Origin of the sequence: Micromonospora sp. BL4 (genome assembly GCF_003667505.1) — a bacterium.
GTDB lineage: Bacteria > Actinomycetota > Actinomycetes > Mycobacteriales > Micromonosporaceae > Micromonospora.
Genome location: NZ_RCVJ01000049.1, coordinates 1 through 48,414, shown reverse-complemented (window position 1 = coordinate 48,414; position 48,414 = coordinate 1). Strand labels below are relative to the sequence as shown.

39 protein-coding genes and 1 pseudogene are annotated in these 48,414 nt (G+C 72.9%); 18 read left to right on the top strand and 22 right to left on the bottom strand.

The features are described 5' to 3' along the window. From EAD89_RS02300 to EAD89_RS02270, 7 genes are all read right to left on the bottom strand, one after another. Window positions 1-510: NUDIX domain-containing protein (locus EAD89_RS02300; RefSeq protein WP_121674519.1), on the bottom strand; the 510-nt coding region annotated here is incomplete at its 3' end. Between the two features lie 61 nt (window positions 511-571). Further along, window positions 572-1,213, bottom strand: coding sequence for an SRPBCC family protein (locus tag EAD89_RS02295; RefSeq protein WP_121674518.1), 642 nt, complete (start codon window positions 1,211-1,213; stop codon window positions 572-574). Further along, window positions 1,213-1,578: a helix-turn-helix transcriptional regulator gene (locus EAD89_RS02290; RefSeq protein ID WP_121674517.1), complete on the bottom strand. Its 366-nt coding sequence runs from the start codon at window positions 1,576-1,578 to the stop codon at window positions 1,213-1,215. The genes EAD89_RS02295 and EAD89_RS02290 overlap by 1 nt, the downstream gene beginning before the upstream one ends. Window positions 1,579-1,606: 28 nt before the next feature. Further along, the gene (locus EAD89_RS02285) at window positions 1,607-3,706 is read right to left on the bottom strand and encodes a xanthine dehydrogenase family protein molybdopterin-binding subunit (RefSeq protein WP_121674516.1); all 2,100 of its coding nucleotides are present in this window, start codon (window positions 3,704-3,706) and stop codon (window positions 1,607-1,609) included. Next, complete coding sequence (locus tag EAD89_RS02280) at window positions 3,703-4,698, bottom strand: xanthine dehydrogenase family protein subunit M (RefSeq protein WP_121674515.1); 996 nt, start codon at window positions 4,696-4,698, stop codon at window positions 3,703-3,705. The genes EAD89_RS02285 and EAD89_RS02280 overlap by 4 nt, the downstream gene beginning before the upstream one ends. Beyond that, a complete protein-coding gene (locus EAD89_RS02275; RefSeq protein WP_121674514.1) occupies window positions 4,695-5,222 on the bottom strand; it encodes a 2Fe-2S iron-sulfur cluster-binding protein in 528 nt (175 codons plus the stop codon). The genes EAD89_RS02280 and EAD89_RS02275 overlap by 4 nt, the downstream gene beginning before the upstream one ends. Window positions 5,223-5,319: 97 nt before the next feature. After that, a complete protein-coding gene (locus EAD89_RS02270) occupies window positions 5,320-5,991 on the bottom strand; it encodes a TMEM175 family protein (RefSeq protein ID WP_121652289.1) in 672 nt (223 codons plus the stop codon). Window positions 5,992-6,062: 71 nt separating this feature from the next. Here EAD89_RS02270 and EAD89_RS02265 point away from each other — a divergent pair, with 71 nt between their 5' ends. The 5 genes from EAD89_RS02265 (at window position 6,063) to fxsT (ending at window position 15,870) form a co-directional block, all read left to right on the top strand. After that, window positions 6,063-6,329: a hypothetical protein gene (locus EAD89_RS02265; protein ID WP_147458735.1), complete on the top strand. Its 267-nt coding sequence runs from the start codon at window positions 6,063-6,065 to the stop codon at window positions 6,327-6,329. Window positions 6,330-6,422: 93 nt separating this feature from the next. Then, window positions 6,423-7,622: an ROK family transcriptional regulator gene (locus EAD89_RS02260; RefSeq protein ID WP_121674512.1), complete on the top strand. Its 1,200-nt coding sequence runs from the start codon at window positions 6,423-6,425 to the stop codon at window positions 7,620-7,622. Window positions 7,623-7,826: 204 nt separating this feature from the next. Further along, complete coding sequence (locus EAD89_RS02255) at window positions 7,827-10,460, top strand: discoidin domain-containing protein (RefSeq protein ID WP_121674511.1); 2,634 nt, start codon at window positions 7,827-7,829, stop codon at window positions 10,458-10,460. 244 nt (window positions 10,461-10,704) lie between these two features. Further along, complete coding sequence (locus tag EAD89_RS02250) at window positions 10,705-11,946, top strand: TIR-like protein FxsC (protein WP_121656810.1); 1,242 nt, start codon at window positions 10,705-10,707, stop codon at window positions 11,944-11,946. Window positions 11,947-11,958: 12 nt separating this feature from the next. Further along, the gene (fxsT, locus tag EAD89_RS02245; RefSeq protein WP_121674510.1) at window positions 11,959-15,870 is read left to right on the top strand and encodes an FxSxx-COOH system tetratricopeptide repeat protein; all 3,912 of its coding nucleotides are present in this window, start codon (window positions 11,959-11,961) and stop codon (window positions 15,868-15,870) included. On the opposite strand, the gene EAD89_RS02240 is transcribed toward fxsT, so the two are convergent. Genes EAD89_RS02240 through fxsA form a run of 3 tightly spaced genes read right to left on the bottom strand, consistent with a single transcriptional unit; the run spans window position 15,867 to window position 19,027 of the window. Beyond that, entirely contained in the window at window positions 15,867-17,525 is a 1,659-nt protein-coding gene (locus EAD89_RS02240; protein ID WP_121674509.1) for an HEXXH motif-containing putative peptide modification protein, read from the bottom strand. The two genes, fxsT and EAD89_RS02240, sit on opposite strands and share 4 nt — an antisense overlap. Window positions 17,526-17,528: 3 nt before the next feature. Further along, on the bottom strand, window positions 17,529-18,842 hold the full coding sequence (locus tag EAD89_RS02235) for an FxsB family cyclophane-forming radical SAM/SPASM peptide maturase (protein WP_121674508.1): 1,314 nt from the start codon (window positions 18,840-18,842) through the stop codon (window positions 17,529-17,531). A 2-nt stretch (window positions 18,843-18,844) separates the two neighbouring features. Continuing rightward, on the bottom strand, window positions 18,845-19,027 hold the full coding sequence (gene fxsA, locus EAD89_RS02230) for an FxSxx-COOH cyclophane-containing RiPP peptide (RefSeq protein ID WP_158609773.1): 183 nt from the start codon (window positions 19,025-19,027) through the stop codon (window positions 18,845-18,847). Window positions 19,028-19,311: 284 nt separating this feature from the next. Between fxsA and EAD89_RS02225 the strand changes: the two genes are divergently transcribed. Both EAD89_RS02225 and EAD89_RS02220 read left to right on the top strand, forming a co-directional pair. Further along, window positions 19,312-19,668, top strand: a complete 357-nt coding sequence (locus EAD89_RS02225) for a YciI family protein (RefSeq protein ID WP_121653254.1) — start codon at window positions 19,312-19,314, stop codon at window positions 19,666-19,668. Window positions 19,669-19,670: 2 nt separating this feature from the next. Next, complete coding sequence (locus EAD89_RS02220) at window positions 19,671-20,879, top strand: RNA polymerase sigma factor (protein ID WP_121674507.1); 1,209 nt, start codon at window positions 19,671-19,673, stop codon at window positions 20,877-20,879. A 10-nt stretch (window positions 20,880-20,889) separates the two neighbouring features. Here EAD89_RS02220 and EAD89_RS02215 read toward each other — a convergent pair whose 3' ends face one another. Together EAD89_RS02215 and EAD89_RS02210 are read right to left on the bottom strand one after the other, a co-directional pair. Then, on the bottom strand, window positions 20,890-22,674 hold the full coding sequence (locus EAD89_RS02215) for an N-acetylglutaminylglutamine amidotransferase (protein WP_121674506.1): 1,785 nt from the start codon (window positions 22,672-22,674) through the stop codon (window positions 20,890-20,892). 184 nt (window positions 22,675-22,858) lie between these two features. After that, window positions 22,859-23,287, bottom strand: coding sequence for a MarR family winged helix-turn-helix transcriptional regulator (locus EAD89_RS02210; protein WP_121674505.1), 429 nt, complete (start codon window positions 23,285-23,287; stop codon window positions 22,859-22,861). Between the two features lie 82 nt (window positions 23,288-23,369). On the opposite strand from EAD89_RS02210, the gene EAD89_RS02205 reads away from it, so the two are divergent. After that, window positions 23,370-25,163, top strand: coding sequence for an ABC transporter ATP-binding protein (locus EAD89_RS02205; RefSeq protein ID WP_121674504.1), 1,794 nt, complete (start codon window positions 23,370-23,372; stop codon window positions 25,161-25,163). A gap of 38 nt (window positions 25,164-25,201) precedes the next feature. Here the strand turns inward: EAD89_RS02205 and EAD89_RS02200 are convergent, their stop codons facing one another. Continuing rightward, the gene (locus EAD89_RS02200) at window positions 25,202-25,984 is read right to left on the bottom strand and encodes a TetR family transcriptional regulator (protein WP_121674503.1); all 783 of its coding nucleotides are present in this window, start codon (window positions 25,982-25,984) and stop codon (window positions 25,202-25,204) included. A gap of 110 nt (window positions 25,985-26,094) precedes the next feature. Here EAD89_RS02200 and EAD89_RS02195 point away from each other — a divergent pair, with 110 nt between their 5' ends. The 5 genes from EAD89_RS02195 (at window position 26,095) to EAD89_RS02175 (ending at window position 30,690) form a co-directional block, all read left to right on the top strand. Further along, entirely contained in the window at window positions 26,095-27,030 is a 936-nt protein-coding gene (locus tag EAD89_RS02195) for an ABC transporter ATP-binding protein (RefSeq protein WP_121674502.1), read from the top strand. Next, window positions 27,027-28,652, top strand: coding sequence for an ABC transporter permease (locus EAD89_RS02190; protein ID WP_121674501.1), 1,626 nt, complete (start codon window positions 27,027-27,029; stop codon window positions 28,650-28,652). The genes EAD89_RS02195 and EAD89_RS02190 overlap by 4 nt, the downstream gene beginning before the upstream one ends. Window positions 28,653-29,526: 874 nt before the next feature. Further along, window positions 29,527-29,808 (top strand): DUF559 domain-containing protein, encoded by a 282-nt coding sequence (locus EAD89_RS30900; RefSeq protein WP_233578105.1) that lies wholly within the window; start codon window positions 29,527-29,529, stop codon window positions 29,806-29,808. A 121-nt stretch (window positions 29,809-29,929) separates the two neighbouring features. Further along, window positions 29,930-30,406 carry a hypothetical protein gene (locus tag EAD89_RS02180; RefSeq protein WP_121674500.1) on the top strand — a complete coding sequence of 159 codons (477 nt, stop codon included), beginning with the start codon at window positions 29,930-29,932 and terminating at the stop codon, window positions 30,404-30,406. After that, window positions 30,403-30,690, top strand: a complete 288-nt coding sequence (locus EAD89_RS02175) for a transcriptional regulator (protein WP_121674499.1) — start codon at window positions 30,403-30,405, stop codon at window positions 30,688-30,690. Before EAD89_RS02180 ends, EAD89_RS02175 begins: the two co-directional genes overlap by 4 nt. A gap of 25 nt (window positions 30,691-30,715) precedes the next feature. Here the strand turns inward: EAD89_RS02175 and EAD89_RS02170 are convergent, their stop codons facing one another. The 9 genes from EAD89_RS02170 to EAD89_RS02130 form a co-directional block, all read right to left on the bottom strand. Further along, window positions 30,716-31,519, bottom strand: coding sequence for a hypothetical protein (locus tag EAD89_RS02170; RefSeq protein ID WP_147458734.1), 804 nt, complete (start codon window positions 31,517-31,519; stop codon window positions 30,716-30,718). 811 nt (window positions 31,520-32,330) lie between these two features. Continuing rightward, entirely contained in the window at window positions 32,331-33,827 is a 1,497-nt protein-coding gene (locus EAD89_RS02165; protein WP_121674497.1) for an FAD-binding oxidoreductase, read from the bottom strand. A 153-nt stretch (window positions 33,828-33,980) separates the two neighbouring features. Next, window positions 33,981-34,703: an HD domain-containing protein gene (locus tag EAD89_RS02160; RefSeq protein ID WP_121653243.1), complete on the bottom strand. Its 723-nt coding sequence runs from the start codon at window positions 34,701-34,703 to the stop codon at window positions 33,981-33,983. 137 nt (window positions 34,704-34,840) lie between these two features. After that, window positions 34,841-36,202 (bottom strand): polysaccharide lyase family 1 protein, encoded by a 1,362-nt coding sequence (locus EAD89_RS02155; RefSeq protein WP_121674496.1) that lies wholly within the window; start codon window positions 36,200-36,202, stop codon window positions 34,841-34,843. A 213-nt stretch (window positions 36,203-36,415) separates the two neighbouring features. Further along, a complete protein-coding gene (locus EAD89_RS02150) occupies window positions 36,416-37,594 on the bottom strand; it encodes a Gfo/Idh/MocA family protein (RefSeq protein ID WP_121674495.1) in 1,179 nt (392 codons plus the stop codon). A gap of 25 nt (window positions 37,595-37,619) precedes the next feature. Continuing rightward, the gene (locus EAD89_RS02145) at window positions 37,620-39,113 is read right to left on the bottom strand and encodes a mannitol dehydrogenase family protein (protein ID WP_121653240.1); all 1,494 of its coding nucleotides are present in this window, start codon (window positions 39,111-39,113) and stop codon (window positions 37,620-37,622) included. Further along, complete coding sequence (locus EAD89_RS02140) at window positions 39,104-40,408, bottom strand: enolase C-terminal domain-like protein (RefSeq protein ID WP_199733386.1); 1,305 nt, start codon at window positions 40,406-40,408, stop codon at window positions 39,104-39,106. Before EAD89_RS02140 ends, EAD89_RS02145 begins: the two co-directional genes overlap by 10 nt. After that, the gene (gene uxaC, locus EAD89_RS02135; protein WP_121674494.1) at window positions 40,405-41,838 is read right to left on the bottom strand and encodes a glucuronate isomerase; all 1,434 of its coding nucleotides are present in this window, start codon (window positions 41,836-41,838) and stop codon (window positions 40,405-40,407) included. The genes EAD89_RS02140 and uxaC overlap by 4 nt, the downstream gene beginning before the upstream one ends. 24 nt (window positions 41,839-41,862) lie before the next feature. Beyond that, window positions 41,863-43,191 carry a Gfo/Idh/MocA family protein gene (locus tag EAD89_RS02130; protein ID WP_121674493.1) on the bottom strand — a complete coding sequence of 443 codons (1,329 nt, stop codon included), beginning with the start codon at window positions 43,189-43,191 and terminating at the stop codon, window positions 41,863-41,865. 238 nt (window positions 43,192-43,429) lie between these two features. On the opposite strand from EAD89_RS02130, the gene EAD89_RS02125 reads away from it, so the two are divergent. From EAD89_RS02125 to EAD89_RS02105, 5 genes and pseudogenes are all read left to right on the top strand, one after another. Continuing rightward, entirely contained in the window at window positions 43,430-44,560 is a 1,131-nt protein-coding gene (locus EAD89_RS02125) for a LacI family DNA-binding transcriptional regulator (protein ID WP_121674520.1), read from the top strand. Window positions 44,561-44,579: 19 nt separating this feature from the next. Then, window positions 44,580-45,929: an ABC transporter substrate-binding protein gene (locus EAD89_RS02120; RefSeq protein ID WP_121653237.1), complete on the top strand. Its 1,350-nt coding sequence runs from the start codon at window positions 44,580-44,582 to the stop codon at window positions 45,927-45,929. A gap of 196 nt (window positions 45,930-46,125) precedes the next feature. After that, window positions 46,126-47,109, top strand: a complete 984-nt coding sequence (locus EAD89_RS02115; protein ID WP_121674492.1) for a carbohydrate ABC transporter permease — start codon at window positions 46,126-46,128, stop codon at window positions 47,107-47,109. Next, window positions 47,109-48,008 (top strand): carbohydrate ABC transporter permease, encoded by a 900-nt coding sequence (locus tag EAD89_RS02110; protein WP_121674491.1) that lies wholly within the window; start codon window positions 47,109-47,111, stop codon window positions 48,006-48,008. The genes EAD89_RS02115 and EAD89_RS02110 overlap by 1 nt, the downstream gene beginning before the upstream one ends. A gap of 4 nt (window positions 48,009-48,012) precedes the next feature. After that, window positions 48,013-48,414 (top strand): annotated as a pseudogene (locus EAD89_RS02105) (hypothetical protein); the annotation flags it as partial.

Below are 48,414 nucleotides of genomic sequence, written 5' to 3'. Positions count from 1 at the left end.
GGGTAGGGCGTGGGTGAGGAAGTCGGCGAGTACCCGGGTGTGGGTCGAGAAGGCGAGCTCGACCGGGTCGGTGAGCACCAGCCACTCGGTGGCCTCGTCGGTCGGCGCCGACGGCGGCAGGTCCTCCGCCCGCCGCTCGGGGAGCACCCCGAAGACCATCATCGTGCCGCCGGCCGGGGCGCCGTGCACCGCGAACAGCCGGGCGTCCTCGGCCGCCGCGACCAGCCCGGTCTCCTCCCGCAGCTCGCGGACCAGCGCGTCGGACCACTCCTCGCCGTACTCGATGAAGCCGCCGGGCAGCGCGAGCAGCCCGCGGGCCGGCTCGATGTCCCGGCGCACGACCACCACGCCGAGGCCTCCGGCGGTGCGGACCGGCAGCACCGCCACCGCGACGGGCAGTGGGTTGCGCCAGACGGTCTCGCCGCAGGCCGCGCAGACCCGCGGCCAGCCGGCCGCCGCCGGGTAGGCGACGCCGCAGTGGGAGCAGTGCGAGTACGCCGTACCGGTCATGTCGCAGCACGTTACCCGCACCGCCGCCGCGGTCCTGAGTCCGGCGGCGGCGGTGGGGCGCTCAGGCGGCCGGGGCGCCGGTGTAGAAGGCGGTGGTGCGCTCGGCCGCGGCCTTCGCCTCGTCGGCGTCGATGCCGGCGGCGATGCTGGCCTCACCCCACAGGTGGCTGCTCAGCGCCATGGCCCGTCGTCCCTCGTCGGAGACGGTCCACTCGGCGGCCTGCTCCGGGGTGATCCCGCTGCCGTCGCCGGCGAGGTGCGAGGCGAGGCCGAGCAGGCCCAGGTCCCAGCCGACGCCGACGGCGCCCGGCCCGAACTGGGCCCACCGGTCCTGGTCGACGTGCGCGATGTGGTCCAGGTCGAGGCGGGTCCGCTCGTCGTCGACGGGCGTGAGCCGCACCTCGATCCAGCTCACCTCGCCGCCGAACTCCCAGGTGGCGGTGAAGCGGTGCGGCGGGTCGCAGCTCTCGACGGTGCCGCCGGCGTTGTCCTGGAGCTGGTACCGCCCGTGCAGCCGCAGGTCGCCGGAGATCGGCAGGAACCAGCGCGGGATGCGCTCGGCGTTGGTGCAGGCGTCCCACAGATCCTCGGCCGTCGCCTGGTAGGTCTGGCTGATCGTGGTCACCCGGGCCTCGCCGGCTTCCAGGGTGCGGCTGCCGACCTGCCGCTGGACGGCGTTGATCTGCTCGGTCGCGTCGAACATCAGGTGTTCCTCTCGTCGGGTGGGTCTGCGGGCCCGCGCAGCCGACGTTCGCGTCGGCCCCGGGCGAGTTCGGTGGCGAGTGCCGCCAGGGGCGGGGTCCAGAACCGGCGGAAGTGCTCCAGCCACCCGTCCACCTCGCGCAGGGGGCGCGGGTCGACCGCGTAGAGCCGCCGGGCGCCCTCCGGCCGCACGGTGGCGAAGCCGTTGTCCCGCAGCACCTTGAGGTGCTGGGACACGGCGGGCTGGGAGATGCCGAACTCCTGGCGGATCACCGCGCTGACCGCGCCGGCGGTCTGCTCGCCGCCGGCGAGCAGCTCCAGGATGCGGCGCCGGACCGGATCGCCCAGCACGTCGAAGGCGTGCACGACGACCTTTATATCAGCACAGGCTTATTTAAGCCAATGGTGATAGCCCGATCAGCTTGTCGAGCCGGATCGGCAGGTCGCGGATCCGTACGCCGGTGGCGTGGTGCACCGCGTTGGTGATCGCCGCCGCGGTGCCGACGATGCCGATCTCGCCGATGCCCTTCACCCCGGCCGGATTCAGCTCGCTGTCCTGCTCATCCAGCCAGTACGCCTCGATCCGCTCCACGTCCGCGCACCCAGTGATGTGGTAGGTGGCCAGGTCGTGGTTGACCCAGTCGCCGTACCGCTCGTCGAGCACGCCCTCCTCGTGCAACGCCATCGAAATCCCCATCGTCATGCCGCCGATGAGCTGGCTGCGCGCGGTCGTCGGGTTCACCACCCGCCCGGCGGCGAACACCCCGAGCATCCGGTTCACCCGCACCTCGCCGGTGTCCACGTCCACCCGGACCTCGGCGAAGTGCGCCCCGTACGCGTACCGGGGCAGCGCGGGCTGTTCCCGTACCTCGTCGGCGGTGCTCACCTCGGCGGTCACCTCGCCGTCGGGCGGCACCCCACCGGGGGTCTCCCGCAGCCGGTCCCGCAGCGCCTCACACGCGCGGATCACCGCCCAGCTCCACGAGGACGTGCCCATCGACCCGCCGGCCACCCCGGCCGGTGGCAGGTCGCTGTCGCCGATCTGGATCTCCACCCGCTCCGGGGGCACCCCGAGCGCGTCGGCCGCGACCTGCCAGAGCGCCGTCCGGGCGCCGGTGCCGATGTCGGTGGCGTCGATCCGGATCAGGAAGCGGCCGTCGGGGCGCGCCGTGGCCGCCGCGGCCGAGGCGCGCGCCCGGGCCGGGTAGCTCGAGCCGGCCACCCCGGTGCCGATCAGCCAGCGCCCGTCGCGCCGGGCCCGGGGTTCGGGGTCCCGGTCGGCCCAGCCGAACCGGCGGGCCCCGTCGCGTAGGCAACCGACCAGGTTGCGGCTGGTGAACGGCCGCCCCAGCTCCGGGTCGACCGCCGGGTCGTTGCGGATCCGGAGCTCCACGGGGTCGATACCGACCGCGCTGGCCAGCTCGTCCATCGCCGACTCCAGGGCGTACGCGCCGGGGCACTCGCCCGGGGCGCGCATCCAGAACGGCGTGGGGACGTCGAGGCGTACCAGCCGGTGCGTGGTGCGCCGGTGCGGCGCGGCGTACATGCTGCGCGTGTAGACGGCGACCTGCTCGGCGAACTCCCTGATGGTCGAGGTCTGCGTGATCGAGTCGTGGCAGATCGCGGTGAGCCGCCCGTCGGCGTCGGCCGCGAGCCGGACCCGCTGGATGGTGGGCGTGCGGTAGCCGACCGGCCCGAACAGCTGCTGCCGGGTCAGCGCCAGCCGGACCGGTCGGTCCACCTGCCGGGCCGCCAGCGCGGCCAGCACCACGGCGGCTTTGGGGTACCCCTTGCTGCCGAAGCCGCCGCCGACGTGCTGCGTGATCACCCGGACCGACTCCCGGGGCAGCTCGAACAGCTCGGCCAGGGCGGCCTTCACCGCCACGGCACCCTGGTTGGAGTCGTGCACCAGCAGGCGCCCGTCCCGCCACTGCGCCGTGGTGGCGTGCGGCTCCATCGGGTTGTTGTGGTACGCCGGCGTCCGGTACGTGGCGTCCATCCGTACCGGCGCGGCCGCGTACCCGGCGTCGAAGTCGCCCTCGGCGGTGTCCGTCGGGTAGCTGGGGTTCACCTGGTCCGGCCGGTACAGGCCGGGGTGGTCGGCGGTGAGCACCGTGCTGTGCGGCCCGGCGTCGTAGTCGATCTGGACCAGCCGGGCGCCCTCCCGGGCCGCCTCCAGGCTGGTGGCCACCACCACGGCGACGAACTGCCCCCGGTAGTGCACCGCGGGCTCCTGCAACAGCCACAGGTCCGGCTCCGGCCCCGGCGCGAGCCGGGGCGCGTTGCCGTGGTGCAGCACGGCCAGCACGCCGGGCAGCGCGAGCGCCGGCGCCGCGTCGATCCGGGTGATTCGTCCCCGGACCACGGCCGACGGCACGGCCCAGCCGTAGGTGACCCCGTCCACCGGGTACTCGACCGCGTACCGGGCCGTGCCGGTGACCTTCTCCCGACCCTCCAACCGGGGGTACGCCCGCCCCACCGCGCCGGTGGTCATGGTGCGGGTGTCCGCTCGGCCAGCTCGGTCAGGGCCCGCACCGTGATCGCCCGGGTCAGCGGCACCTTGAAGCCGTTGTGCCGCAACGGACGGGCCTCGGCCAGCTCGGCGTCGGCCGCCCGTGCGGCCAGCTGCGGGCTGAACGCCCGCCCGCGCAGCTCCTCCTCGGCCCGGTACGCCCGCCACGGCCGGTGCGCGACCGCCCCGTACGCCAGCCGGACGTCGCGGACCACGTCGCCGTCGAGGTCCAGCACCGCGGCCACCGAGCCGACGGCGAAGGCGAACGACGCCCGGTCGCGCACCTTGAGGTACGCCGAGCGGCGCGCGGCCGGCAGGTGCGGGAGCCGCACGGCGGTGATCAGCGCTCCCCGGGCCAGGGTGGTCTCCCGTTCCGGGTGCTCGCCTGGGGAGCGGTGCAGCGCCGCCAGTGGGACGTCCCGGGGACCGGCGGGCTCGTGCACCTCCACCACGGCGTCCAGCGCGGCGAGCGCTACCGCCAGGTCCGACGGGTGGGTCGCCACGCAGAGGTCGGACCAGTCCAGCACCGCCAGGTCGCGGTTCTGGCCGTGTCGGGCGGCGCAGCCGCTGCCCGGCTCGCGCTTGTTGCAGGCCTTGCCGGTGTCCTGGAAGTAGACGCAGCGGGTGCGTTGCAACAGGTTGCCGCCGGTGGTGGCCAGGTTGCGCAGCTGCCCGGAGGCGGCGGCGAGCAGCGCGCGGGCCAGCACCGGGTAGTCGCGCCGGACCGCCGGGTGGGCGGCCAGGTCGCTGTTGCGGACCGTCGCGCCGATCCGCAGCCCGCCGCCGGGCAGCTCCTCGACGGCGTCCAGCGGCAGCCGGTTCACGTCCACCAGCAGGTCGGGCCGCTGCACCCCGAGCTTCATCAGGTCGACCAGGTTGGTTCCACCGGCCAGGTACGCCGCCTGCGGCTCGTCCGCCAGCACGGCGACCGCCTCGGCCACGTCGGCCGGCCGGTGGTAGCGGAACGGTCTCACCGCGTCGCCGCCGTTTCTTGAATGGCCGCGACGATGTGCGGGTACGCGGCGCAGCGGCACAGGTTGCCGGCCATCCGCTCGCGGATCTCCGCGTCGGTCAGCTCGGCCGGGGCGGTGAGGTCGTCGGTGACCGCGCTCGGCCAGCCCCGGGTGACCTCGTCGAGCATGCCGCGGGCGGAGCAGAGCTGTCCGGGGGTGCAGTAGCCGCACTGGAACGCGTCGTGCGCGACGAAGGCGGCCTGGAGCGGGGACAGCTCGTCCGGTCCGCCCAGCCCTTCGACGCTGACCACGGACCGGCCGTCGAGGGTGACCGCGAAGACCAGGCAGCTCTTCACGCGGCGGCCGTCCAGCAGCACCGTGCACGAGCCGCACTGGCCGTGGTCGCAGCCCTTCTTCGCCCCGATCAGGCCGAGGCGTTCGCGCAGCGCGTCCAGCAGGGTGGTTCGGTTGTCCAGGGTCAGCTCGCGCCGCCCGCCGTTGACGTCGAACGCCACCCGGGACGAGTGCCGCTCGTCGGTGGTCATCTCGCTCTCCGGTCCGCCCCGCACCGGCCCAGACTAGCTTTACCGGTACATATCCGGGCGAACAACCTACGGACCCTCGCACGGAAGGATCCGAGGGTCAGCGACCCGGGGCCCGTCGGCGACGCAGCCCTTCGCTGGTGAACGCGTGATACATGATCATGACGATGACGCCGATCAGGCCCAGCATGGGATTGACGAACCAGCCGAGCAGGCCGCTGAGCCCGTAGAGGACCAGGCCGGTGACCGGACGCAGCCGCTGCGTCCGCACGTAATCGGGACTGACCCCGCGCCGGAGCAGCTCGGGGTGGCGGCGCAGGTAGCCGAAGAAGACCAGCCAGGGGGCCGACATCAGCGCGGCGGCCAGCGCGTACAGGGCGACGGCGGCGCGGCGGTCGGCGGTGTCGCCGTGGGTGAGCGCGGACGCCAGCACGGCCGTCGGGAACGGGATGATCACCGCGCCGAAGAGGATGCCGAGGTTGATCCAGCTCAGCGCGAGGGTGGTTCCGCGGATCAGCCGGACCAGCGCGTGGTGGTTGAGCCAGAGCACCCCGACGTAGACGAAGGACACCACGAAGGCCAGGTAGGACGCTCCCTCGTCGAGCAGTCCGGCCAGCAACTCGCCCTCGTGGTACTCCGGCACGCGCAGCTCGATGACCAGCAGCGTGATGACGATGGCGAAGACGCCGTCGCTGAACGCGGTCAACCGGTCCGTCTCGGACATCCGTGGCCCGGTGTCGGGCTGCTCGACCTCGTCAGCTGCTGCGGCCATGGCCGCAGGCTAATCCCCGGGCCGGGCTCGGGTGGCGCTTTGTCCGAACGGGACGAGGCCCGCCGTCCGGCGTGGCGCCCAACCCGAGAATACTGTGTATTAGAGCGCTCACCGCCACCACCGCCGGAGCGCTCGCTCTGCTCGGCGCCGTGCTGGGCGTGACCGGTGCGTACCTGGCGCTGGCCGCTGCCCTGCACCGTGACCTCGACCCGCTCGGCGCCGTGCCCGTCGCGCACCTCGTCGCGATCGTCAGCGGGCTGCTGGTGGTCGCCACCGGCGCCGGTTGGCTGCTCGCCGGCCGGCTGCCACCGTCGCTGTCCCGACGCGTCCTGGACTGAGCACTGGGCGAGACCGAGGAGTAGTTCGCCGGTGGGTCGTCAAGCACGGGGCGGTTACAGTCGCTCGGACAATCGACGGGATCGAGGTGACGAGTGGAGCTGGCGCGAGCCACCAACCGGAGCGTCCGGCTCCGCAACAGGTCTCTCCTGCTGACGAAGCTCTTCCTCGATGCCCCGCTCACCCGGCAGGACCTGGTGCGCAGCACCGGGCTGAGCCAGCCGGCGGTGAGCAACGTGGTGGCCGACCTGATCGACGAGGGGCTGGTCGTCGAGGCCGGCGCCGCCGAGTCCGACGGCGGCCGGCCCAGCATGCTGCTGCGGGTCGCACCCCGGTTCGCCTTCGTGATCGGGGTCGACGTGGGCGAGACTCGGGTCCGGGTCGAGTTGTTCGACTTCGGGATGACCCTGCTGGCCAGCGTCGAGCACCCGCTGGACCCGGCGCGCACCGAGCCCGACCTGGTGGCCGGGCACGTGCTGGCCGGCATCGACGCGGTGACCGGCCAGGCCCGGGTGGTCCCCGCCGACGTGCTCGGCGTCGGCATCGGCGTCTCCGGGGTCGTCGAGCAGGGCGTCGAGGCCGTGGTGCACGCCCAGGCCCTGGGCTGGGACCGGGTGCCGCTGGAGCGTCTGATCGGCGCCGGCACCGACCTGCCGCTGCACATCGACAACGGCGCGAAGACCCTCGGCCAGGCGGAGATCTGGTTCGGAGCCGGCCGGGGCGCGCGGCACGCCGTCTTCGCGCTGGTCGGCTCCGGCGTCGGCGCGGCGGTGGTGACGAACGGGGCCACCTACCGGGGCGCGTCGAGCAGCGCGGGGGAGTGGGGGCACACCACCCTGATCTACGGCGGCCGGCCCTGCCGGTGCGGCGCGCGCGGCTGTCTGGAGGCGTACGTGGGCGCCGAGGCGATCATCGACCGGTACCGGGAGGCGCGCCGGGGTCGGCCGGTGCCGGGCGACGACGAGGAGTCCCAACTCGCCGCGCTCGTCGCCGCCGCCGCGACGTCGGCCATCGCCCGGCGGGTGCTGGACGACACGGCCGGCTACCTCGGCGCCGGGGTGGCCAACCTGATCAACCTGTTCAACCCGGAGCGGGTGGTGCTCGGCGGCTGGGCGGCGATGGCGCTGGGCGACCTGTTGCCGGCCGTGCGGGAGGCCGCCGGCCGGCAGGCGCTGCGCCAGCCGTACGGGCAGGCGTCGATCGAGCTGTGCCGGCTCGGGGTGGACGCGGTGGCGTTGGGCGCCGCCACGCTGCCGATCGCCCGGTTCCTCACCGAGGGTGGCGTACGCCGCTGAGCGGCAAATCGCCCACAACCAACCTTCGGGATAAATAACAGTGTTATAGATCGATGTCTTGACGCCGTCGCAATCTCGCCGCAACACTCCTACGAGAGCGCTCTCCGCCCCGCGGCGCCGCATCGGCGGCACCACCCACGGCACCACGGGCGAGCCCGATCCCACCCGCGCGTCGTCCGTAACCCCCTATCGACAGGCGATGTCATGACATCTCGCGCTACATCCGTACGCCCGCGACCCCGGCGGAGCACCCGGCACCTGCTCCTCGGCCTGACCGTCGCCCTGGTCGCGGCGCTCACCCCGGCCGGCGCCCCGACACCCGCGCAGGCCGCCCCCACCCTGCTCTCCCAGGGGCGCCCGGCCACCGCCTCGTCCACCGAGAACGCCGGCACCCCCGCGTCCGCCGCGGTCGACGGCAACACCGGCACCCGGTGGGCCAGCGCCTTCAGCGATCCGCAGTGGCTCCAGGTCGACCTCGGCGCGCGGGCCACCATCAGCCAGGTGAACCTGCTCTGGGAGGGCGCCTACGGCCGCGCCTTCCAGCTCCAGACCTCCGACGACGGAGCCGCCTGGACCACCATCTACTCGACCACCACCGGCGCCGGCGGCACGCAGAACCTCACCGTCACCGGCGCCGGCCGGTACGTGCGGATGTACGGCACCGCCCGGGGCACCGGCTACGGCTACTCGCTCTGGGAGTTCCAGGTCTACGGCGAGACCGGCGGCAGCACCCCGACCTGCGGCGGCACCAACGCCGCCCAGGGTCGCCCGGCCACCGCCTCGTCCACTGAGAACGCCACCCTGTCCGCCTCGGCCGCCGTCGACGGCAACACCGGCACCCGCTGGGCCAGCACCGCCAGCGACCCCCAATGGCTGCGCGTCGACCTCGGCAGCACCCGGACGATCTGCCGGGTGGTGCTCACCTGGGAGGCCGCGTACGCCCGGGCCTTCCAGCTCCAGACCTCGGCCGACGGCAACGCCTGGACCACCATCTACTCGACCACCACGGGCGCCGGCGGCACGCAGAGCCTCACCGTCACCGGCAGCGGCCGCTACCTGCGGATGTACGGCACCGCGCGGGGCACCGCCTACGGCTACTCGCTGTGGGAGCTGGCGGTGAACACCACCGGTGGCACCAGCGAGCCGCCGGTCGACACCACCGACCCGCGCAACCCGAACCTGGGGCCCAACACCTTCGTCTTCGACCCGGGCACCCCGACGGCCACCATCCAGAGTCGACTGAACACCCTCTTCACCCAGCAGGAGACCAACCAGTTCGGCCCGCAGCGCTACGCGGTGCTCTTCAAGCCCGGCAGCTACACGGCCGACGTCAACCTCGGCTTCTTCACGCAGGTCGCCGGCCTCGGCATGAGCCCGGACGACGTGAACCTCAACGGGCATGTCCGCACCGAGGCGTTCTGGATGGGCGGCAACGCCACCCAGAACTTCTGGCGCGCCGCGGAGAACCTGTCGGTGACTTTGCCGGCCGGGCAGACCGTCGAGCGGTGGGCGGTGTCCCAGGCGGCGCCGTACCGGCGGATGCACCTGCGGGGCGCGCAGAACCAGATCCAGCTCTGGAACGGCGGTGACGGCTGGTCCAGCGGCGGCCTGCTGGCCGACACCCGCATCGACGGCCTGGTCGTCTCCGGCTCGCAGCAGCAGTGGTACTCGCGCAACAGCGAGTTCGGCAACGGCTGGACCGGCTCGGTGTGGAACATGGTCTTCCAGGGCGTCACCGGCGCACCCCCGCCGCACTTCCCCAACCCGTCGCACACCGTCATCGCCCAGACCCCGCAGGTACGGGAGAAGCCGTTCCTCTACGTCGACGGCACCGGCGAGTACCGGGTGTTCGTGCCGGCGCTGCGCACCAACTCCACCGGCACCAGCTGGTACAACAAGACCCCCGCCGGCTCGTCCATCTCGCTGTCGCAGTTCTTCGTCGTCCAGCAGGGCACCAGCGCGGCCACCATCAACGCGGCCCTCGCCCAGGGCCGGCACCTGCTCTTCACCCCGGGCGTGCACCACGTCACCGAGCCGATCCAGGTCAACCGGGCCGACACGGTGATCCTCGGTCTCGGCCTGGCCACCATCCAGGCCGACAACGGCACCGTGGCGATGCGGGTGGCCGACGTGGACGGTGTCAAGGTTGCCGGCATCATGTTCGAGGCCGGCACGACGAACTCCCCGGTGCTGATGGAGGTCGGGCCGGCCGGCTCGGCGGCGAGCCACGCCGCCAACCCGACCTCGCTGCACGACGTGTTCTTCCGCATCGGCGGGCCCCACGTCGGCCGGGCCACCAACACCCTGACCGTCAACAGCGACAACGTGATCGGCGACCACATGTGGCTGTGGCGGGCCGACCACGCCGCCAGCGGCGTGCCCACCGGATGGACGTTGAACACCGCCGACACCGGGCTGACCGTGAACGGCGACAACGTCACCATGTACGGCCTCTTCGTCGAGCACTACCAGAAGTACCAGACCGTCTGGAACGGCAACGGCGGGCGGACGTACTTCTACCAGAACGAGATGCCCTACGACCCGCCCAACCAGGCGGCCTGGATGAACGGCTCCACCCGCGGGTACGCCGCGTACAAGGTGGCCGACTCGGTCACCAGCCACCAGGCGTTCGGGATGGGCAGCTACTGCTACTTCAACGTGAACCCGGCCGTCGTGGCGGACCGGGCCATCGAGGCGCCCACCAACCCGAACGTGCGGTTCACCAACATGGTCACCGTCTCGCTCGGCGGTGTCGGCACCATCAACCGGGTGATCAACAACGCCGGTGGCACCGCGAACGCGGCCAACCAGCAGGTGTACCTGACCACCTATCCCTGACCGGGGCGCCCTGACCGGCCCGGTCGCGCCGACGAACCGGGCCGGTCGGGTCGCACCACGGCTGGCCGGCCGGGTCCCGCCGAAGACCCGGCCGGCCCGGTCGCCTCCACGCCGCCGCTCGCTCACAAACCGTCGGGCATGTGACTGCCGGCGCGCCGGATGCGATGATCGCGCTACGGCTGGGCTGGCATCGACGGTCCTATACTGGGCGCACCGGTCGTGGGACCCGTGAGCGGAGGCGGGCGTGCCACTCTTCTTCCTGAGCTACGCCCAAGAGGACAACCGCAACGGTCAGGTGCAGGCCTTCTTCACCGATCTCAGTGAGGCGGTGGCCGGGCTGGCCGGTGTGCACTGGCACGAGGCCGGGTTCATCGACGGGCAGATGCTGCTGGGCACCACCTGGACCGAGGCGCTGGCCAACGCTCTCTCCACCAGTGCCTGCCTGATCGCGCTGACCTCGCCCCGGTACGTCGTCAGTGACTACTGTGGCCGGGAGTTCCGGGTCTTCGCCGACCGGATCGACGAGCACGAGCGGCAGTTCCAGGTCCGCCCGCCGGCGTTGGTGCCGGTGCAGTGGATCCCCTGCGACCGGCTGCCCGAGGTGGTCGGCACCTACCAGTACCGCAACTTCCCGACCGGCACGGTCTACGCCCAGGACGGGCTGCTCACCCTCAAGCAGCGCCGTCGGCACGAGGACGAGTACCGGGACTTCGTCGACGCGCTGGCCAAGCACATCGTGCAGACCGCCCGTGACCACACCCTGCACCAGCCGGCGCAGCGTCCGACCCTGGCCAAGGTGACGAGCGCCTTCGGCCAGCCGGCCCGACCGCAGGCGCAGACCGGGCCGACCGTGGCCGGCGCGGTGCAGCGGGCCACCAGCGCGCGGCACGTGCACATCGTGCTGGTCGCCGGCAGCTCCGCCGAGCTGGCCGGCAGCCGTCCCGGCGCCGAGGAGCGCTACGGCGCGGTGTCCCGGGACTGGCGGCCGTACCGGCCCGAGCTGGAGGTGCCGATCGGCAGTTGGGCCGGGGCCATCGCCACCACCAAGAGCTACGGCTGGACGGTGGAGGACGCCCAGGAGCTGGCCGCCGTCCGGGAATGGGCCCGGGCGCACAACCAGATCGTCGTCCTGATCGTCGACGTCTGGTCGGCCGACCTGCCGCGCTACCAGCTCAGCCTGATCCGCTACGACCGCGACGTGGACTCGCCCCGGGCACCGGTGCTCGTGCCCTGGACGGCCGCCGACGACGCCGCGTCCGGCGGCAACCGCAAGATGTGGGACACCCTGGCCCGGGTGCTTCCGCACCACGTGGTGCACAACACCCGCGACCTGTGGCGCACCGAGATCGCGACGTCCGCCCGCTTCCAGGAGGAGCTGGAGGACGTGCTGGTGGTCGAACAGGGCCGGATCTACCGCACGGGCACGGTCTACCAGGAGCCACCCACGGACGGCTCCGGCCAACGCCCGATCCTCGAAGGTCCCTAGGGGAGGCACGCCATGGCGGTGAACGAGACGGCACGCGGCCAGGTCGTGACCTTCTACTCGTACAAGGGCGGCACCGGCCGGACGATGGCGCTGGCCAACGTGGCCTGGATCCTGGCCAGCCAGGGCCTGCAGGTGCTGGTGGTCGACTGGGATCTGGAATCTCCCGGCCTGCACCGCTACTTCCATCCGTTCCTGCGGGACAAGGAGCTGCGGGCCACCCCGGGCGTGATCGAGATGATCTGGGATTACTCGATCGCCACCATGCAGCGCAACCGGGAGGAGGACTCCCAGGAGCTGCTCACCGGTCACGCCAAGATCCAACGGCGGGCGGTCTCGCTGAACTGGGACTTCAGCCACGGCGGAGTCATCGACTTCGTGGCCGCCGGGCAGCAGGACTCGGCGTACTCCCGGTTGGTGAGCACCTTCGACTGGGCCAACTTCTACGAGCGGCAGGGCGGCGCGTCGTTCATCGACGCGGTCCGCGCGCAGATGCGCGCCGAGTACGACGTGGTGCTGATCGACAGCCGCACCGGCCTCAGCGACGCGGCCGGCATCTGCACCGTGCAGCTGCCCGACCTGGTGGTCAACTGCTTCACCATGTCCACCCAGAGCATCCGCGGCGCGGCGGCGGTGGCCCGCTCCATCCGCAGCCAGCGCCCGGACGACCCGCCGCTGCTGCTGCCGGTGCCGATGCGGGTGGAGGACGCCGAGCTGCGCAAGCTGGAGACCGGCCGGGACCTGGTTCGCGCCGAGTTCGCCCCGTTCCTGGACCACCTCTCCGACTCGGCGGCGGCCCGCTACTGGAACACCATCGAGGTGCCGTACCGCGCCTTCTACGCCTACGAGGAGATCCTCGCCGCCTTCGGCGACCGGCCCGAGCAGGTCGGCACCCTGCTCGCCGCGTACGAGCAGCTCGCCTCGGTGGTCACCGGGGGACGGGTCACCACGCTGCACCCGATGCCCGAGGAGGACCGCCGCCGCTCGCTGACCGAGTTCGAGCGCAGCCGGCTCACCGTCGAGCAGGCCGTGCTGGTGAGCTACGCCTCCGCCGACCGGCTCTGGGCCGAGTGGATCACCGACCAGTTGGAGGACGCCGGGCTGCGGGTGGACCGGCGGGCGGTGGACGTCCCGCTGCGGGCCGGCGGGCGGGCCGAGTTCGACCGGGCCGTCGGCGGCGCCAGCCGGGTGCTGGCCGTGCTCACCCGGCACTACGCGGGCATGTCGCTGGCCGCCGAGGTGTGGAAGACCGCCTCCGGCCGGGACCAGCTCGGCGGCGGGGGCCTGCTCGTGCCGCTGCGGGTGGACGAGTCGCGCCTGCCGGTGCCGTACAGCGACCGCAGCCCCGTGGACCTCACCGACGTCGACCCGTCCACGGCCCGGACCCGGCTGCTGGAGGCCGCGGGCGCCTCGGCGGTCGCGGTCGGCGGGCGCGCGGTCGGCCGGTTCCCCGGCCCGTTCCCGGCGGTGTCCAACGTCCGCCAGCACGGCACCCCGTTCGTCGGCCGGGCCGCTCAGCTCGAGGCGCTGCGCGACCGCCTCACCGCCGCACCCGACTCGGCGACCCAGGTGGTGCACGGCCTCGGCGGAGTCGGCAAGACCCAACTTGCCGCCGAGTACGCCCTGCGCTTCGGCCGCGACTACGACCTGGTCTGGTGGATCCCGGCGGACAACGAGGAGCGCATCCGGGGCGGCCTCGCCGACCTCGGCCAGGCGATGGGGCTGGGCACCGGCGGCGGCGCCGACGCGGTCCGCCGGGTGCTCGACGCGCTGCGCCGGGGTGGACCGGACCGGCGCTGGCTGATCATTCTGGACAACGCCAACGAGCCCACCCGGGGCACCCGGGCACTGCTGCCGCAGGGCCCGGGCCACGTGCTGATCACCACCCGCGACCAGAGCTGGAGCGAGTACGCCACCGCGACCGAGTTGACCGTCTTCGAGCGCGCCGAGAGCGTCCAGTTGCTGCGCGAGCGGGTCGGTGGGCTCACCGAGGACGAGGCGACGCAGGTGGCGGAGAAACTCGGCGACCTGCCGCTCGCGGTCGAGCAGGGCGCGGCGTACCTGCGGGCCACCGCGATGCAGGTCGACCGGTACCTCGCTTCGCTGGACACCCCCGGGCTGCTGCGGATCCTCGACGGCCGGCAGTCCGTCGGCTACTCCAAGGCGCTCGCCGCCACCTGGCTGGTCACCCTGGCCCAACTGCGCTCGGAGAAGCCGGCGGCCGCCCGCCTGCTGGAACTCTGCTCGTTCTACGCGCCGGAGCCCATCCCCGTCGCCATGCTCACCGGCGAGCGCTTCGCGAGCTTCATGGCCCCGTTCGACCCGACGTTGACCGACCCGATCCTGCAGGGCCTGGTCACCGCCGAGCTGGGTCGCTACGGGCTGGCCCAGGTGGACGCGGAGAACAACTCCGTCCGCATCCACCGGCTGGTCCAACTGGTCATTCAGGACCAGCTCGACGACGCCCAGGAGGCCCGCCGGCAGGCCCAGTTGCTGCTCGCCGCTGCCAGCCCGCGGGACCCGGACAAGCCGGTCAACTGGCCCCGGTACGCCGAGCTGTGGCCGCACGTACGCCCCAGCGAGCTGCACCTGTCCACGATGGACGAGGCGCGGCAACTGGTCGTGGACATCGTGCGCTACCTCTACCGGCGCGGCGACTACGACACCAGCCGGGCATTGGCGCAGGAGTCGCTGGCCGGTTGGCGCGACACCGACGAGGACGACCCGACCAAGCTGCGCATGCGCTTCCACCTGGCGAACGTGCTGCGCGCGCAGAGTCACTTCGACCGGGCGTACGAGATCGACCGGGACGTGTACGACCGGCAGCGGCGGATCTTCGGCGAGGACCATCTCTACACCCTGATGACCGCCCGCAGTCTCGGCGCCGACCTGCGTGCCCAAGGGCTCTACCACGACGCCGAGGCGCAGGACCGGCGCACCCTGGAACTGAGCGTACGCACCTTCGGTGACGACAGTGGCCGGACCCTCACCGCGGAGAACAACCTCGCCGTGTCGCTGCGGCTGGTCGGCGACTTCCGCGGCGCCGCCCTGCTGGACCAGCACATCCATGAGCGGCGGCGGGCCCGCTTCGGCGACGAGGACCCGTCCACCCTCGCCTCGGCCAGCAACTACGGGCGGGGGCTACGGGACACCGGCGAGCTGTGGCGCTCGCACAGCGTGCTGCAACGCACCTACACCGTCCAGCAGAAGGTGATCGGCGCGGACCACCCGGAGACCCTGCGGACGGCCAAGGAGTTGGCGCTCACCCTGCGCCAGCTCGGCCGCTTCGCCGACGCGCACCGGCTGATCGAGCGGACCGTGGTTCGCTACCAGCGCGTCCTCGGTGGCGAGCACGCCGACACGTTGTCCGCCGAGATGGCGCTGGCCACCACCTGGTCGGCGGTGGGCGACAACCAGACCGCGCTGCGGATGGCCCGACGGCTGCGGGACGGCTACAACGAGGTGCTCGGCGAGACGCACGCGATCACCCTGGCCTGCCTGAACAACCTCGGCGTCCTGTTGCGCAAGCAGGGCGACAACCCGCAGGCCCGGGACCTCGCCCAGCGGGTCCGCGACCAACTGCTGGCCACCCTCGGCGAGCGGCACCCGCACACCCTGCTGGCCACCCTCAACCTCGCCAACGACCTGTTCGCCCTGGGTGACCGGGACACCGCGCTGCTGCTGGACACCACCGCGTACGTGGAGCTGACCCGGGCGCTGGGCGCCGAGCACCCGGACACCCTCTCCGCGTCGGTCAACCTGGCGTTGAGCCGGCTCGCCACGGAGAGCGAGGCGGACGCCGGGCGCGCCCTCTACGACGAGGCGTTCGGGCAGCTGGTGCAGCTCTTCGGCGGGGACAACCCACGGGTGACACAGGCCCGACAGCGGGAGCGCTCGAACGCCTACATCGAACCGGCGCTGCTCTAGGGCGCGTTGCCCGTTCGCGTCGGCGTCGCCAGGCACCACCGAGCCAGCGCCAGCGGGTCGGCGTCGGGCAACGCCCGGTGGACCGCCCGAACCAGGTCCGGGCGGGTCGCCAGGGCACGAGCGACGGCCGGCTGTCCGGTTCGCCGGGCCGCGAGCGCCAGACCCACCCACGCGTCGGTGTCCTCGGGGTCGTCGTCCAGTCGTCGCAGGTACCCGTCCAGGGCACGCGCCGGATCGTCGGCCGCGTAGGCCCGATCGGACGAGTCCAGGGTGGACGGGTCGGCGTCGTCGGCCAGCAGTCGTCCGCGTACCGCCGCCTCCGGACCGGTGTCCGTGGCGAGCGCCGGGGCAGCCCGGCCCGGCACGACCGTCGGCGGTGGCCCGTCGTCCGGGCACGGCTGGTCGCGCCGCCAGGCCCGCACCGCGCGGTCGACCTCGTCCGGGTGGGGGCGCAGGTTGGCCAGGCCCCAGCGCACCGCGCCGCCGTCGGCGATGTCCCGTACCGCCGCGCCGACCTCGTCGTCGACCGGGTCCCGCCAACCGCGCAGGGTGCCCGCCATCCCGTCCACGAAGGTCCGTCCGGCGTCCGTCAGCTCCGCCGCGCCGGTGAGCTGCCGGACCGCCCGGCCGGTCTGCTCCCGCCAGTACGCGAACTCGAACGCGGCGGCCACACCCTCCGCCCTCCGGCAGCGCCACACCTCGGCCACCCCCAGGTGCGCGTACGCGCCCTGGAGCAGGGCGCCGACCGGGCGGGGATCCAGCCGCCACGGCGCCCGGTAGCGGGCCGGTCCGCCGGGGCGGTGCAGCGGCACCAGGTCCAGCAGCGCGCCGAGTTTGGTGTGTTGCAGCTCGTGCACCAGCAGCAGGGCGAGGGTCTTCGGGTCGGCCGGCACGGACAGCGCGATGGCGCCCAGCGCGTCCCGACTGGTCGCGCTGACCGCGTGCCCGGACGGCGGCGGGCGCAGCGGCACCAGCGAGCGGAGCAACCCGGCCAGCCCGTCAGCGTGCGCCGGCAGGTTGACGCGCAGCCACCGCCACGCCTGCCCGGTGAGCCGGTCCAGGTCGGCGGCGGCGGTATCGCCGAGTCGGGACGCCGGTGGATGGTGGTAGCGACGCCGCCACGGGTCCTGGTCGTCGATGGTCACCTCGACGCCGGCGGTCGGGGTGATCCGCCGCGCCGGCAGCCAGCGCGCCGGCCCGTCCCGCGGAATGATCCGCACGGTGCCCTGCCCGGCGCTCACCACCGCCGTGCCGGGGGCGAGATCCACCGCGCCGCCGATGGTGGGCAGCAGCAACGTGCCGTCCGGGCAGGGCAGCGTCAGCTCGAAGGCGAGACCTGCCCGGGCCGCCGCGGCGGCGGCGAGCGCGGCCAGGTAGCCGGGGTCGGCCGGCCGGTCGATGGCGGCGCGGGCCCAACCGGTCAACGGCGGGTGCGCCAGCACCTCGGCGACCGCCGCCGGGTCGGCCCGCTCGGCCCGGGTGAGCAGATCCAGGCCGCGGCGGACCAGCGGGTCGTCGCCGTACGCGCGCGCGGCGGCGACGGTCAGCAGCCTGCGCCGGCCCAACTGCCCACCGCGCAGCACGTCCAAGGCGGAGGGTTCACCGTGCCCGCCGGCCAGCCCGGCGAACTGCGTTCCGGACAGCGGCCCCGACACGGCTCACCGCCCCGCCGGCACGGCCGGGCCGGCGCGCCCGGCGCCCGCGACTGGTGGGTGGACCGTGCCGCGCGGCGCCGCCTCAGCCGGCCCGGGCGGGGCGGTGACGCGGCGGCGCAGCGCGTCCAGGTCGGCGGTGACCACCGACCGCACATGCCGGACCAGCCGGAACAGGTCCGGGCAGTAGACCGACGGGTGGGCGAAGCCGGCGCCGTCGCGGAAGCGGTGCGCGTACAGGCCGCCGCCGCACGCGCCGACGACCGGGCAGGACCGGCAGGCCGGCGCGAGAGCCGCCAGCCCGCTCGGACGCCCGGCCAGCGACGGGTGGCGCAGCGCCTCGTCGAAGCTGTGCCGGAAGACGTCCAGCCCGGTACGCATCGCCGACGCGGTGGTCGTCTTGAGGGTGTCGGTGCCCTCGATGGTGCCGTCGGTCTCGATCGTCATGATGTCCGGCTCGGCGCCGCCCAGCGCCTGGGTGCCGCTGCGTCCACCGAGCAGCAACGCGATCAGTGACTCGAACAGCCGGATCCCGCTGCGCCGGGGCGTCTCCCGGTACCAGGTGTCGAAGACGGCGATCAGCCAGTCCGCGTACGGGGTGGCGGGATCGCCGGGGCGGCGGCCGGGTGGGGGAGTGCTCCAGTTGCCGTGCGGCAGCAGCAGGTCCAGTCGGGGCGGATCGAACTCCAGCAGGCTCCGGTAGACGTCGACCGGATCGTTGGCCAGGTCGACGGTGCAGAGCAGGCCGGCGTACCGGGCCCGGTGCTCGGGCCGTGCCAGCAGACGCAGCGCGGCGGCCACCTCGGTGAAGCTGCCCCGCCCGTCGGCGTGCCGGCGGTGCCGGTCGTTGGCCGTCCGGCCACCGTCGACGCTCACCCCGACGTCGATGCCGTGCGTGTGGCACAGGGCGAGCACCGCCTCGTCCAGCAGCAGCCCGTTGGTCTGCATCGCGACGTCGAGGGTGGTGCCGGCGGGCATCGCCGCACGCAGGGTGCGCACCGTCCGGTCGAGGACGTCGACGCCGGCCAGCAGCGGCTCCCCGCCGTGCAGCACCACCCGGACCCGGTCGGTGCGGTGCCGGACGACGTGCGCGGCCAGCCGGTCCGCCACCCGGGACACGGTGCCGGGCGCGATCACCCGGGGCCGGCCCCGCCAACCCTGGTCGGCGTGCCGGTAGACGTAGCAGTAGTCGCAGGCCAGGTTGCAGCGCGAATGCACCTTCAGCACCAACTGGCGTACCCGGGGCGCCGTCGGGGTGTCGGGCGGCTCGGCCGCGGCAGGGCGCCGCCGGGCGGCCGACGGCGAGGCGTCGGCCGACACGGTCAGAAGCTCGATTCGAACGCGGACACGTCGCCCGGCTCGCTGTCGGCGACGAGCGCCCCGAGCACGTGGGCCAGCACACCGTCACCGGCACCGGCCAGCAGATCCGCCAGCGGCACATCGCCGAGCTGCACCAGGGCGGCACCGGCGGCGACGGGTGTGGGCGGTTGGCCGTGCTCAGTCACCGTGGACCACCCCACGGTCGAACACCGGCACCTGCGTCACCGCTGCGCTCACTCCGCCTTTCTACACCATCGCGCCCGGCCCGGACGGCGCGACACCGCAGCCCGCACACGCTGGCCACCGTGCCGTCACCTGGCGTACCACCGCCGCCGTCCGGCAGCCCGCGACCTCGGCCGGCGCGGACGGCGGTCGAATCTTTTCCGGGCGGCCTGTCGATCCGGCCGGCGGCCGTTCGTGTGGAGGATGAGAGGTCGGCGACGGGCCGGCCGCCCCGTGAGGAGGAACGATGACCCTCTACCTGCTCAGCATCCACCAGCCGCAGGGTGACCTGCCGCCGGAGTCGGAGTTCCTGGCCGGCGTGATGCGCCAGCTCGGCGAGCTGCGCGACGAGCTGACCGCCACCGGGTCGTGGGTCTTCGGGCAGGGCCTGCACGGCCCGGAGTCCGCGACCGTGCTGCGCCCCCGCGACGGCGAGGTGCTCGTCACCGACGGGCCGTTCGTCGAGGGCAAGGAGCACCTGGGCGGCATCACCATCATCGACGTGCCGGACCTGGACGTCGCGCTGGACTGGGGCCGACGCTACGCGCTGGCCACCACCCTGCCGATCGAGGTCCGCCCGTTCCAGGGTGGAGCGAGCGACTGACCGTGGAGGACGTGGAGGCGGCGTTCCGCGCGGAGTACGGCCGCGCGGTCGCCGTCCTGGTCCGCCTCCTCGGCGACATCGACCTCGCCGAGGAGGCCGTCCAGGACGCGTTCACCATCGCGCTACGGCGGTGGCCGCGGACCGGACCGCCGCCCAGCCCGGCCGGCTGGATCATCACCACCGCCCGGAACCGGGCCATCGACCGGCTGCGCCGGGAAGCGTCCCGGGCCGACCGGCACGCCCAGGCGGCCCTGCTGTACGCCGCCGACCCACCCGTCGAGGAGGCGCCGGTGCGCGACGACCGGTTACGTCTGATCTTCACCTGCTGCCATCCGGCGCTCGCCCCGGCCGCCCGGGTCGCGCTCACCCTGCGCCTGCTCGGCGGGCTGAGCACCGCCGAGATCGCCCGCGCCTTCTTGGTGCCCGAGCCGACGATGGCGCAGCGGCTGGTCCGGGCCAAGTCGAAGATCCGCGACGCGCGGATCCCGTACCGGGTGCCGCGCGACGCCGACCTGCCCGACCGGCTGCACACCGTGCTGGCGGTCCTATACCTGATCTTCAACGAGGGGTACACGGCCAGCGCCGGGCAGCGACTGGTCCGCGCCGAGCTGTGCGCCGAGGCGGTCCGGCTGGCCCGGCTGCTGGTCGAGCTGATGCCGGACGAGCCGGAGGCGCTCGGCCTGCTCGCGCTGATGCTGCTCACCGAGTCCCGCCGGGACGCGCGGACCACCGGAGACGGCGACCTCGTTCCGCTGCCCCGGCAGGACCGGGCCCGGTGGGACGCCGCGCTGGTCGCCGAGGGACAGGCGCTGGTCCGCCGCTGCCTGCGCCGCGATCAGCCGGGGCCGTACCAGATCCAGGCCGCGATCGCCGCCGTGCACAGCGCCGCGCCGCGCGCCGCCGACACCGACTGGGGCCAGATCCTCCAGCTGTACGACCACCTGCTGGCCGTCGCCCCCGGCCCGGTGGTAGCGCTGAACCGGGCGGTCGCGCTCGCCGAGGTGGCCGGTCCGGCGGTGGCGCTGGCCGAGGTGGACCGCCTCGACCTGGACGGCTACCACGTGCGGCACGCCGTCCGGGCCGACCTGCTGGCCCGGCTCGGCCGGGGCGGGGAGGCCGCCGAGGCGTACCGGACGGCCGCCGCGCTGACCGGCAACGCGGCCGAACAGGCCTTCCTCACCGGGCGGGCGGCGGCCGTGGCGCCGGACTGACCGCGCGGGCTCAGCGGATGTCGTGCGTCTGGAGCCAGAGTTCCAGCAACCCGAGCTGCCACAGCTTGTTGCTGCCGGCCGCCGCCTCGGCCCGGTCCGGTTCGGCGAGCAGCCGGGCCACGTACTCCGGTCGGAACAACCCCCGCTCCCGCGCGGCCGGCGCCTGCAACGCCTCGGCCACCAGCTCGCGCACCGGCCCGTCCACGTTGCGCAGCGCCGGCACCGGGAAGTAGCCCTTCGGCCGGTCGATCACCTCGGCCGGAAGGACCTCCCGGGCGACCTCCTTCAGCACGCCCTTGCCACCCTGGGCCACCTTGTGCTCGGGCGGACAGTGCGCGGCGAGGGTGACCAGATCCTGGTCGAGGAAGGGGGTACGCACCTCCAGGCCCCACGCCATGCTCATGTTGTCCACCCGCTTGACCGGGTCGTCGGGCAGCATCAGATGGGTGTCCAGGCGCAGCACCGCGTCCAACGCGGTCTGCGCACCGGGTGCGGCGAGGTGCCCGGTCAGCAGGTCGCGGCTGGCGTCGTGGTCCAGCGCGTACGCCGGGCCGACGATCCGGCGCAGCTCGTCGTGGCCGCGGTCGAAGAACGCGGCGGCGAACGTCTCGGCGGCGCCGTGCCGGGGCGCCTCGGTCAGGGGCTGGTGGTAGCCGTAACCGGCGAACACCTCGTCGGCGCCCTGCCCGGACTGGGCCACCTTCACGTGCCGGGCCACCTGCTCGGACAGCAGGTGGAAGGCGACCACGTCGTGGCTGCCCATCGGCTCGGCCATCGCCTGGACGGCGCGCCGCACGGCGGGCACCAGATCGTCGTTGGACAGCCGGATCCGGTCGTGGTCGGTGTCGTACGCGCGGGCCACCAGGTCGGAGTAGTGGAACTCGTCGCCGGACTCGCCCCCGCGGCTGTCGAAGCCGATGCTGAACGTGCGCAGGTGCCGCTGGCCCGCCTCGGCGAGCAGCGCCACGATGAGGCTGGAGTCCAGCCCGCCGGAGAGCAGCACCCCGACCGGCACGTCCGCGACCAGCCGCCGGCGTACCGCCGTGCGGAGCGCGTCCCCGATGGCGGCCCGCCAGTCGGCGGCGTCCATCCCGGCGTCGGCCGGCTCCCGGACGTAGTCCGGTCGCCAGTACACCTCCTCGCGGCCGCGCCCGTCCGCCTCGATCACCCGCAGGGTGGCCGGCGGCAGCTTGCGCACGCCGCGCAGCACGGTCCGGGGCGCGGGCACGATGGAGTGCCAGGACAGGTAGTGGTGCAGCGCCACCGGGTCGATGCCGGTGTCCACGTCACCGGCGCGCAGCAACGCGGGCAGGGTGGAGGCGAACCGGAGCCGCCCGGGGGTCTCGGCGAGGTAGAGCGGTTTGATGCCGAGCCGGTCGCGGGCCAGCACCAGCCGCCGCCGGGCACGGTCGACCAGCGCGATCGCGAACATGCCGACCAGGTGGTCGACGAAGCGGTCACCCCAGTGCGCGTACGCCACCAGGATCACCTCGGTGTCGCTGGTGGAGTGGAAGGCGTACCCGGCGTGGGTGAGTTCCTCGCGCAACTCGGGATAGTTGTAGATGCAGCCGTTGAAGACCAGTGCCAGGCCCAGGTCCTCGCGCACCATCGGCTGGCCGCCCGCGTCGGACAGGTCGATGATGGTCAACCGTCGGTGCCCGAGGGTTACCCAGTCGTCGGTGAACAGCCCCTCGCCGTCCGGGCCGCGCGACCGCATCGCCTCGGTCATCCGGGTGACCGCCGCCGCGTCGGGCGGCCTGCCGTCGAATCGGGCCTCCCCGCTGATCCCGCACATCAGGCGGGTCGGTGAGTCAGATGGGACACCAGCGGCACGGCCATCCTCCTGTCACCTCGCCCGGCCCGTCAGGGCCGGTCCCGCCGACCGGACGGGCCGCGCTGGCTACCCGGGCGCGTGGTGGGCAAACCCGGGCCGCCCCGCAGGGGCCCTACTTGTGCAGCAGGAGCCCCTGGCCTGCGCCTCAGCCGAGCAGGGTGCGCAGGATCCGGGCGAGCTGGTCGCGGTCGGCGTCGTCGAGGTGGCCGAAGAAGCGGTCGGCCTCGGCCCGACGGGCGGCCCGGATGGCGGCGCTGACCCGGTTGCCCTCCTCGGTGAGCGCGACCAGCGTCGCCCGTCGGTCGGCCGGGTCGGGTCGGCGTTCGACGAGCCCCCGGGCCTGGAGGTCGTCGATGACCTCGGTGGCGGAGCGGGGCGCGATGCGCAGGTGCTCGGCGATGGTGCCGGGACGCGACTCACCGTGGCGGGCCAGCACTCCGAGCGCCCGGGACTGGCTGGGGGTGATGTCCCACGGCGCCAATGACTCCCGTGCCTGCCGGCGCAGCCGCCCGGCCACCGCCCAGAACGTCTCCGCCAGGCTCTCGTCGTCGCCGTCCGCCGTGCGCTCCGTCACGGGGAATACGGTAGCAGGAGATGCGGTTGCTACCTCATGATGAGGTAACCTCAGCAATATCCCCGTCGAGAGGCAGTGCCCCTTGGAACCGACCCCCACCGGCCGCGACCGCGGCCACCGCACCGTCAGCGCCGACGAGAAGGCGCAGGCCCGGCAGGTGTCCCTACGCCGCATCGGCCGGCTGTTCACCGCCCACCGGCCCGCGCTGGCCGCCGTGACCGCGATCATCGTGGCCTCCTCGATCATCGCGATGGCCACCCCGTTCCTGCTGCGTGCCGTCATCGACCGGGCGCTGCCGCAGGGCGACGTGACCCTGCTGGTCTGGCTGGTCCTCGGGATGGTCGCCGTCGCCGGGGTGACCGCCGCCCTTGGCGTCGTCCAGACCTGGGTCTCCACCCGCGTCGGGCAGCAGGTCATGCACCGGCTGCGCACCGACGTCTTCAGCCACCTTCAGCGGCAGTCGCTGGGCTTCTTCACCCGGACCCGCACCGGCGAGGTGCAGTCCCGCATCACCAACGACATCGGCGGCATGCAGTCGGTGGTCACCTCCACCGCCACCGCCGTCGCGGCCAACCTCACCACCGTGGTCGCCACCGTCGTCGCCATGGTCGCGCTCTCCTGGCAGCTCTCCCTGGTCTCCCTCGTCGTGCTGCCGCCGGCGATCTGGCTGACCCGCCGGGTCGCCCGGATGCGCCGGGAGATCACCGCCCAGCGCCAGCGGGAGCTCGCCGACCTCAACGTCACCGTGGAGGAGGGGCTCTCGATCAGCGGCGTCCAACTGGCCAAGACCCTCGGTACCGGGCCCGCGCTGATCGACCGGTTCACCGCCTCGTCGGCCCGCCTGGTCGACCTGGAGCTGCGCAGCGAACTGGCCGGTCGCTGGCGGATGGCCTCGATGAGCATCATCTTCGCCGCCGTACCGGCGGTCATCTACCTCGCCGCCGGCCTGCCCGGCACCGCCGGCACACTGAGCATCGGCACCCTGGTCGCCTTCACCGCGCTACAGGGCGGCCTGTTCCGGCCGCTGATGGGCCTGCTCAACGTGGGCGTGTCGCTGACCGCCTCGCTGGCGCTGTTCGCTCGGATCTTCGAATACCTCGACCTGCCGGTCGACGTGGCCGACCCCGCCGAGCCGGTCCGCCTCGACCCCGCCCGGGTCCGCGGTCACCTGCGTCTGGAGGACGTCACCTTCGGCTACCCGGGCAGCGACACCGCCGCCCTCGCCGGGGTCACCCTGGACGTGCCCGCCGGCACCAGCCTCGCCCTCGTCGGCGAGACCGGCTCCGGCAAGAGCACCCTCGCCGGGCTGGTCAGCCGGCTGCACGACCCGACCGCCGGCCGGGTCACCATCGACGGGGTCGACCTGCGCGACCTGCGCCTGGCCGACCTGGCCGCGATCGTCGGCGTGGTCAGCCAGGAGACGTACCTGCTGCACACCACCGTCCGGGAGAACCTGCGCTACGCCCGGCCGGCCGCCACCGACACGGAGATCGAGGACGCGGCCCGGGCCGCTCAGATCCACGATCTGATCGCCGCCCTTCCCGACGGGTACGACACGATGGTCGGCTCGCGCGGCCACCGGTTCTCCGGCGGCGAGAAGCAGCGGCTGGCCATCGCCCGTACCCTGCTGCGGGACCCGCGCATCCTGGTCCTCGACGAGGCCACCAGCGCGTTGGACACCGAGACCGAACGGGCCGTGCAGCGGGCGTTCGACGTGCTCGCCGAGGGTCGCACCACGATCACCATCGCGCACCGGCTGTCCACCGTCCGGAACGCCGACCAGATCGCGGTGCTCGACCACGGCCGAATCGTCGAGGCCGGCACCCACGACAGCCTGCTGGACCGCAACGGCCGCTACGCCACCCTGGCCGCCTGACTCACAACCGTCTCGAAACCGTCGCTAAAACCGTCTCGTTATTCCGCGTCCAGGTGGCGGTAGACGGTGGCCCGCGAGACGCCCAGCGTGGCGGCGATGGCGTCCACCGAATGGGTGCCCGCCGCGTGCATCCGCCGGGCCGCCTCGACCTGCTCCCGACCCAGCGCCCGAGGCCGCCCCGGACGGCGCCGACGCTCACCCATCGCGGCGCCCGAGCTCGCATCCGGCGGGCTCCCGGACCCTGCGGCGGCGCCCGCCGGAGCCGCGGCGTCCGAGGGTGGCGTGGCCAGCAGGCGGCGTACGCCGTCGAGCATGTCGGCGCGCAGCACCTCGTCGGGCACGTCGGTGAAGAAGACGACCGGGTCACTGCACGCGGCGACCGCCTGGACCGCCCGGACCCGTTCCCGGCGTCCGGCGTCCGGCCCGGCGATGAGGTCGTTGGCCCGCATCGCGATCCCCATCAGCCGGTGGTACGTGTCGCCCCGGCCGACCAGCGCGATGTCGTGGAAGAGCATCCCGAGCGGCCGGCGGTGAGCGAGTATCGTGTCCACCCAGCCCTCCAGCACCGTCCACCGGGCCTGCTCGGTGGGCTGCGTCCGGGCCGAGTCGAGCAACGCCTCCAGGTCGGCCAACAGCGGCTCGACCAGGGCTGCGAGCAGGTGCTCCTTGGCCGGGAAGTGGTACAGGATCGCGGCCTTGGTCAACCGCAGCCGTTCGGCGATCTGCCGCAGTGAGGTGCGTTGGTAGCCGTGTTCGGCGAAGAGGTCGAGCGCGGCGCGCAGGATCCGCGTGCGGGTGTCGTCCGCGGGCTCGGCGGTCATGCCGGCCAGCCTAACCGGCGCCCTGACCGGTGGCCGATCTCACCGTTGATTGTGCTGACCGGCGGTCAGTACAGTGAGGACGGTCGACGCATCCGACAGCTGGAGGGGCGATGCCCGTCATCTCGATCGACAACCTGGTCAAGACCTTCGGCCGCATCCGGGCACTCGACGGGCTCGACCTGCGGGTCGAGGCGGGCGAGGTGCACGGCTTCCTCGGGCCCAACGGGTCCGGGAAGTCCACCACCATCCGGATCCTGCTCGGGCTGCTCCGCCGCGACTCCGGCGAGGCGCGGGTGCTCGGCGCTGACCCCTGGCGCGACGCGGTGCGCCTGCACCGCCGGTTGGCGTACGTGCCGGGCGACGTCAGCCTCTGGCCGAACCTCTCCGGCGGGGAGGCGATCGACCTGCTCGGTGAGCTGCGCGGCGGCCTCGACCGGCGTCGCCGTGACGAGCTGCTGCAACGCTTCGACCTGGACCCGACCCGCGGCTGCCGCACGTACTCCAAGGGCAACCGGCAGAAGGTCGCCATCGTCGCCGCCTTCTCCTCCAATGTGGAGCTGTACGTGCTCGACGAGCCGACCTCCGGCCTCGATCCCCTGATGGAGGCCGTGTTCCAGGACGAGGTGCGGCGGATCAAGCAGGCCGGCGCCACCGTGCTGCTCTCCAGCCATGTGCTCGCCGAGGTCGAGGCCCTCTGCGACCGGCTCAGCATCATCCGCGAGGGACGCACCGTCGAGTCCGGCAGCCTGACCGAGCTGCGCCACCTCACCCGCACGACGGTGATCGTCGAGACGGCCCGCCCGGTGACCGGCCTCGACGCGCTGCCCGGCGTGCACGACGTGCACGAGGTCGACGGGCGCACCCACCTGGAGGTCGAGCCGGCGCACCTCGACGAGCTGCTCGGCCAGCTCGTCCGCTTCGGCGTCCGCGCGCTGACCAGCACCCCGCCCACCCTGGAGCAGCTGTTCCTACGCCACTACGGCGACGAGCACGTCTCCGCCGACGACCCCGCTCCGGCGCGAGCCCAGCGGGCCGGTGCCCGATGACCGCCCTCACCGGCACCCGCCGGCTGGCCCGACTCGTGCTGCGCCGCGACCGGATCCGCCTGGCGATCTGGGTGCTCGGCACGCCCCTGCTCGGCTACGCCCTCGCCGGCAGCGTCGCCGGCATCTACCCCGACGAGGCGGCCCGTCAGGGCTACGCCACCACGTCGGCGTCCAGCCTGGTCGCCCGGGCCTTCAACGGCCCCATCGCCGGCACCGACGTCGGCGCGGTCGTGGTCGCCGAGACGTACGTGACGCTGGCCCTGATCGTCGCGCTGCTGAGCACCTTCGCGGTGACCCGGCACACCCGGCAGAACGAGGAGACCGGCCGCGCCGAGCTGGTCGGCGCCTCCGTCGTCGGCCGGTACGCGCCGCTCACCGCCGCGCTGCTGGTCGTGGTCGCGGCGAACGTGGCGGCCGCGGCGCTGCTCGCCGTCGCCCTGGCCGGCGCGGGCCTGCCACTGGCCGGCTCCCTCGCGGCGGCCGGCGCGGTCGGCGGCGTCGGGGTGGCCTGCACCGGCGTCGCCGCGGTCACCGCGCAGGTCTCGGTCACCTCCCGGGGCGCCAACGCGCTCGCCGGCGCCGTCGTCGGGCTCTCCTTCGTGCTGCGCGCCGCCGGCGACGTGCTCGGCGACACCAGCGCCGACGGCACCCGCGTGGAGAGCGCCTGGCCCTCCTGGCTCTCCCCGCTCGGCTGGGGCAACCAGGTGCGGGCCTTCGGCGGGGAACGCTGGTGGGTCCTCGCCCTACCCGTCGCGCTGCTGCTCGCCGCGGTGGCGCTGGCGTACGCCCTCGCCGAGCGGCGGGACCAGGGCGCCGGGCTGATCGCCCCCCGACGCAAGGCCGCGACCGCCGCCACCTGGCTGCTCAGCCCCGCCGGGCTGGCGTGGCGGATGCAGCGCGGCGCACTGCTCGGCTGGGCGGTCGGGATCGCCGTGCTCGGCGTCTCGATGGGCGTCGCCGCCGACGAGTTCAACGCCATGATCGAGCAGAATCCGGCCGCCGCCGAGGCGATCAACGCGATGGGCGGGGGAGCGGACCTGCTCGACGCGTACCTGGCCGCGATGCTCGGGCTCTTCGCCCTGACCATCGGGGCGTACGTGGTGCAGGCCCTGCTCCGCGTACGCGGAGACGAGGCCGACGGGGTGCTGGAGGCCGCCCTCGCCACCGCGGTGAGCCGTACCCGATGGCTCGGGACCCAGGTCCTCGCCGCGGCGCTCGGCGCGTTCGCCCTGCTGCTCCTCGCCGGCCTGACCACCGGGCTCGGCTATGGCCTGGTCACCGGCGACCCGCTCGGCGAGGCCATTGCGCTGGGCGGTGCCGCGCTGCTGCGGCTGCCGGCCCTGCTCGTGGTGGCCGGGGTGGTGACCGCGCTCTTCGGCCTGCTGCCGCGCCGGTCGGTGGTGCTCTCCTGGACGGCGCTGCTGGTCTTCCTGCTCCTCGGGCAGCTCGGCGCCGTGCTGGAGCTGCCCCAGGCGGCGCTCAACCTCTCGCCGTACACCCATGTCCCGTCGGTGCCGGCGGTCGACCCGGCGGTGCTCCCGCTGGTGGTGCTGACCACGGTGGCCGCGCTGCTCCTCGTGACCGGCGCGGCGGCGTTCCGCCACCGCGACGTCCCGAGCTGACCGGCGCTCGTCTCGGGCTTCGCCGTGATCGTTGACGCCTGGCCGACTCGACACGTCGCCCCGTGCCCTGCTGAGCTGCCAACGATCGAGGCGGCTAGCAGAAATCGAGCGGTGCTGGGGCGTCGTCCACAGGTTGGCAGAGGTCCACAGTGGCGGGGGTGACGTGGTTGCGGGAGGTCGGGTGAGGTCTCACGGTTCGTGGCGTGAATTCGGTGCTTCGGGAGCTGGTGGAGCTGGGCGGTGGGCTGGTCACGCGTGGGGTCGCCGGGCAGGTGGTGCCACAGCGGACGCTGGATCAGGCCTGCCGCAACGGTGAGCTGGTGCGGGTGTTGCCGGAGTCGTTCGTCGCGGCGCATCTGGTAAGTGGTCGACCAGGCGGCCCTCCGCTGAGTCGACTCGACCCTGACCTGGGTTTTCGTGCGGCTCTCGCCTGGGCTGAGGGTTGCGGCGCACTCAGTCACCTCAGCGCGTTGAGCGCATGGGGGTTGCGCCCGCAGGCGTTCGGCGATCTAGTGCACTTGAGCACACCGGCGAGCGCCGGTCTGCGCACCCGACCCGGACTGGTTGTGCATCGGCGTCGGGGTTTCACCACCGGTCCGCCGCACGTGGTTGTCCGGCGGGGATTGACGGTCACCCGTCTTGAGCAGACCCTCGTCGACTCGTGGCCGATGCTGCCGCTCCCCGAGCGGCGGGCACCGGTGATCCGGGCGGTCAACGATCGGCTGACCACGCCGGAGCGGCTGTCGGCGGCCCTGGGCGATGTGCCGAAGCTGGTCGATCGGGCAGCGCTGCGAACGCTGCTGACCAGGCTCGCCGACGGCTGCCGCAGCCCCTTGAGATCTGGGGGCACGAGGACGTCTTCACCGGCCCGGGCATGCCGACGTTCCGCCGACAGGTGCCGGTGCGCCTCGGGCGACGCACCATCTACCTCGACATGCTCGCCGAGCGGGAGCGGGTCAACATCGAACTCGACGGCGCCGCCAGCCACGGCGACCCACGCCAGCGGGAGATCGACCTGCGCCGGGACGCCCTGCTGGCGACCACCGGGATCCTGGTGGTCCGCTTCGCCCGACGTCGCCTGGTGCACGAGGTTGAGGCGGTACGCCGCGAAGCCCTGGCCATCCTGGCGACCCGCCGGGCGGGCGCGACCGCCTGAGCTGGTGCGGCGAGCGCGGGCCGGAAGCGGTATGAGACCGCGTGTTCTGGGGCTGACGGATCGGGCGTCCACGTCAGTCAACGCTGGACCTATCACTTGCATGAGCGGAAAGTGTCCACCTATGCTTTCCAGCGTGGAAAGTATTGGTGTGACGGAGCAGCTCAGGGCGGCCGAGCGCGGTGCCGCCGCACCTTACGTCGACTATCCGCCGACCCCATGGTGGTATGCGCCCTCCGTCGGCGCCTGGGCCGCTGCCATGATCGGCACGTTCGTGTGGTGGCGCCAGAACGCCGCCCTGTTCGTGGCGTCGCTCGCCGTCCTGATCGCCGTCGAGGCCCTGTTCGTCGTCTGGATGCGGCGCCGGCACGGCGCGCTCCCGATGCCGGGCAAGGGCACGCCGCCCCCCGAGATCGCCGGAGAGTGGCGCAGATACTTCGCTGCCCTCCCCGTGGTCGCCCTCATCGTCGGGCTCGTCTGGTGGCTGGTCGGCGTCCCGGCGGCCGCCGGGGCGGCATTCGTCCTCGTGACGGTCGGCCTGGCCGTCTACGAGCGGCGGTATGCCGCGGCCGCCGCAGCGACCCGGGCACGCCTTCGATGATCGACGGCCTGGATCCGATCATCCACGTGCCCAAGCGCCTGGCGGCCATGGCCGTCCTGGCGAACGCGCCCTCGGTCTCATTCCGATTCCTCAAGGACCACCTGCAGCTCAGTGAGTCGGATCTGTCCAAGCAGATGTCTACCTTGGAGTCAGGTGGCTACGTCAGCTCGACCAAGGTCGGTCGTGGCCGTGGAGGCAGTACGACCTATCGGATGACCCAGGCCGGGCAGCGCGCCTACGAGCAGCACTGCGCCACGTTGAGGACACTGATCGGCGGCGCATAGCGCTGCTCGGTCCGCACCGATCGGGTCAGCGGTTGTGCTGGGGTGGAACGGGGGCCTGCGGTTCCGTTGGGGCGCGCGGGTGGGAGCGCAGCAGTTCATTGATCCAGCGGGCTGCTTCCCCCTGCGCGGCGAGCAGGTGTTCGCGGGCGTCCGCGATGTCCTCGTCTCCGGCGTGTTCGTAGAGGATCGCCGCCCAGCGCCGGCTCAGCTCCTGGGCGTAGCGAGCACGACGAAGCTGCTCGTCGAACTGGTACTCCAGTTTCATCAGCCGGTCGACGTGCGGCTGGTACGTCGGCATGATCCGCTCGTCGAGCCGGACGGTGGCGTCGGGTTGGCAGGTGATGACGATGTCGCCCCGCTCGTAGCGCCACGTGGGCTCGGCGGTGATCGCCTGCCGCAACGCCAGCTCCAGGTCGGCCGCCCGGTGTGGGGGCAGGTTTCGGGCGGCGTCGGCGGCGAGCCGGGTCAGCCGCTGGATCGCGTGCGGCTGGAAGTAGTCCACGTACCAGCTCAGCACCTCGGAGCGGAGGCTCTCCTGCGACGACCAGGCGAAGGTGGCGCGGATGTGGAACGCGTACACGTACCCGAGGGCGGGAACCGTGATCGGTCGAGGCGCCTCGCGCTGTTCGACGAGCGGGCCGGTTGGTGATGGTGCGGCGCCCGGACCTGCGGGCGCCTCGTCCTGGAGTGACGCGACGAGTCGATCCCAGGTTCGCGTCCACCACCGCCAACCGCGGACACTCGCGTCCCGGGTGACGGTCAACCCGCGCAGGCCCCGTTGCCGCCACTGGTCCGCGGGCCGCGGCCTCCCGTCGGGGGCGTCCGTCATGGCACCCCTCCATGGTCACGGATCAGCGTTTCACGCTAACAACCCGTGACCGATATGCCCGCCGCCACGCCGTCGGCGGCCGGCTGCTGGTCGCGATGCTCGGCGACTCGCCAGCACCACACCGCATCGCTACGCGTCGTCGTGCACGACCGCTACCTCGCGGAGGATGAGCGGTGGGGGTGCGGATGGGCTGAAGAGCGCGATGACTCAGAGGTATAAAGATGACTCTGAGGTATCGAGCTCTTCAGCAACACCACCCCCCACACGCGCGGCGTACGGATGCTCAGTTCCCGACAGTCGAGGCTGGTTCGGGCCCCGGTGACGGTGGCGGTGACGGTCGGGTGACGGGCCCTTCGCGATCCTCGTGCCGAGCCGGGCGCAGTGCACCGGCACGGGCAGCGGGGAGGCCGGTGCGGTGGACTTCGTCGACGGAGTGCTGGTGCGGTTGGCCGATCCGGGCATCCGCGCCGCGGTCTTCGACGACGCGTCGCTGGCCCATCTGGTGGAGGCCGCGTACGACACCGAGGCGATGCCGGTCGCGCCCCCGTACGCGGCGGTGTTCGACGAGCTGACCCTCGGCTTCGTCGCCGCCCCGGGAACTGGGCGTGGCGCCGACGCCGTGGCTGGAGCACCTGGTGCGGGCCGGTACGGCCGGCCCTGCCTCCCGGCATCCGTGATCGACTCACCGTCACACCAACACCCACGCGCTGCTCTCTGCCGGTGCTGTCCTCTGGCGGCTCGGCGTCCACCCCCGCCCCCCTCGGGGTGGTGGAGGTGGGGGTGGGTGCCACCGGGCGCTGCCCCCGGCAGGTCAGTGTGTGGCCGGCGGGATGCTCTGCTCGTACTGGAAGACGTTGTGGGGGTCGTACTTCGCCTTGATCTTGCGCAGCCGGTCGAAGTTGCGTCCCCAGTAGGCGGTCTCCCATTCCGCCATCCCGATGTTCGGCACGTTGACGTAGGCGCCGTTCACGTAGGGGCGCAGCGCCTGGCTGAACTCGGCGATCCAGGTCTGGGCGATCGGGGTGACGGCGTCGCCGCTGTCCGGCTCCCCACGGGTGCCCCAGCCGGCGCCGGGCTCGGAATAGAAGAGCGCGTCGCGGTGCGGGAAGGCGGCGCCGCCGAACGGTTCCTTCCGCTGCGCCCCCGTACCGAAGGCCTGGGTGAAGAAGTTGCTGTCGTCCGAGGGGGCGTCCTCCATGAATGCGCGGATGATGCTGATCGCCTTCTCGGGGAACGGCTCGCTGGTGAACTGCGAGAAGAACTTCCAGTTCGCGGGCTCGTCCTCGGTCGGAATCTGGAATCCGGCGTAGGTGTCGCCCCAGCCTCCGATCTGCACCGTCACCTCGGGGTTGCCCACCGACAGGACCGGTTCCAACAACTTTCGCGCCTCTGCCTCGGAACCCTCCGCGAGCACCCCGAACAGCAGGATCTCGTTCTTGTGGACCTCGAGTTGGCTGCCGAGACGGGGGTCGGCGAACGGTGCGCTGCGCTGCCATCTGTCGAAGACCCCGTGCAGGTCGTCGAGGCCCTCCCAGGTCGCCTGGAGGTAGGCGACGCTCTTGAGCGGAGCCACCTTGTAGGTGAGCGAGGTGACGATGCCGAAGTTGCCGTTTCCCGCTCCGCGGAGCGCCCAGAGCAGGTCCGGGTGGTTCCACGGGTCCACCTTGAGCACCTCCGCGCCGTCGGCGCCCGACGCCACCACGATCTCCACCCCGATCAGGTTGTCGCAGGCCATCCCGAGGTAGCGGGTGAGGAAGCCGAAACCGCCGCCGAGGGTCGCACCGGACAGGCCGACGCTGCCCTCCGTTCCCGTCGTCGCCGCCAGGTCGTACTCCCCGAGCGCGGTCACCGCCTCCAACTGGTTGAGCCCGGCGCCGACTCGTGCGGTGCGACTGCCGGTGTCGATGTGGGCGCCCTTCAGCTCGCTGACGTCGATCACGATGCCGTTGTCGACGTTCGACCAGCCCTCAAGGCTGTGACGGCCGCTGCGGACCCGCAGCGCGACGTCGTTCTGCCGCGCCCACGTGAGGGCGTTGACCACGTCCCGGGTCTCCTGGGCGAAGACGATGACCAGCGGATAGTGAACGAAGAGTTCGTCCCAGCCGAGGCTCGCGCTCGCGTAGTCGGGGCTCTGGGGACGGACGATACGGCCGGTCAACGTCGCCGGAGGGTAGGTCGCGCTGGACGAGGCACCCAGGTCGTCGGCCGCGATCGCCGAGCTGCCACCGGCCATCATGACCGGGAGCGCAACCGCCCCGGCGCCAACGGCCGTCGCCTTGAGCAGATCACGACGAGAAAGGTCGCGCATGGTCGAATCCTCCCGATCGGCTGGTCGCGCCGACAATTCGACCAAGAGGGCATTTTCCCTCTCATCTGGCGCGAACTCACCGTAATACGGGAGGCTTCTTCGGAGATCTGAGATCTTGTCGCAGAACCCGGTCGGGTGATGCGTCGGGCCTGGTCAGTTGGGGTGGGCGGGCTGGTCCAGGATCGCGCTGAACCGCTCCTCGGCCAGGTCGAGCTGGCTGAAGATGTGCCGCTTCACCGGCAGCGAGAGCGGTGTGTCGGGCCGGCCGATCAGGTCGCGGAAGAGCGGCACCAGCGGCCGGTACTTGATCGCCGAGGAGACCACCTTCGGCCCGACCGTGTGGATCACACCCACTCCGTTGTCGGTGAAGTCCGACACCTTGATCACCCGGGCCCAGGGCTCCCGGTCCAGGCTGACCACCAGATGCTCGCGGTACTGCGTGTTGCGGTCGCGCTGCGGGTCGTACACCGGGTTGGTGACGGCCGCGACCAGCGTCGCCACCCGCGGTCCGAACCGGGCGGCCAGCGTGGCCAGCGCGCCCCCGCGCGGGTCGCCGCCCCCGTCGGCAAGCTCGGCCGGGTGGTCCTCCACAGCGTCGTGCAGCAGGCCGGCGACGATCACGTCGACGTCGCGCACCTGGTAGTGGTGCATCAACCGGATGGCCACCCGCAGCAGGTGGTTGAGGTACGGCTCGCGAACCCGCCGGTCGTCGCGGTGCAGGTCGGCGGCCAGGTCGAGCGCGGCGGTCAGCCGGGCCCGGGCGCTGTCGTCGAACTGCTGGATCTCCAACCGGAAGCGTTCCAGCAGGCCCGGTTCGCCGTGGATCTCGGTGATCGCGTGCATCGGCATACTGCCCAGGTGCGGCGGGAAGTCCATGCGTCACTTATAGCCGATCTTCACCATGGTGATCGCCCCGTGCGTCGCCGACCCGACCCACCGCACCGGGCCGACGCCGTGCGCGCGTCGACCCGGCCGGGAGGGCTCCGGCGCCGCCGCGACGGAGGGCGGGCGGGTCAGGCCGGCAGGCGGTCGGCACCGGCGAGCGGGCCGACCAGGAGCGGAACCAGCGGCGCCGGCAGGACCGGACCGTGGCGCAGGGTGGGCGTCCAGCCGGCGTCGGCGCCCAGGTCGGGGTCGTGCGCCGCGTTGTACGCCGCCAGCAGGTCGACCGGCCGGGCCCGGCCGTCGCCCTGGCGGATCCAGGTGCCCCGCTCGGTGAGCGCGGTGCCGCCCCAGTCGTACAGCAGGTCGGCCGGGGCGACCGCCGCGTCGAGTGTGAAGAAGTTGTTCTGGACGTACAGCGCGGACTGCACGCCGACGCCGAGCGCGTACTGGAAGTCGTTCCCGCCGAGCCGGTAGTGGTTGTTGTAGACGTCGACCTGGCCGAAGCGCACCCGGGGCAGCCGTTGCAGGACGCCGTCGAAGAGGTTGTGGTGCAGGGTGACCCTCAGCCGGCCCACGTCCGGGCCGACCGTGTTGGACGAGCCGATCAGCATCAGCTTGTCGCGCCCGGTCAAGCGATTCCAGGAGGCGGTGACCAGGCTGGCCGTGTGTGTGACGTCCAGCGAACCGTCGTGCACCTGGTACGGCCGTCCGAAGTAGGTCGGTTGGGCGCTGTCCGGGTTGTCGCCGTCGGTGAAGGTGTTGTGGTCGACCCACACGTGTTCGCTGCGGCGTACCGAGATCTGGTCGTACTGGCTGTTCCAGTTGCCGGCCTCGCCGTCGGTCGGTGACCAGGCGGGGAAACAGTCCCGGGCGTCCACGAAGGTCAGGTTGCGGACGATGACGTTCGACGCTCGGTCGATCATGAGGGTGAGCCCGGTCAGGCGGGCGCCGCGCAGCCCGACGATGGTGGTGTTGGGGCCGACGTTGACCTGGGTCTGCCGGGTCTGGTTGGCCACCGAGCGCACCCGGGCCTCCTCCAGCGGCCCGGCCGGCGGCACCCGACCCCACACCGCCGGCTCGTACGCGGCCAGGTAGGCGTCCAGCCGGTACTCCGGGTCGGCCAGGTCGGCGCAGCTCAGCGGCGCGCCGTCGGGCCCCTCGAAGCCGTCGACCGTGCCGTACACGTAGATGAGCTTCGGGGTGGCGTCGGTGGCGTTGCCGGCGTTGTCGCCGCCGAGCGCGTCGACCAGCTCGGCCCGGTTGTGGACCACCCGGGTCCGCTCGGGGGCCGCCGTCGAACCGCCGGTGGTCCCGGTGCCCTCGGCCGCCCAGCCGTCGCGTTCGGGCAGCGCCTGCCGGCCGAGGTGGCGGGCCGCCCAGGAGAGCCCGTCGCCGGCGGAGGCCGGTGAGCCGGAGCGGGGAGCGGCGCCGGCCGGGGCGGCACCGAGCAGGAGGGCCACGACCGTAGCGCCGGTGAGGATTCTGCGCATCGATTCTTCCCGTTCGCTGGTGGTGGTTCGGGAGTCACCAGGAACGGTAGGTTCGGGGTTTTATGAGAGTCAACACCATCTATATGCAGGAATGTTGCAGTTGTCCAGGTCGACGAGCATCGCCCCGACCGCCGTCGGTCGGGTATCCGGGGTTACGTCCGATCTGGCCCGGACGAGTCCGGGCGCTGTTTGCACTCCGGTTGCCGTCGCCCCCTATCCCGCCAGCTCCGCGCGGTACGCCGGCACCGCCCACGGCACCGCCAGCTCGCCCGGCAGCGCCCCCCGCTCGGCCGCCCGGCGCAGCACGTCGGCGACGCCCCGCAGGTGGCGTACCCGCTCCCCGCCGTCGCCCACCACGTCGACCAGATCGCCGTCGAGCAGTCGCGGCTCCGGCGCGGCCCGCAGGGCGTCCAGCAGCGCGGTGAACGGCGCGGTACGGGCCAGCGGGGCGATCAGCGGCACCCCGGCCGGGTCGGCCCGGTGCGCCAGCAGGTTCTCCAGCAGCCCCCGCCGTCCCGGAACCCGGCGGGTCACCACGTCGCCGGGCAGTCGCAACCGGTCCGTCGGGTACTCCAGCACCGCCCGCCCCGCCGTGCCGGTGACCACCACCTCGCCCGCCACGAACTCCTCGGCGGCCAGGGTGACCGCGGCCAGCACCGGCGGGCCGGCGCGGAACCGGACCCGCAACACGGCGGTGTCCTCCACCTCGATCGGTCGTACCCGGTAGCGCTCCACCTCGATGGCGACCGGCCACGGCCGCGCCCCGCCGAGCGCCTCGGCGACCGCCAGGCACTGCATGACCGCGTGCGCGAGCGGGTTGGCCAGCGCGCCGTCCAGCACCGGTCGACCGCCCACACTCCGCCGACCGGCCCAGGGGGAGCGGGCGTAGTAGGCGTCCGGCCGTTGCCACGCGGCGACGGTGGCGATGCCGGTGACCGTGCCGAGCCGGCCGGCGGCCAGCGCGTCGGTCAGCGCGGTCAGCGCCGCCGAGCCGAGCGCCTGGAAGCCGACCTGGGCCACCCGCCCGGCCTCGGCCAGCGCCGCGGTCAGCTCCTCGTGCTCGGCCAGCGACAGCACCGGCGGCTTCTCCAGCAGCAGATCCGCGCCGGCGGCCAGGGCGTCCCGGGCGATCGGCAGGTGGGTATGTGGCGGGGTGCAGATCACCACCACCTCCGGGCGCGCCGCGGCGAGCATCGCACGGTGGTCGGTGAAGACCTCCACCCCGGGCGGCACCGGCGCGTCCGGGTCGTCCTCCACCGGCCGTACGTCGACCAGGGCGACCAGCCGCAGCCGGCCGGCGGCGTGCAGCGGCGCGATCACCCGCCGGTGCCACCGGCCGTGTCCGTTCGCCCCGATCACCGCCACCCGGGGTGGCGACGTCGGCCCGCTCACCGGGCACCGGGCGGTGTCGGTCCGTTCACCGGGCGCCCGCCAGTGTCGCCTCGACGCCGTGCCGTGCCAGCGCGGTCAGCCAGCCGGTCACCTCGGCCCGTACCTCGTCGTCCCCGGCCACCTCGGCCGGGAAGATCTCGCGCAGCGCGAAGACCGCGTCCACCGCGCCGGCCGGCGTCTGCGCCCCCGCGTCCAGCGCGGCCCGGATCGGCCCGGCGAGGGGGTCCTGCAACGGCAGACCCCGGCCGTCGTCGGCGTACCCCAGCGCGAAGCGCAGCCAGGCGGCCACGACCAGCGCGCCCCAGCGGGCGGACCGGCCGGCCGCGCGCAGGTCGGCGATGGTGTGCAGGACCCGCTGCGGCAGCTTCTGCGAACCGTCCGTGGCCACCTGGAGGGTGCGGTAGTGGATCGCGGGGTTGCCGAACCGGGCGAGGACCTGTTCCCCGTAGTCGACGACCCGGACCCCGTCGGGCGGGGTGAAGCTGTGTGCCACGTCCTCGGCGATGAGCCGGCGCAGCACGTCGGCCAGGTGCGGGATCTCCAGCGCCTCGGCGACGGTCTCCCGGCCGGCCAGCGCGCCCAGGTACGCCACGGCCGAGTGCACGCCGTTGAGGGTGCGCAGCTTCAGCCGTTCCCACGGGCCGGCGTCGCCGGTGAGCACCGCGCCGGCGTGCTCCCAGCCGGGCCGGCCGCCGGGGAAGTCGTCCTCGATGACCCACTGCGCGTACGGCTCGGCGGCCACCGCGGCGAGGTCGGTCACGCCGAGCGCCCGCCGGGCCGAGTCGATCGTCTCCGCGGTGGTGGCCGGCACGATCCGGTCCACCATGGTCCCCGGGCAGGTCACGTTGCCCGCCACCCAGTCGACGAGGCCGGCCGGCACCCCGGCGGCCCGCCCGACCGCCTGGTCGACCAGACCGCGCAGCCGCCGGCCGTTGGCCGGCAGGTTGTCGCAGCTGACCAGCGCCACCGGCCCGGCGTCCGCGGCGGCCCGGGCGGCCAGCCCGCGCAGCAGCAGACCCGGCACGGTGATCGGCGGGCGGCCGCCGGCCAGGTCCGCGGCGAGCGCCGAGTCGGGGCACAGCTGGCCGGTCACCGGGTCGAGTTGGTACGCCTTCTCGGTGACCGTCAGCGTCACCACCCGTACCGCCGGGTCGGCGAGCAGCGCCACCACGGCGTCCGGGTCGCTGGCGGCGTGCCGGACCCCGCTGAACGCGCCGACCACCCGGGTGGCACTGCCGGCGGCGGAGAGGCTGCTGACGCTGAACAGGTTGTCCTGCGCGGTGAGCGCCTCGACCAGGGCGGTGCTGCGGGGGGCGACCGCCATGATGCCCCAGTCGCCGCCGGCCGCGCCGATCGCGGCCTCGGTGTAGACGGCCTGGTGCGCCCGGTGGAACGCGCCGAGCCCGAGGTGGACGACGCCGGCCGGCACGGTGCCGGGTCGCACCAGCGGCCGGGCCTCGGCGGGCAGCCGTCGCAGGACACCCAGGCCGAGCCGGGAGGCGCCGACGGTCACCGCCATGCCGGGCCGTCCGGGAAGCGGAACTCGGCGATCGACGCCGGCTTCATGGTGGCGCTGTAGCCGGGCCGCTCGGGCAGCAGGTAGCGGCCGCCACGGGTGCGGACCGGGTCGACGAAGTGTTCGTGCAGGTGGTCGACGTACTCGATCATCCGCCCGTCCAGGCCGGTGCCGACCCGCAGGTAGTCGAAGATCGCCAGGTGCTGGACGTACTCGCAGAGGCCGACGCCGCCGGCGTGCGGGCAGACCGGCACCCCGAACTTCGCCGCCAGCAGCAGCTCCGCGAGGACCTCGTTGACGCCGCCGACCCGGCACGCGTCGATCTGCATCACGCCGATCGCCTCGGCCTGGAGCAGCTGCTTGAAGACCACCCGGTTGGCGGCCACCTCACCGGTGGCCACCCGGCACCGGCCACCGGTCAGCTCGGTCACCGCGCGGGCGATCCGGGCGTGACCGAGGATGTCGTCGGCGTGCGTGGGCTCCTCGATCCAGTACGGGTCGACCTCAGCGAGGGTGGTCATCGCGGTGATCGCCTCGTTGACGTCCCAGACCTGGTTGGCGTCCATCATCAGCAGCGCGTCGGGGCCGATCTCCTCCCGGATGATCCGGGCCCGCCGCAGGTCGTCGGCGAGCGGGCCGCCGACCTTCATCTTCATCGCCCGCCAGCCGTCGTCGTACGCCTGCCGGGTCAGCGCGCGCACCTTGTCGTCCGGGTAGCCGAGCCAGCCGACCGAGGTGGTGTACGAAGCGAAACCACTCTGCTTGAGTTCCGCGAGCCGGCCATCCCCTCCGATCAATCCCTTGTCGAGGATGGCGGCGGCCTCGTCCGGGGTGAGCGCGTCGGTGATGTGCCGGAAGTCGACGCTGGCGACGAGGTCGTCGGTGGGCAGCTCGGCGAGGAACCGCCACATCGGCTTGCCGGCCAGGGTGGCCCGCAGGTCCCAGACCGCGTTGACCAGCGCGCCGGTCGCCATGTGGATGACGCCCTTCTCCGGGCCGAGCCAGCGCAGCTGCACATCGGCGCTGAGTGAACGCCAGAACGCCACCGGCTCGGCGGCGATCTCCTCGACCGTGCGACCCCGCACGTGGTGGGCGAGCGCGCGGACGGCCGCGCAGGTGATCTCGTTGCCCCGGCCGTTGGTGAAGGTGAAACCGGCGCCGGTCGGCCCGGCGTCGGTGCCCAGCTCCACGTAGGTCGCCGAGTAGTCGCCGCGGTTGATCGCGTCCGAGCCGTCGCCCCGCGCGGCGGTCGGGAACCGCACGTCGTGCACCTCGACGGAGGTGATGGTGATGCTCACTGGTTGGCCCCTCCGAAGTTGAAGACCCGCTTGGGCAGCCGGTACGCCAGGTCGACGATGGTCTCGGCGGCCTCGTCCATCGGCAGCCGGTGCTCGGCGACCAGCCGGGCCAGGAAGCCGGCGTCGACCCGGCGCGCGACGTCGTGGCGGACCGGGATGGAGCAGAACGCCCGGGTGTCGTCGACGAATCCGGTGGTGTTGTAGAACCCGGCGGTCTCGGTGACCGTCTCCCGGAACCGGCGCAGCACCTCGGGGGAGTCCAGGAACCACCAGGGCGCGCCGAGCAGCAGCGCGGCGTAGCCGCCGGCCAGGGGCGCCAGCTCGCGGGTGAAGGTGTCCTCGTCGAGGGTGTAGAGCACCACCCGCAGCCGTGGGTCGTTGCCGTAGCGCTCCAGCAGCGGGGCGAGCGCGTGCACGTACTCGGTGGCCTGCGGGACGTCCCCGCCGACGTCGCGACCGTGCCGGGCGTGCAGCCACCGGTTGTGGTTGCGCACCGCGCCGGGGTGCAGTTGCAGGACCAGGCCGTCGTCGAGCGACATCCGGGCGAACTCCACCAGCATGTGCGCCCGGAACGCCTCCGCGTCGGCCGGGTCGGCCTCGCCGCGCCGGCCCCGGTCGTACAGCCGCGCGGCCTCCTCCGGCGCCAGGTCCAGGGTGCGCGCGGTGGGGTGGCCGTGGTCGGAGGAGGTGGCCCCGGCCGCGATGAACGCGGCCCGGCGTGCCCGCAGCGCGGCTAGGTAACCGGCGTACGTGCCGGTGTCCTCCCCGGCCAGCTCGCCGAGGCGGTCGACGTTGGTCGACCAGCCCTCGAACTCCATGTCCACCACGTCGTCGGGACGGAAGGTGGTGACCACCCGCCCGCCCGGCCCGCCCCACCCGTCGGCGGCCAGCTTGGCGTGCTGACCGAGGTCGTCCAAGGGCGACTCGGTGGTGGCGAGGACCTCGATGCCGAACCGCTCGAACAGCGCTCGGGGTCGGAAGTCCGGCTCGGCGAGCCGGGCCGCCAGCTCGTCGTAGAGGGTGTCGGCCGTGGCCGGGCCGAGCGGGGTGTGCACGCCGAACACGGTGCGGAAGGTCTGCTCCAGCCACAGTCGCGACGGGGTGCCCCGGAACAGGTGCCAGTGCGCGGCGAAGCGCTGCCAGATGACCCGGCCGTCGGTCTCCACGGCGCTGCCGTCGCGGGTGGGCACGCCCAGCTCCGCCGGGGGTACGCCCTGGCTGAGCAGCATCCGGGTCAGGTAGTGGTCCGGCACGATGAGCAGTTGCGCCGGGTCCGGGAACGGCTGGTCCTCGGCGAGCAGGGCCGGGTCGACGTGCCCGTGCGGCGAGATGATGGGTTGTTCCGCGGCGAGGGCGTACAGCTCCCGGGCCAGCGCGCGCTGGCCGGGCTCGGGCGGCAGGAGCAGGTCGGTGTCGTCGAACGTGGGCACGGGGATGGGCTCCTCGTCGGTGGGTCAGCGGGGGGTGAGCAGGTCGGCGACCCGGACCGGCTGCCCGGTCTCGAAGGACCGGTTGGCGGCCAGGCCGGTGAGCAGGGCCAGGGCGCCGTCGTCGGCGGTCGCGGCGCGGTCGAGCGGATCGGGGTGGCCACCGAAGAGCACCCCGGTCATCCGCGCGTCCGCGCCGCCGTGCCCGTGCCGGGTGCGGCCCTCGACGGGGATCCGCCGGGGCGGCTCCCAGAACGGCCGCAGGGTGAGCGTCGCGCCGCCGCCCTCGGCCGGCGCTTCGGCGCCGTGCAGGGCGGCGCCCTTGACCGCGCCGGCGGTGCCCCGGTCGACGAAGTCGTTCTCGGTGACCTCCAGCTCCAGCCGGCCCCGGCTGCCGTTGACCATCACCCGGTAACCCTCCCAGGGGGCGTACGCGGTGAGGTGGTAGGTCATCGTGGCGCCGGTGGAGTAGCGGGCGAGCACGGCCATGTCGTCCTCGATGCTCACCCCGTGGGCGAACACGTTGCGGTCGCGCTGGTAGCCGTCCTCGGCCTCGGCGTCGAGGTACAGCTCGCGCAGCCGGGGGTGCGCGTCCAGCCGCAGCGCGAACGGGTCGTCCGCGGCGGCGGGGGAGCCGTACGCCCGCTCGTAGTCGCGGGCGTAGCCGTGCCGGCGGCCGTCCTCGCCGTAGAAGAACAGGCGCCCCGCCGCGTACACCTCGACCGGGGTGGCGTCGAGCCACCAGTTGACCAGGTCGAAGTGGTGGCTGGCCTTGTGCACCATCAGCCCGCCGGAGGTGGCCTTGTCCCGGTGCCAGCGGCGGAAGTAGTCGGCGCCGTGCCGCACGTCGAGCAGCCACTCGAAGTGCACCGAGCCGATCTCGCCGACCGCCCCGTCGGCGAGCAGCCGGCGGACCTGCTCGTGCAGCGGGTTGTAGCGGTAGTTGAAGGCGACCGTCACCCGGCCGCCGGTCTCCGCGACGGCGTTCAGGATCCGCCGGCAGCGGGGCGCGTCCACGGTCATCGGCTTCTCGGTGACGACCTCGCGCCCGGCGCGCAGCGCGGCGACCACGTACTCGTCGTGGGTGACGTCGACGCTGGTGACCAGGACGACGTCGACCCGCTCCTTGTCCAGCATGGCCACGAAGTCGCCGGCCGGGTAGGTCGGCACCGGGCGGTGGCCCAGCTCGGTGAGCCAGCGGTTGTGGGCGTCCATCCGGGACCGGTTGACGTCGGCGAAGGCGACCAGTTCGGTGGTGTCCGCGTGGTCGAGCACCAGGGCCCGGACGAACATCTCCGCCCGCGCGCCGGTGCCCACGACGGCGTGCCGGACCCGGCCGTCGGCTCTGGGTGACATTCGGTCGCCTCCCCGGTGATCCTGCAAAGGTTTGCAGTGAAGTAATCACGATCGATCCGAGTGCGTCAACGACGGCGACGCAATCGGCGGTAAATGTCAGTGTTTGCGAGCCTGGAAGTCGCCAACGGGAGTCCTGACGCAACAGAACCGTAACCATCCACCGTTGACACTGGCGCAACCGTTTGCATTAATGGGCCACACCCACGTGACCGCCGCCACATCGGACGAAGGGGCCGCCGTGCCAGTCACCATCCGGGACGTCGCCCGCGCCTCCGGGGTGCACATCTCCACCGTGTCGCGCACCTTCTCCGCTCCGCACCTGGTCAACCCGGAGACCCGGGTCCGGGTGCTGGCCTGCGCGGAGGATCTGGGCTACCGGCCGAACCGGGCCGCCCGGGCCCTGATCACCGGCCGTACGCACAACATCGGCCTGATCATCGCGGACATCGCGAACCCCTTCTTCCCGCCCCTGATCAAGGCGGCGGAGAGCCAGGCCCGGCACCGCGACTACCACGTCTTCGTGGCCGACACCAATGAGGACCCGACCGCCGAGGAGGAGCTGGTCCACGCCCTGGCGAAGCAGGTGGACGGGGTGCTGCTGTGCAGCCCGCGGATGAGCAACAGCCTGATCGAGCAGCTCAGCCGCGAGGTGCCGCTGGTGGTGGTGAACCGACAGGTCACCGGCCTGCCCTGTGTGCTGATGGATGTCGGGCAGGGCGCCCGGGCGGCGATCGAGCACCTGATCGGCCTGGGTCACACCCGCATCGCGCTGCTCGGCGGCCCCCGCAGCTCGTGGACCAACCGGGAGATGCGCCGCGCCGCCGCCACGGCGGCCCGGGCCGGCGGCGCCGAGCTGACCCTGCTCGGCCCGAACGCGCCCACCGAGACCGGCGGGCACGCGGTCGCCGAGCAGGTGCGGCGCAGCGGCGTGTCCGCCGTGCTCGCCTACAACGACCTGATGGCGATCGGCCTCATCGAGGGGCTGGACGCGCTCGGGGTCCGGGTGCCGCAGGAGGTGAGTGTCGTCGGGGTCGACGACATCGCCCTGAGCCGGTTGACCCGCCCCAAACTGACGACGGTGGCCACACCCACCGGGGCCGCCGGCCGGACGGCCGTCGACATGCTGCTGCAACAGGACACCGAGTCACCGCGTGGTACGCGGGGGCCCGGTGCCGGCACGGCGCTCGGCGTCCGTCGTACGACCGCACAGGTAATGCTCCAGACCGACCTGGTCATCCGCGACTCGACCGGCCCGGGCCCGCAGGCCCGACCGGCACGTCCCCTGGCCGCGCCGCCGGGCCCGGACCCGCATTGCCCTGCGGGCCCGGGCACCCCGACCGCGGCCACCGGTGACGCCGTCGCCTCCTAATGCCGAGGAGTGAGCGCACATGCACCCCGCAACGCCCCCCACCACTGACGCGTCCGTCGGGCGCAGTCACCGTACCTCGCTGCCCCGGCGGCGCCTGCTGCGCGGCCTGCTCGCGGCGACGGTCGCCGCGCCGTTGATGTTCGGCGCCGCTGCCTGCGGAGACGACGACGGCGGCGCCGCCGACCCGAACGCCCCGGTCAAGCTCTCCATCTTCTGGTGGGGCGGTGACGCCCGGGCCAAGCTGACCGAGGACGCCCTCGCCCTCTACACCAAGAAGCACCCGAACGTGACGTTCGAGAAGACCTGGCAGGCCAACCAGGGCTACTTCGACAAACTGGCGACGCTCACCGCCGGTGGCAACCCGCCGGACCTGTTCCAGATCGACGACAACTACCTGGCCGAGTACGCGGCCCGCAACACCACGCTCGACCTGACGTCGTACCAGAAGTCCGGCAAGCTGGACACCTCCAAGTTCCCCGAGAGCCTCTGGCAGTACGGCGTGGTCGACGGCAAGCTCGCCGGCCTGGCCGCCGGGGAGAACACCCAGGGCCTGGTCTACAACAAGACGCTGCTGACCAAGAACGGCCTGCCCGAGCCCACCACCGGGATGTCGTGGGAGCAGCACATCGCCTGGGCCGAGCAGGTGTCGAAGAAGACCGGCGTACCCGGCACCCAGGACCCGAGCGCCGACTACAAGGCGCTCTGGGTCTGGCTGCGCCAGCAGGGCAAGGACCTCTACAAGGGCTCCGAGCTGGGCTTCACCGCCGAGGACGTGACGAGGTGGTTCGACCTGTGGAAGGGCGCCCGGGACCGTAAGGCCACTCCGACCGCCGACGTCATCCACGAGGGCAACTCCAGCGACGTCACCAAGCAGTTGGTGGTCACCGGCAAGTCGGCGACCTCCTGGGTCTGGGCCAACCAGATGCCGGACCTGAAGAAGAACACCAAGGATGAGCTGGGCGTGATCGCCTACCCCGGTGATCCGAGCGCGCAGTGGGCCCGGGCCTCGATGTACTGGTCGGTGTTCAAGGGCAGCAAGAACAAGGACGTCGCGGTCGACGTGATCAACTTCCTGAACAACGACCAGGAGGCGGTCAAGCTGCTCGGCACCGACCGCGGCCTGCCGTCCAACCTGGACCTGCGCCGGGTGGTCAGCGACGACACCACCGACCCGGCCATGAAGCAGTCCATCGCCGTCGAGGCGGAGTTGACCCAGAAGTTCGGCAAGTCCCCGCAGGTGCCGATCAAGGGCCACAGCAAGGTCAAGTCCGAGCTGATCAAGGCCGCCGAGAACGCGCAGTACGCCCGGGCCACCCCCGCCGAGGCCGCCACCCAGTTCATCGAGGCGTGCAAGGCCGCCATCGCCTGACCGCCCCCAGGGTCTGTGTCGAAGTCCCTGGCCGGCCTGCGGCGGGCCCAGACAACGCCCGGCCGCGTTGGAGATTGGTCCGGATACAACACCGGTATCCGGACCAATCTCCGCCTTGCCGGACCGCCGCCTGGACTCCGCCTCGGCTCGACCGGGGGACTTCGACACAGACCCAACGCGAGGAGAGGAGCTGTTCGTGGCGCTGACCACGGCACCCGACCCGACCCGACGCGGCCCCGGCACCGACCGGGCCCACGCCGAGAGGCGCGGGCCCGGTCGCCTCCGGCACAGCGAAGGTCTGGCGGGGTACGTCTTCCTGTCGCCGTGGCTCATCGGCCTGATGGGTGTCACGGCGATCCCCATGCTGCTGTCGCTCTACCTGAGCTTCACCAACTACGACATCCTCACCCCGTTCTCCGAGGTGGAGTGGGTGGGGCTGGCCAACTACGAGCGGATGTTCACCGCCGACCCGTCGTACTGGCACGCGGTGCGGGTGACCCTGACCTTCGCGCTGATCGCCGTACCGCTGAAGCTGGCCGCGGCGCTCGGCGTGGCGCTGCTGCTCAACCGCGCGTGGCGCGGGGTCGGGCTGTTCCGTGGGCTGTTCTACCTGCCGTCGCTGCTCGGCGGCAGCGTCGCGCTGGCCATTGTCTGGGTCAACATGTTCAACCGCGACGGCGCGTTCAACTCGTTGCTCAGCCTCTTCGGCATCCAGGGCAAGCCCTGGGTCAACGACCCGGACTGGGCCCTGGAGACACTGATGGTGCTGGCCATCTGGCAGTTCGGCGCGCCGATGGTGATCTTCCTGGCCGGGCTCAAGCAGGTGCCCACCGAGCTGTACGAGGCCGCGTCGGTCGACGGCGCCGGCCGGTTCCGCCAGTTCCGCAACGTCACCCTGCCGATGCTCTCCCCGGTGATCTTCTTCAACCTGGTGCTGGAAACGATCAACGGCTTCCAGGGCTTCACCGCCGCGTTCGTGCTCAGCAACGGCACCGGCGGACCGGTCGACTCCACCCTGATGTACACGCTGAACCTCTACATCACCGGCTTCACCGACCTCGAAATGGGCTACGCGTCGGCCATGGCCTGGGTGTTCCTGCTCGCCATCGCGGTGATCACCGCGATCTTCTTCAGCACCGGGCGGTTCTGGGTGCACTACTCCGACGGGGAGGACCGGTGATGGTGGCGGTGACCCCGACGGCCGGCGTACCGACCGGACCGGCGCCGACCGCGCGCCGACGACCGGCCGGCCGGCCGGTGCTGCGACTGCTGATCCTGGTGGCGATCGTCGCCGTGGTGCTCTACCCGCTGATCTGGATGGTCGGCACCTCGGTGAAGTCCCAGGAGGAGATCGTCAACAACGTCGGGCTGCTGCCCGAGCGGTTCACCCCGGGCAACTACACCGCCGGATGGTCCAACTTCGACGTCAGCTTCGGCCGGTTCTTCCTCAACAGCGCCATGGTCAGCCTGCTCACCGTCGTCGGCAACGGGCTCTCCTGCCTGCTGGCCGCGTACGCCTTCGCCCGGCTGCGGTTCCGGCTGCGCGGCATGTGGTTCGCCGTCATGATCGGCACGCTGCTGTTGCCCCAGCACGTGCTGATCGTGCCGCAGTACATCCTGTTCCGGACCCTCGGACTGGTCGGCGGGGACTGGCCGTACCTGCCGCTGCTGATCCCGCAGTTCCTGGCCACCGAGGCGTTCTTCGTCTTCCTGATGGTGCAGTTCATGCGGGGCGTTCCCCGCGAGCTGGACGAGGCGGCGCGGATCGACGGCGCCGGCCCGTACGGCATCTTCCGACACATCATCCTGCCGCTGAGCCGCCCCGCGCTGGTCACCACCGCGATCTTCTCGTTCATCTGGACCTGGAACGACTTCTTCCGGCAGTTGGTGTTCCTCTCCCAACTGGAGGACTACACCGTGCCGGTCGCGCTGACCCTGTTCATCGACTCGACCAGCCAGAGCGCGGTCGGGCCGATGTTCGCCATGTCGGTGCTGTCGCTGCTGCCGGTCTTCCTGTTCTTCGTCGCGTTCCAGCGGATGCTCGTCGAGGGGATCAACACCAGTGGCATCAAGGGCTGAGCCGGTGGACACCGCCGGCCGGCGGGACTGGCGCGACATGGTCCGGGACGCCGCCGACCTGGCGCTGCTCGGCATCCTGCTGGTGCTGGCGGCGGCGCCGCTGCTGACCGTCGCCGCGGCGGCGGGCACGGCCAGCGCGGCGGTGCACGACTGGACCCGTACCGGCGGTTGGCCGACGGCGCGGGCGACCCTGCGCCGGTTCGGCCGCTCGGTGCTGCCCGGTGTGCCGGTCAGCCTGCTCGCGCTCGCCGTGGCCGGGCTGCTCGCCGCCGACCTGGCCGCCCTGGCCACCGGCCGGGTGCCGGGCGGTCCTCCGGCGCTGCTGGTGACCGCACTGGTCACGGCCGGCCTGGCCGGCTACGCCGGGTTGGTCGTCGTCGAGGTGGGCGGCAACGGGGGCGGGCGG

Coding starts and splice junctions, on each gene's coding strand:
- EAD89_RS02225 (WP_121653254.1), top strand. CDS start 19,312: ATGACCCTCTACCTGCTCAGCATCCACCAGCCGCAGGGTGACCTGCCG.
- EAD89_RS02170 (WP_147458734.1), bottom strand. CDS start 31,519: ATGACGGACGCCCCCGACGGGAGGCCGCGGCCCGCGGACCAGTGGCGG.
- EAD89_RS02270 (WP_121652289.1), bottom strand. CDS start 5,991: ATGGCCGCAGCAGCTGACGAGGTCGAGCAGCCCGACACCGGGCCACGG.
- EAD89_RS02120 (WP_121653237.1), top strand. CDS start 44,580: ATGCACCCCGCAACGCCCCCCACCACTGACGCGTCCGTCGGGCGCAGT.
- fxsT (WP_121674510.1), top strand. CDS start 11,959: ATGGCGGTGAACGAGACGGCACGCGGCCAGGTCGTGACCTTCTACTCG.
- EAD89_RS02190 (WP_121674501.1), top strand. CDS start 27,027: ATGACCGCCCTCACCGGCACCCGCCGGCTGGCCCGACTCGTGCTGCGC.
- EAD89_RS02255 (WP_121674511.1), top strand. CDS start 7,827: ATGACATCTCGCGCTACATCCGTACGCCCGCGACCCCGGCGGAGCACC.
- EAD89_RS02175 (WP_121674499.1), top strand. CDS start 30,403: ATGATCGACGGCCTGGATCCGATCATCCACGTGCCCAAGCGCCTGGCG.
- EAD89_RS02165 (WP_121674497.1), bottom strand. CDS start 33,827: ATGCGCGACCTTTCTCGTCGTGATCTGCTCAAGGCGACGGCCGTTGGC.
- EAD89_RS02275 (WP_121674514.1), bottom strand. CDS start 5,222: ATGACCACCGACGAGCGGCACTCGTCCCGGGTGGCGTTCGACGTCAAC.
- EAD89_RS30900 (WP_233578105.1), top strand. CDS start 29,527: ATGCCGACGTTCCGCCGACAGGTGCCGGTGCGCCTCGGGCGACGCACC.
- EAD89_RS02215 (WP_121674506.1), bottom strand. CDS start 22,674: ATGTGCGGGATCAGCGGGGAGGCCCGATTCGACGGCAGGCCGCCCGAC.
- EAD89_RS02200 (WP_121674503.1), bottom strand. CDS start 25,984: ATGACCGCCGAGCCCGCGGACGACACCCGCACGCGGATCCTGCGCGCC.
- EAD89_RS02160 (WP_121653243.1), bottom strand. CDS start 34,703: ATGGACTTCCCGCCGCACCTGGGCAGTATGCCGATGCACGCGATCACC.
- EAD89_RS02110 (WP_121674491.1), top strand. CDS start 47,109: ATGGTGGCGGTGACCCCGACGGCCGGCGTACCGACCGGACCGGCGCCG.
- EAD89_RS02180 (WP_121674500.1), top strand. CDS start 29,930: ATGCTTTCCAGCGTGGAAAGTATTGGTGTGACGGAGCAGCTCAGGGCG.
- EAD89_RS02155 (WP_121674496.1), bottom strand. CDS start 36,202: ATGCGCAGAATCCTCACCGGCGCTACGGTCGTGGCCCTCCTGCTCGGT.
- EAD89_RS02295 (WP_121674518.1), bottom strand. CDS start 1,213: ATGTTCGACGCGACCGAGCAGATCAACGCCGTCCAGCGGCAGGTCGGC.
- EAD89_RS02285 (WP_121674516.1), bottom strand. CDS start 3,706: ATGACCACCGGCGCGGTGGGGCGGGCGTACCCCCGGTTGGAGGGTCGG.
- EAD89_RS02130 (WP_121674493.1), bottom strand. CDS start 43,191: ATGTCACCCAGAGCCGACGGCCGGGTCCGGCACGCCGTCGTGGGCACC.
- EAD89_RS02195 (WP_121674502.1), top strand. CDS start 26,095: ATGCCCGTCATCTCGATCGACAACCTGGTCAAGACCTTCGGCCGCATC.
- EAD89_RS02145 (WP_121653240.1), bottom strand. CDS start 39,113: ATGGCGGTGACCGTCGGCGCCTCCCGGCTCGGCCTGGGTGTCCTGCGA.